The organism is Mycobacterium sp. (assembly GCF_965229105.1).
Lineage (GTDB): Bacteria > Actinomycetota > Actinomycetes > Mycobacteriales > Mycobacteriaceae > Mycobacterium.
On the sequence record NZ_OZ245858.1, the window covers coordinates 4,392,980 to 4,450,650 of the forward strand.

General features: G+C 65.5%; 48 protein-coding genes and 3 pseudogenes (2 of these 51 running past the window's edge). 25 read left to right on the forward strand and 26 right to left on the reverse strand.

The genetic code is table 11. From position 1 onward, the window contains the following. Together ADBZ9O_RS20430 and ADBZ9O_RS20435 are read left to right on the forward strand one after the other, a co-directional pair. Positions 1–504 carry the 3' portion of a TetR/AcrR family transcriptional regulator gene (locus ADBZ9O_RS20430; protein ID WP_526524754.1) on the forward strand. Its footprint begins 66 nt before the window's first position, so 504 of the gene's 570 nt are visible here — the last part of the coding sequence; its start codon lies off the left edge, out of view; the stop codon is at positions 502–504. 81 nt (positions 505–585) lie between these two features. Continuing rightward, on the forward strand, positions 586–1,521 hold the full coding sequence (locus ADBZ9O_RS20435; protein WP_526533334.1) for a COX15/CtaA family protein: 936 nt from the start codon (positions 586–588) through the stop codon (positions 1,519–1,521). Here ADBZ9O_RS20435 and ADBZ9O_RS20440 read toward each other — a convergent pair. Beyond that, complete coding sequence (locus tag ADBZ9O_RS20440) at positions 1,471–2,409, reverse strand: ATP-grasp domain-containing protein (protein ID WP_526533336.1); 939 nt, start codon at positions 2,407–2,409, stop codon at positions 1,471–1,473. The two genes, ADBZ9O_RS20435 and ADBZ9O_RS20440, sit on opposite strands and share 51 nt — an antisense overlap. 31 nt (positions 2,410–2,440) lie before the next feature. On the opposite strand from ADBZ9O_RS20440, the gene ADBZ9O_RS20445 reads away from it, so the two are divergent. The 3 genes and pseudogenes from ADBZ9O_RS20445 to ADBZ9O_RS20455 all read left to right on the forward strand — a co-directional run. Further along, positions 2,441–3,415, forward strand: a complete 975-nt coding sequence (locus ADBZ9O_RS20445; RefSeq protein ID WP_526524755.1) for a quinone oxidoreductase family protein — start codon at positions 2,441–2,443, stop codon at positions 3,413–3,415. 88 nt (positions 3,416–3,503) lie between these two features. After that, entirely contained in the window at positions 3,504–4,754 is a 1,251-nt protein-coding gene (locus ADBZ9O_RS20450; protein ID WP_526524756.1) for an IS30 family transposase, read from the forward strand. A gap of 181 nt (positions 4,755–4,935) precedes the next feature. Further along, positions 4,936–5,496 (forward strand): annotated as a pseudogene (locus ADBZ9O_RS20455) (endonuclease domain-containing protein); the annotation flags it as partial. A 70-nt stretch (positions 5,497–5,566) separates the two neighbouring features. Here the strand turns inward: ADBZ9O_RS20455 and ADBZ9O_RS20460 are convergent. Beyond that, on the reverse strand, positions 5,567–6,496 hold the full coding sequence (locus ADBZ9O_RS20460) for a heme o synthase (RefSeq protein WP_526524757.1): 930 nt from the start codon (positions 6,494–6,496) through the stop codon (positions 5,567–5,569). Positions 6,497–6,737: 241 nt separating this feature from the next. On the opposite strand from ADBZ9O_RS20460, the gene tkt reads away from it, so the two are divergent. The 10 genes and pseudogenes from tkt (at position 6,738) to ADBZ9O_RS20510 (ending at position 18,725) form a co-directional block, all read left to right on the forward strand. Next, positions 6,738–8,831 (forward strand): transketolase, encoded by a 2,094-nt coding sequence (tkt, locus tag ADBZ9O_RS20465; RefSeq protein ID WP_526524758.1) that lies wholly within the window; start codon positions 6,738–6,740, stop codon positions 8,829–8,831. Between the two features lie 35 nt (positions 8,832–8,866). After that, positions 8,867–9,982: a transaldolase gene (gene tal, locus ADBZ9O_RS20470; RefSeq protein WP_526524759.1), complete on the forward strand. Its 1,116-nt coding sequence runs from the start codon at positions 8,867–8,869 to the stop codon at positions 9,980–9,982. Continuing rightward, positions 9,979–11,520, forward strand: coding sequence for a glucose-6-phosphate dehydrogenase (zwf, locus tag ADBZ9O_RS20475; RefSeq protein WP_526524760.1), 1,542 nt, complete (start codon positions 9,979–9,981; stop codon positions 11,518–11,520). The genes tal and zwf overlap by 4 nt, the downstream gene beginning before the upstream one ends. Beyond that, positions 11,517–12,428, forward strand: a complete 912-nt coding sequence (gene opcA, locus ADBZ9O_RS20480; protein ID WP_526524761.1) for a glucose-6-phosphate dehydrogenase assembly protein OpcA — start codon at positions 11,517–11,519, stop codon at positions 12,426–12,428. The genes zwf and opcA overlap by 4 nt, the downstream gene beginning before the upstream one ends. Beyond that, on the forward strand, positions 12,425–13,162 hold the full coding sequence (gene pgl, locus ADBZ9O_RS20485; protein WP_526524762.1) for a 6-phosphogluconolactonase: 738 nt from the start codon (positions 12,425–12,427) through the stop codon (positions 13,160–13,162). Before opcA ends, pgl begins: the two co-directional genes overlap by 4 nt. A gap of 62 nt (positions 13,163–13,224) precedes the next feature. Then, positions 13,225–14,367, forward strand: a complete 1,143-nt coding sequence (locus ADBZ9O_RS20490; RefSeq protein ID WP_526524763.1) for an LLM class flavin-dependent oxidoreductase — start codon at positions 13,225–13,227, stop codon at positions 14,365–14,367. Positions 14,368–14,398: 31 nt separating this feature from the next. Next, on the forward strand, positions 14,399–14,776 hold the full coding sequence (locus ADBZ9O_RS20495) for an ATPase (protein ID WP_526524764.1): 378 nt from the start codon (positions 14,399–14,401) through the stop codon (positions 14,774–14,776). Between the two features lie 3 nt (positions 14,777–14,779). After that, positions 14,780–16,063 carry a cytochrome P450 gene (locus ADBZ9O_RS20500; RefSeq protein ID WP_526524765.1) on the forward strand — a complete coding sequence of 428 codons (1,284 nt, stop codon included), beginning with the start codon at positions 14,780–14,782 and terminating at the stop codon, positions 16,061–16,063. A 103-nt stretch (positions 16,064–16,166) separates the two neighbouring features. Further along, positions 16,167–17,380: pseudogene (locus ADBZ9O_RS20505) on the forward strand (IS30 family transposase). 103 nt (positions 17,381–17,483) lie between these two features. Further along, positions 17,484–18,725 carry an HNH endonuclease signature motif containing protein gene (locus tag ADBZ9O_RS20510; RefSeq protein WP_526524766.1) on the forward strand — a complete coding sequence of 414 codons (1,242 nt, stop codon included), beginning with the start codon at positions 17,484–17,486 and terminating at the stop codon, positions 18,723–18,725. Here ADBZ9O_RS20510 and ppc read toward each other — a convergent pair. The 5 genes from ppc to gap form a co-directional block, all read right to left on the reverse strand. Beyond that, positions 18,722–21,541: a phosphoenolpyruvate carboxylase gene (ppc, locus tag ADBZ9O_RS20515; protein WP_526524767.1), complete on the reverse strand. Its 2,820-nt coding sequence runs from the start codon at positions 21,539–21,541 to the stop codon at positions 18,722–18,724. The two genes, ADBZ9O_RS20510 and ppc, sit on opposite strands and share 4 nt — an antisense overlap. Before the next feature lie 217 nt (positions 21,542–21,758). Beyond that, a complete protein-coding gene (secG, locus tag ADBZ9O_RS20520) occupies positions 21,759–21,992 on the reverse strand; it encodes a preprotein translocase subunit SecG (RefSeq protein WP_526524768.1) in 234 nt (77 codons plus the stop codon). A gap of 30 nt (positions 21,993–22,022) precedes the next feature. Further along, positions 22,023–22,808 (reverse strand): triose-phosphate isomerase, encoded by a 786-nt coding sequence (tpiA, locus tag ADBZ9O_RS20525; protein ID WP_526524769.1) that lies wholly within the window; start codon positions 22,806–22,808, stop codon positions 22,023–22,025. 14 nt (positions 22,809–22,822) lie between these two features. Beyond that, positions 22,823–24,046 carry a phosphoglycerate kinase gene (locus ADBZ9O_RS20530; protein ID WP_526524770.1) on the reverse strand — a complete coding sequence of 408 codons (1,224 nt, stop codon included), beginning with the start codon at positions 24,044–24,046 and terminating at the stop codon, positions 22,823–22,825. Positions 24,047–24,048: 2 nt separating this feature from the next. After that, positions 24,049–25,071 (reverse strand): type I glyceraldehyde-3-phosphate dehydrogenase, encoded by a 1,023-nt coding sequence (gap, locus tag ADBZ9O_RS20535; RefSeq protein WP_526524771.1) that lies wholly within the window; start codon positions 25,069–25,071, stop codon positions 24,049–24,051. Between the two features lie 157 nt (positions 25,072–25,228). On the opposite strand from gap, the gene ligD reads away from it, so the two are divergent. Next, positions 25,229–26,134 (forward strand): non-homologous end-joining DNA ligase, encoded by a 906-nt coding sequence (gene ligD, locus ADBZ9O_RS20540; protein WP_526524772.1) that lies wholly within the window; start codon positions 25,229–25,231, stop codon positions 26,132–26,134. 30 nt (positions 26,135–26,164) lie between these two features. Here the strand turns inward: ligD and whiA are convergent, their stop codons facing one another. From whiA to ADBZ9O_RS20575, 7 genes are read right to left on the reverse strand one after another with little or no spacing between them, the layout of a single operon-like run. Further along, a complete protein-coding gene (whiA, locus tag ADBZ9O_RS20545; protein WP_526524773.1) occupies positions 26,165–27,148 on the reverse strand; it encodes a DNA-binding protein WhiA in 984 nt (327 codons plus the stop codon). Further along, positions 27,139–28,161, reverse strand: a complete 1,023-nt coding sequence (gene yvcK, locus ADBZ9O_RS20550; RefSeq protein ID WP_526533338.1) for a uridine diphosphate-N-acetylglucosamine-binding protein YvcK — start codon at positions 28,159–28,161, stop codon at positions 27,139–27,141. The genes whiA and yvcK overlap by 10 nt, the downstream gene beginning before the upstream one ends. A 20-nt stretch (positions 28,162–28,181) precedes the next feature. Next, positions 28,182–29,111 (reverse strand): RNase adapter RapZ, encoded by a 930-nt coding sequence (gene rapZ, locus ADBZ9O_RS20555; RefSeq protein WP_526524774.1) that lies wholly within the window; start codon positions 29,109–29,111, stop codon positions 28,182–28,184. Next, positions 29,108–31,162, reverse strand: a complete 2,055-nt coding sequence (gene uvrC / locus ADBZ9O_RS20560) for an excinuclease ABC subunit UvrC (RefSeq protein ID WP_526524775.1) — start codon at positions 31,160–31,162, stop codon at positions 29,108–29,110. Before uvrC ends, rapZ begins: the two co-directional genes overlap by 4 nt. 40 nt (positions 31,163–31,202) lie before the next feature. Beyond that, positions 31,203–31,658, reverse strand: a complete 456-nt coding sequence (locus ADBZ9O_RS20565) for a PH domain-containing protein (protein ID WP_526524776.1) — start codon at positions 31,656–31,658, stop codon at positions 31,203–31,205. Next, on the reverse strand, positions 31,655–32,137 hold the full coding sequence (gene ribH, locus ADBZ9O_RS20570; protein ID WP_526524777.1) for a 6,7-dimethyl-8-ribityllumazine synthase: 483 nt from the start codon (positions 32,135–32,137) through the stop codon (positions 31,655–31,657). Before ribH ends, ADBZ9O_RS20565 begins: the two co-directional genes overlap by 4 nt. Beyond that, complete coding sequence (locus tag ADBZ9O_RS20575; RefSeq protein ID WP_526524778.1) at positions 32,134–33,492, reverse strand: bifunctional 3,4-dihydroxy-2-butanone-4-phosphate synthase/GTP cyclohydrolase II; 1,359 nt, start codon at positions 33,490–33,492, stop codon at positions 32,134–32,136. The genes ribH and ADBZ9O_RS20575 overlap by 4 nt, the downstream gene beginning before the upstream one ends. Positions 33,493–33,762: 270 nt before the next feature. On the opposite strand from ADBZ9O_RS20575, the pseudogene ADBZ9O_RS20580 reads away from it, so the two are divergent. Beyond that, positions 33,763–34,539, forward strand: a pseudogene (locus tag ADBZ9O_RS20580) (magnesium transporter); the annotation flags it as partial. Between the two features lie 62 nt (positions 34,540–34,601). Here the strand turns inward: ADBZ9O_RS20580 and ADBZ9O_RS20585 are convergent. Then, on the reverse strand, positions 34,602–37,922 hold the full coding sequence (locus ADBZ9O_RS20585; protein WP_526524779.1) for a beta strand repeat-containing protein: 3,321 nt from the start codon (positions 37,920–37,922) through the stop codon (positions 34,602–34,604). Here ADBZ9O_RS20585 and ADBZ9O_RS20590 point away from each other — a divergent pair. Then, positions 37,915–38,367 carry a hypothetical protein gene (locus ADBZ9O_RS20590; protein ID WP_526524780.1) on the forward strand — a complete coding sequence of 151 codons (453 nt, stop codon included), beginning with the start codon at positions 37,915–37,917 and terminating at the stop codon, positions 38,365–38,367. The two genes, ADBZ9O_RS20585 and ADBZ9O_RS20590, sit on opposite strands and share 8 nt — an antisense overlap. Positions 38,368–38,915: 548 nt before the next feature. Here the strand turns inward: ADBZ9O_RS20590 and ADBZ9O_RS20595 are convergent. Then, positions 38,916–39,527 (reverse strand): riboflavin synthase, encoded by a 612-nt coding sequence (locus ADBZ9O_RS20595; protein ID WP_526524781.1) that lies wholly within the window; start codon positions 39,525–39,527, stop codon positions 38,916–38,918. Positions 39,528–39,864: 337 nt separating this feature from the next. Here ADBZ9O_RS20595 and ADBZ9O_RS20600 point away from each other — a divergent pair, with 337 nt between their 5' ends. After that, positions 39,865–40,572, forward strand: a complete 708-nt coding sequence (locus ADBZ9O_RS20600) for an LppX_LprAFG lipoprotein (protein ID WP_526524782.1) — start codon at positions 39,865–39,867, stop codon at positions 40,570–40,572. Further along, entirely contained in the window at positions 40,572–42,230 is a 1,659-nt protein-coding gene (locus ADBZ9O_RS20605; protein WP_526524783.1) for an MFS transporter, read from the forward strand. Before ADBZ9O_RS20600 ends, ADBZ9O_RS20605 begins: the two co-directional genes overlap by 1 nt. Before the next feature lie 9 nt (positions 42,231–42,239). On the opposite strand, the gene ribD is transcribed toward ADBZ9O_RS20605, so the two are convergent. Genes ribD through ADBZ9O_RS20645 form a run of 8 tightly spaced genes read right to left on the reverse strand, consistent with a single transcriptional unit; the run spans position 42,240 to position 51,461 of the window. Then, positions 42,240–43,253: a bifunctional diaminohydroxyphosphoribosylaminopyrimidine deaminase/5-amino-6-(5-phosphoribosylamino)uracil reductase RibD gene (ribD, locus tag ADBZ9O_RS20610; RefSeq protein WP_526524784.1), complete on the reverse strand. Its 1,014-nt coding sequence runs from the start codon at positions 43,251–43,253 to the stop codon at positions 42,240–42,242. Next, positions 43,250–43,936, reverse strand: coding sequence for a ribulose-phosphate 3-epimerase (rpe, locus tag ADBZ9O_RS20615; protein ID WP_526524785.1), 687 nt, complete (start codon positions 43,934–43,936; stop codon positions 43,250–43,252). The genes ribD and rpe overlap by 4 nt, the downstream gene beginning before the upstream one ends. A gap of 23 nt (positions 43,937–43,959) precedes the next feature. Then, the gene (locus ADBZ9O_RS20620; RefSeq protein ID WP_526524786.1) at positions 43,960–45,387 is read right to left on the reverse strand and encodes a transcription antitermination factor NusB; all 1,428 of its coding nucleotides are present in this window, start codon (positions 45,385–45,387) and stop codon (positions 43,960–43,962) included. Continuing rightward, on the reverse strand, positions 45,384–46,328 hold the full coding sequence (gene fmt, locus ADBZ9O_RS20625) for a methionyl-tRNA formyltransferase (protein ID WP_526524787.1): 945 nt from the start codon (positions 46,326–46,328) through the stop codon (positions 45,384–45,386). Before fmt ends, ADBZ9O_RS20620 begins: the two co-directional genes overlap by 4 nt. 19 nt (positions 46,329–46,347) lie before the next feature. Next, positions 46,348–46,884, reverse strand: a complete 537-nt coding sequence (locus ADBZ9O_RS20630) for a LemA family protein (RefSeq protein WP_526524788.1) — start codon at positions 46,882–46,884, stop codon at positions 46,348–46,350. Next, positions 46,878–48,710, reverse strand: a complete 1,833-nt coding sequence (locus ADBZ9O_RS20635) for a DUF2207 family protein (RefSeq protein ID WP_526524789.1) — start codon at positions 48,708–48,710, stop codon at positions 46,878–46,880. The genes ADBZ9O_RS20630 and ADBZ9O_RS20635 overlap by 7 nt, the downstream gene beginning before the upstream one ends. 28 nt (positions 48,711–48,738) lie before the next feature. Beyond that, positions 48,739–50,742, reverse strand: a complete 2,004-nt coding sequence (locus ADBZ9O_RS20640) for a primosomal protein N' (protein ID WP_526524790.1) — start codon at positions 50,740–50,742, stop codon at positions 48,739–48,741. Beyond that, positions 50,739–51,461: a lysoplasmalogenase family protein gene (locus ADBZ9O_RS20645; protein WP_526524791.1), complete on the reverse strand. Its 723-nt coding sequence runs from the start codon at positions 51,459–51,461 to the stop codon at positions 50,739–50,741. The genes ADBZ9O_RS20640 and ADBZ9O_RS20645 overlap by 4 nt, the downstream gene beginning before the upstream one ends. Here ADBZ9O_RS20645 and ADBZ9O_RS20650 point away from each other — a divergent pair. After that, positions 51,451–52,377 (forward strand): alpha/beta hydrolase, encoded by a 927-nt coding sequence (locus tag ADBZ9O_RS20650; protein WP_526524792.1) that lies wholly within the window; start codon positions 51,451–51,453, stop codon positions 52,375–52,377. The two genes, ADBZ9O_RS20645 and ADBZ9O_RS20650, sit on opposite strands and share 11 nt — an antisense overlap. Here ADBZ9O_RS20650 and ADBZ9O_RS20655 read toward each other — a convergent pair. After that, the gene (locus ADBZ9O_RS20655) at positions 52,374–53,729 is read right to left on the reverse strand and encodes an LLM class flavin-dependent oxidoreductase (protein WP_526524793.1); all 1,356 of its coding nucleotides are present in this window, start codon (positions 53,727–53,729) and stop codon (positions 52,374–52,376) included. The two genes, ADBZ9O_RS20650 and ADBZ9O_RS20655, sit on opposite strands and share 4 nt — an antisense overlap. Before the next feature lies 1 nt (position 53,730). Then, positions 53,731–54,660, reverse strand: coding sequence for a MetQ/NlpA family ABC transporter substrate-binding protein (locus ADBZ9O_RS20660; protein ID WP_526524794.1), 930 nt, complete (start codon positions 54,658–54,660; stop codon positions 53,731–53,733). Positions 54,661–54,851: 191 nt separating this feature from the next. Here ADBZ9O_RS20660 and ADBZ9O_RS20665 point away from each other — a divergent pair, with 191 nt between their 5' ends. The 4 genes from ADBZ9O_RS20665 to ADBZ9O_RS20680 all read left to right on the forward strand — a co-directional run. Next, positions 54,852–55,865, forward strand: coding sequence for a methionine ABC transporter ATP-binding protein (locus ADBZ9O_RS20665; protein ID WP_526524795.1), 1,014 nt, complete (start codon positions 54,852–54,854; stop codon positions 55,863–55,865). Continuing rightward, on the forward strand, positions 55,862–56,614 hold the full coding sequence (locus ADBZ9O_RS20670; RefSeq protein WP_526524796.1) for a methionine ABC transporter permease: 753 nt from the start codon (positions 55,862–55,864) through the stop codon (positions 56,612–56,614). The genes ADBZ9O_RS20665 and ADBZ9O_RS20670 overlap by 4 nt, the downstream gene beginning before the upstream one ends. Beyond that, a complete protein-coding gene (locus tag ADBZ9O_RS20675; RefSeq protein WP_526524797.1) occupies positions 56,611–57,516 on the forward strand; it encodes a MetQ/NlpA family ABC transporter substrate-binding protein in 906 nt (301 codons plus the stop codon). Before ADBZ9O_RS20670 ends, ADBZ9O_RS20675 begins: the two co-directional genes overlap by 4 nt. Positions 57,517–57,585: 69 nt before the next feature. Further along, positions 57,586–57,671, forward strand: partial view of an LLM class flavin-dependent oxidoreductase gene (locus ADBZ9O_RS20680; RefSeq protein ID WP_526533340.1) — the 5' end (the start) only. The gene runs 1,372 nt beyond the window's last position; the window shows 86 of its 1,458 coding nt (coding positions 1–86); it begins with the start codon at positions 57,586–57,588; its stop codon lies off the right edge, out of view.

Here is a 57,671-nt window from a genome sequence, read left to right on the forward strand (position 1 = left end):
GAACACGGCGCCGCCGGGGTCACGATGGAAGCGGTCGCCGCCGCCGCAGAGACCAGCAAGGCGGTGCTCTACCGCAGATGGCCCGATCGGGCAAACCTGTTGCGCGACACCCTGCTTCGCACCGCCACCGCGGCGATTCCGCACGCCGACTCTGGCAGTTATCGCGGCGACATGCTTGCCGTGTTGCGCGGTTGGACCGCATTGTTCACGGGACCGCAGGCGGCTGTGATGAAGGCGGTCGTCGCGGCGATATCCACCGATACCGACCTGGCCGAAGCCTTTCGGACGGAGGTGATCGGCTGGCGAAAACAGGAGATGTCCGCACTGCTTCAACGGGGCATCGACCGTGGGGAGGTGCGCGCCGACGTGCCGCTCGATATCGCCAGGGAGCTCGGCCAGAGTGTGTTGTGGCACCGACTGTTGATCACCGGTGACCCGCTCGATGACGACCTGGCGGTACGACTCGTCGACGATGTCCTGGTGCCTTTCGTCGAGCCCCGCTGACCTCGGGCCTACCGACATCCCTACTACGGCGTGTAGTTAACCGTCCTCTACGATCGGGCGGTGTCCGTCGGACGGATCTTTATGCGCGTGGTCGACCTGTTGCCCCTGCCCAGCCTGCGGGTGCAGCGGCTGATCGCCGCCCTGGTGATCCTGACCCAAGGTGGTATCGCGGTCACCGGCGCGATCGTGCGGGTGACCGCGTCCGGCCTGGGCTGCCCGACCTGGCCACAGTGCTTTCCCGGCAGCTTCGTGCCCGTCGCGCACGCGGAAGTGCCCCGAATCCATCAGGCCGTCGAGTTCGGCAACCGGATGATCACCTTCGCGGTGGTGTTGACTGCGATCGCGGCCGTGCTGGCCGTCACCCGGGCGCGGCGCCGTCGCGAAGTACTCGTCTACGCCTGGCTGATGCCCGCCTCGACGGTGGTGCAGGCCGTCCTCGGCGGGATAACCGTGCTGACCGGGCTGCTGTGGTGGACGGTGGCGATTCACCTGCTGGCCTCGATGACGATGGTCTGGCTGGCCGTGTTGCTCTACGTCAAGATCGGTGAACCCGATACTGGGGTGGCGCAGTTGCGCGTTCCGAAGGCCTTGCGCACGTTGACCGTTCTCGGAGCCGTCGCGCTCGCGGCGATCCTGGTGACCGGGACATTCGTCACCGGTGCGGGACCGCACGCCGGCGATAAGAGCGTCGAGCGCCCCGTGGCCCGATTACAGATCGAGATCACCACGCTGGTGCATGCGCATTCCACGCTGCTGGTGGCATACCTGGCATTGATTGTCAGTCTGGGTTTCGCACTGGTGGCCGTACATGCCGCCCGACCGATACTGATCCGGCTCGTCGTCCTGGTCGTGCTGCTCTGCGCTCAGGGACTGGTCGGCGCCGTGCAGTACTTCACCGGGGTGCCCGCGGCGCTGGTGGCCGTGCACGTCGCCGGGGCCGCCGCCTGCACAGCGGCCACCGCCGCGCTATGGGCGTCGATGCGAGAGCGGACCGAGGCCGAGCCGCTCCAGAGCTGACTCCACGCTTATCGCGAAGGTGCGTTGCGCGTCGGCCCTGACCGTGTCGCTGAGTTGACGCCAGCCCAACGATGGCTCGACCAACTCCAGTTCCAGCACTTGCGGGTCCTCCTCGCCACCGAGGATGTCCACTCGCGCGTACAGGAAATCCGAGGTTGTCACTCCGAGCCTGTCTGCGGCCGCGGCCAGCGCGGCATGGCCGATATCCCATAACTCGAAACCCGGGTCGGCCGAACCTAGGGATTCCTCCGCGTAGGTCCCTGATGCGTCGAAGACCGGCTGCTCTCCCGGGGGCGGCAGGATCGGACCTTTGGTGAATGCGTGCGATTGCGCACCCGCGATGAACACCAGGGCCGTCTCCCCCGCCTCGACGCGTTGGTTGTACGGCTGGACCAGGACGGTGGTACCAGTTTCCTGTAGGAAAGCCGCATGGTCACGGGCTGCGGAATGGTCGGTGAATCGTGCCGCACCAACCGATCCCGCCCCCACCGCCGGCTTGACCACCACTTCACCACCGGGCAGGTGGACCCTCTCGCCGGGAGCGAAGAATTCGCTTTCCACCACCGGCACGCCTGCGACCGCCAGGTCGTGCAGATAGCGCTTATCGGTGTTCCAGTCCACCACCGAAGGTGCGTTGAGCAGGTTCGGCACCCGGTGGGTCCACGCCAGGAACTCCTGCAAACGTTCGATGTAGTCCCACGTGGCCCGCAGAATCACCAGGTCGCTGTCCAGGGTGGCCGGGTCGTCCCAGGAGAGCCAGCGCGCGTGCAGACCCCGCGCCCGCAGTGCTGCGACCAGGCCGTCGTCATCGCCGTCGCCCTCGACCAATTTGGGACAACCGGCCAACACGATCCGGGGATGGAAAATATCAGGCCGCGCCTGCTTCATGAGCACCTCACAGTTGAGGATGATAGTCAGCATGCACGCAATCGAAATCGCCCAAACCGGTGGCCCTGAAGTCCTCACCTACGTCGAGAAGCCGCAGCCCGAACCCGGCACCGGTCAGGTGCTGATCAAGGCCGAGGCCGTCGGGGTGAATTTCATCGACACCTATTTCCGGTCTGGACTCTATCCCCGGGAGGTGCCGTTCATCGTCGGGACCGAGGTGTGCGGCACCGTGGTGGCCATCGGTGACGACGTCGCTGCGCTCAATATCGGCGACCGCGTGGTCACTGCCAACGCAGTCGGGGCGTACGCCGAATACTGCGTAGCTCCTGCCGATTTCGTTGCCTACGTACCCGACGCCGTGCCCTCGGAAGCTGCGGCGTCCGCCCTGCTGAAGGGGATGACGGCGCACTATCTGATCAAATCGGTGTACCAGATCCAGCCTTCGGACATCATCCTGGTGCACGCCGGCGCGGGCGGGGTCGGATTGATCTTGACGCAGTGGGCCACCAGCATCGGCACCAGGGTGATCACCACGGTGTCCACTCCAGAGAAGGCCGAGCTGTCCCGCCAAGCCGGTGCGGTCGAGGTGCTGGACTACCCGGACGATCCGAAAGAATTCGCCGGCGCGGTCCGCGAGCTGACAGGCGGCGCTGGAGTGGCCGCGGTCTACGACGGTGTCGGTGCCAGCACCTTCGACGCCAGCCTGGCCAGCCTGGCCGTGCGCGGCACGCTCGCGCTGTTCGGGGCATCCAGCGGCCCGGTGCCACCGGTGGATCCCCAGCGGCTCAATGCCGCCGGATCGGTCTATCTGACCCGGCCCAACCTGGCGCACTTCACCCGCACCCCCGACGAGTTTTCCTGGCGGGCCGGGGAACTGCTGGACGCGATCGCCGACGAGTCGATCACCATCACCGTCAGCGAGCGGTACCGGCTCGAACAGGCCGAGCAGGCCCACCGCGATCTGCAGGACCGCAAGACCGTCGGGTCGATCGTCCTGGTGCCGTAGACCCCCGACCGCGAGCGCGCACCGTTGTGCATTCGGAAGCACTTGGGTTTAAGCGGTCATTGCAACAGCCTCCATCTGAGGGGTTGTTATGGGTGCGATGCGGTTGGCGTGTGTAGAGCGTCAGTTCTGGGATTTGATTGCCCACGGGATACTGCCCCGAGAGGCCGGGATCGCTGTCGGCGTGTCAGGGCTCACCGGTTATCGTTGGTTTGCTGAGCTCGGTGGGGTGAAACCACGATTTCCCGACAACGGAGTACGGCGGAGGCCTCGGCTTAGCCTCGAGGAACGCGAAGAGATCCAAGACGGTATTGCTCGCGGTGAGTCGATCCAATCGATAGCGCGGCGATTGAAGCGCGCGGCCTCGACAGTGATGCGCGAGATCAACCGTAATGGCAAGTGCCGCGGTAGGTATCGATCGCGGTATAGGTTCGGGGTCCGTCAGGGTGGGTGGGATGCCCAGCCGCGGTATCGGGCCAGCACCGCTCACGGGCATGCCCGGCGGCGGGCCCGGCGTGGCAGGCCGGGCAGGCTGGCGACTAATGCGCGGCTCCACGAGGAGGTGCAGACTCGGTTGAGCGTCGAGCAGCACAGCCCCGAGCAGATCGCTGCACGGCTGGTGATCGACTTCCCCGACGATCCGGAGATGCGGGTGTCCTACGAGACCATCTATCAAGCGATTTATGTTCAGGGCAAAGGGAATCTGCGCCGCGAGCTACATCAGTGTCTCCGCACTGGGCGGGCGTTACGTAGACCGCATCGCCGTGCCGATGAGCGTCGCGGACGTATCCGGGACATGGTCAACATCAGTGAGCGCCCACCTGAGGTGGAGGACCGCGCGGTGCCTGGGCATTGGGAAGGCGATCTGATCATGGGCAGCGTGGCGTCTGGCTCGGCGATCGGCACCGTGGTGGAGCGCGCCAGCCGGTTCCTAATGCTGCTGCACTTGCCCGATGGTCACGGCGCCACCGCGGTACAAGAGGCGATTGTGGCCAAGATGGCCGCGCTGCCGGCGATCCTGCGTCAGACCCTGACCTGGGATCAGGGCCGGGAGATGACCAACCACGCCGCGGTCGCCGCGGCGACCGATTTGGACATCTACTTCTGCGACCCGCATTCGCCGTGGCAGCGTGGCACCAACGAGAACACCAACGGACTGCTGCGCCAATACTTTGCCAAAGGCACCGACCTATCGGTGTTTCCGGCTGACTATCTCGACTACATCGCCATCAAACTCAACAACCGACCCCGCAAAACCCTCGATTGGAAAACCCCAACCGAAGCCCTCGACGAGCTACTGTCGAACCCGTTCAAACCACCAGCTGTTGCATCCACAGCTTAAAACTGCCGCACACACAATGCACAACAGTGACCGCTCGTGGCTATGCACAACAGTGACTACCGTCGTCTTGGCGCCTGACCCACGCGGCGCGGGTGATACCTGAAGTCATCGACCTCTTATCGAGCCAGGGGCAGGTCGCGACGTCGGCGCAACTCCATAGCCTCGTCAGCCGGACAGTGCCGGCCTTGTGGTCCACCGTCGCGACGGGGCGCCTCTGATAACCGATCAGGGACGCCCACTCACCGCCCCCGCGTGGACAGCCGTCGAAGTGGCAAGGTGTTTGCGACGCCCCAGAGCCTTGGCAACTCTTGATGCGGCGCTGAGAAGTGGCAGATGCGGTAGGAATGCGCTGTCGGCCGCCGCTGCCCAGCAAGCCGGCCGACGGCACATCGCCATGGTTCGCGATCTCATCCCGTTGTCAAGGCCGGGCGCCGAGTCACCCATGGAGAGCGAAGCTCGTCTCGTCATGATTGATGGCGGATTGCCAGAGCCGGTATTGCAATACGAGATCGTCGATCGCGACGGCCACCTTTGGCGGGTGGACTTCGCTTGGCCAGTCCAGAAGGTCATCGTCGAATACGACGGCTTCGATTGGCACAGTTCACCTGATCATCTGCGCCGGGACCGACAGAAACGGGCCGCGTTGCAGGAGTTGGACTGGACAGTGATCTCGATCGTCTCTGACGACGTCCGGCGGCACCCCGCTGTGATGGTCCGTCGGATCGGTGCTGCCCTGCTCTAACTAGTCAGCGAACGTCCACCCTTGTGCAGAAAGAGTCTGCTGAACTGCACACAGGTGGAGCCGCCAGGAATCAGTGGAAGATGATCGGCAACGACAGCGCCGAGTCGATCGCCAGCGCGCAGAACACCACGGCCAGGTAGTTATTCGACTGCAGGAACAGCTTGAGTGGCCGCACCGGCTCGCCGCGCCGCACACCGGCGTAGAGCTGGTGGGCCATCGCCAGGAACCACACGCCGGCGACCAGGGCAACCGAGGCGTAGAGCCAACCCGCCGCGGGAGCCAGCGCCAGCGTCGTGAGCACGGTCAGCCAGGTGTAGATGACGATCTGGAAGGTGACCTGACGCTCGGTACGCACGGTTGGCAGCATCGGCACGCCTGCCGCCTTGTAGTCGTCCTTGTAGCGCATCGCCAGCGCCCAGGTGTGCGGCGGCGTCCAGAAGAAGATGATCGCGAACATCACCAACGCAGGCCAGGCGATGGTCCCGGTCACCGCAGACCAGCCGATCATCACCGGCATACAGCCCGCCGCGCCGCCCCACACCACGTTCTGCGAGGTGCGCCGCTTGAGCAGCAAGGTGTAGACGAACACGTAGAAGGCAATGGTGGCGACGGCGAGCACACCGGAAAGCAAGTTGGTGGTCCACCACAGCCAGAAGAACGAGCCTGTCGACGTCGCGAGCCCGAAGATCAGGGCGTTCCGGGTGGGCACAGTCTCGCGGGCCAGCGGGCGCAGCGCGGTGCGCTTCATCACCTTGTCGATATCGGCGTCGGCGACGCAGTTCAGCGTGTTCGCGCCCGCCGCAGCCAGCATGCCGCCGATCAGGGTGTTGGCGATCAGCAACGGATTGACCACGCCACGCTCAGCCAACAGCATCGCCGGGATGGTGGTCACGAGCAATAGCTCGATAACCCGGGGCTTGGTGAGCGCGAGGTAGGCCAACAGCCTGGTACGCAACCGGCTGGGCGCCCCTTTTATTTGGACGCGCTCGCGAATGCTCACGCAGGTAACTCCTAAATATCGCGAGTGGGGGCGGCAGCCGCGCAGCTTCTACTACAGACGATGGTAGACCGCCGAGAAGCCTCCTCGTCACCGCAGGGTCGGTTCCGCGCCGTCGTTGGGCCATCTGCAAGTGAAGCGTGGGAGAAATCCTGATGTATGTGCCCTGCAGTGACCGACTCACGACCGTTAGGGTTGAGGCGAGCGTCTGGCCAGTCTGATTTGCCATCGAGGAGTGAGCTTTGTGACCACAGTCGAAGAGATTTCGGTCCTGACCGAACCGCATCACCCCCAGGACTGGGCTGACGTCGACTCGGTCGCCGTTGACACGGTGCGCGTATTGGCAGCCGATGCCGTCCAGAAGGTCGGTAACGGTCATCCGGGTACCGCGATGAGCCTGGCTCCGCTGGCCTACACACTGTTCCAGCGCCAGATGCGCCATGACCCCAGCGACGTGCACTGGCTGGGCCGCGACCGGTTCATCCTGTCGTGTGGACACAGCAGCCTGACGCTCTACATCCAGCTGTATCTGGGCGGATTCGGCCTCGAGCTCACCGACATCGAGTCCCTGCGCACCTGGAAGTCGAAAACCCCTGGCCACCCTGAGTTTCGCCACACCAAGGGTGTGGAGATCACCACCGGGCCGCTTGGTCAGGGCCTGGCGTCGGCGGTCGGAATGGCGATGGCCGCTCGCTACGAACGTGGATTGTTCGATCCCGACGCCGCACCGGGCACCAGCCCGTTCGACCACTTCATCTACGTGATCGCCTCCGACGGTGACATCGAAGAAGGGGTGACCAGCGAGGCCTCCTCGCTGGCAGGCACGCAGGAACTCGGCAATCTCATCGTGTTCTACGACCACAACCAGATCTCGATCGAGCACGACACCAATATCGCGCTCTCCGAGGACGTGCCTGCCCGATACCGCGCGTACGGCTGGCATGTGCAAGAGGTTCAGGGCGGCGAGAACGTCATCGGTATCGAAGAGGCGATCGCAGCGGCCAAGGCCGTCACCGACAAACCGTCGTTCATCTCCGTCCGCACGATCATCGGCTATCCGGCGCCCACCAAGATGAACACCGGTGGCGTGCACGGATCGGCCCTCGGCGATGACGAGGTGGCCGCCACCAAGAAGGTGCTCGGCTTCGACCCGGACAAGAAGTTCGAGGTCCGCGACGAGGTCATCGAGCACACCCGCAAGCTGGTCGACCGTGGCCGCGAGGCGCACGAGAAGTGGCAGTCCGAGTTCGACGCCTGGGCCGAGCGGGAGCCGGAACGCAAGAAATTGCTCGACCGGCTGCTCGCCCAGGAACTGCCTGACGGCTGGGCCGATGACATCACCTATTGGGAGCCAGGTTCCAAACCGCTGGCGACCCGGGCGGCCTTCGGCAAGGTACTCAACGACGTGGCACCTAAGCTGCCCGAACTCTGGGGCGGCTCGGCCGACCTGGCGGGCAGCAACAACACCACCATCGAAGGCGCGAAATCTTTTGGCCCGCCATCGATCTCGACCAAGGACTACACCGCGGACCCGTACGGCCGGGTGCTGCACTTCGGCATTCGCGAGCACGCGATGGGCTCCATTTTGTCCGGCATCGTGCTGCACGGCCCGACCCGCGCCTTCGGCGGCACATTCCTACAGTTCTCCGACTACATGCGCGGCGCGGTCCGGCTGGCGTCACTGATGGACATCGACACCATTTACATCTGGACCCACGATTCCATCGGACTCGGCGAAGACGGACCCACCCATCAGCCCATTGAGCACCTGACTGCGCTGCGGGCCATTCCCAACCTGTCGGTGGTGCGACCTGGCGATGCGAACGAGACCGCGTACGCCTGGAAGAACATCATCGCGCGCGGAAATGGCAGCGGACCGGTTGGTTTCATCCTGACGCGGCAGGGCATCCCGGTGCTGGAAGGAACCGATTACGAGGGAGTCAGCAAGGGCGGGTACGTGCTCGGCGGCGGTAATCCTGCCGATGACGCCGACGTCATCATCATCGCTACCGGCTCGGAGCTGCAGCTGGCAGTAGAGGCGAAGAAATTGTTGGCGGACAAGGACATCAACGCCTATGTGGTGTCGATGCCGTGCGTGGAGTGGTTCGAGTCACAGCCCAAGGAGTACCGGGACTCGGTGCTGCCGCCTGATGTCTCGGCCCGGGTGGCAGTCGAGGCTGCGGTCGCGATGAGCTGGCACAAGCTGGTCGGCGACACCGGCGAAATCGTCTCGATCGAGCACTACGGCGAGTCGGCTGACGATAAGACCCTGTTCCGCGAGTTCGGGTTCACCCCCGAAGCCGTCGCCGCCGCCGCCGAACGCTCCATCGACAACTAGTTCTCACAGACAACCACGAGGATGAGGCAAGCGAAATGACACAGAATTCCAATCTGGCGGCCCTGAGCGCCGCAGGCGTCTCGGTATGGCTCGATGATCTGTCCCGCGACCGGTTGCAGTCCGGCAACCTGGTGGAACTGCGCGATACCAAGAGCGTGGTCGGGGTGACCACCAACCCGTCGATCTTCCAGGCGGCACTGTCCAAGGGCAACGCCTACGACGACCAGGTCAAGGAATTGGCCGAGCGCGGTGCCGATGTGGACGCGACCATCCGGACGGTCACCACCGATGACGTGCGCAATGCCTGTGACGTGTTCGCCGAGATCTTCAAGTCGACCGGCGGTGTCGACGGCCGGGTCTCCATCGAGGTCGATCCGCGGCTGGCCCACGACACCGACAAGACCATCGCGCAGGCCATCGAGCTGTGGAAGATCGTCGACCGACCCAACGTGCTGATCAAGATCCCCGCGACCAAGGCGGGCCTGCCCGCGATCACCGCGGTCATCGCCGAGGGCATCTCCGTCAACGTCACCCTGATCTTCTCGGTCGAGCGGCACAAGCTGGTCATGGACGCTTACCTCGCCGGGCTGGAGAAGGCCAAAGAAGCCGGGCACGACCTGTCCAAGATTCATTCGGTGGCGTCGTTCTTCGTCTCCCGCGTCGACACCGAGATCGACAAGCGCCTGGAAAAGATCGGCGGTGATGAGGCATTGGCCCTGCGCGGTCAGGCCGGTGTCGCCAACGCCCGTCTTGCCTACGCCGCCTACGAGGACGTCTTCGTCGGAGGTGCACGCTTCGAGGCCCTCAAGGCCGCGGGTGCGCCCGTGCAACGGCCACTCTGGGCCTCGACCGGGGTGAAGAACCCCGATTACTCGGACACGCTGTACGTCACCGAGCTGGTCGGACCCAACACCGTCAACACCATGCCGGAGAAGACGATGGACGCCGTCGCCGATCACGGCGTGGTCACCGGTGACACCCTGTCCGGCACCGGCCCGGCGTCCCAGGAAATCTTCGACAAGCTGGACGCCATCGGTATCGACCTGACCGATGTGTTCATCGTGCTCGAGGACGAGGGCGTCGAGAAGTTCGAAGCCTCGTGGAAGGAACTGCTCGACGCGACGCAGGCGCAGCTCGACGAAAAGAAATGAGCAACACCGCGTCCGCCGATTGGGTCAACCCGTTACGGGATAAGCGCGATAAGCGCATGCCCCGGATCGCCGGCCCGTGCGCGGTGGTGATCTTCGGCGTCACCGGCGATCTCGCGACCAAGAAGCTGATGCCGGCCATCTACGACCTGGCCAACCGCGGGCTTTTGCCGCCGACGTTCGCCCTGGTCGGTTTTGCCCGACGTGACTGGGCGGACGAGGATTTCGGCACTATCGTGCGCGACGCCGTGCAGGCGCATGCCCGCACGCCGTTCCGTCAGGAGGTCTGGGACCGCCTGGCGGAAGGGATCCGGTTCGTGCAGGGCACATTCGACGACGACGATTCCTTCGCGCGGCTGTCGGACACCCTGGACAAGCTCGACAAGGAACGGGGCACCGGCGGCAATCATGCGTTCTACCTGTCCATTCCGCCGAATGCCTTTCCGGTGGTGTGCGAGCAGCTGTCCCGGTCTGGCCTGGCCCGGCCCGACGGTGACCGCTGGAGCCGGGTCGTGATCGAGAAGCCGTTCGGGCACGACCTGGAGAGCGCACAGTCGCTCAACAAGGTGGTCAACAGCGTTTTCCCGGAAGAGTCGGTGTTTCGCATCGACCACTATCTGGGCAAGGAGACCGTGCAGAACATCTTGGCGCTGCGCTTCGCCAACCAGCTGTTCGACCCGATCTGGAATGCGCACTACGTCGACCACGTCCAAATCACCATGGCCGAGGACATCGGACTCGGTGGCCGTGGCGGATACTTCGACGGGGTCGGTTCCGCGCGGGACGTCATCCAGAACCACCTGACGCAGTTGCTTGCGCTGACGGCAATGGAAGAGCCGGTCAGCTTCAGCCCCGCCGAACTGCAGGCCGAGAAAATCAAGGTCCTTTCGGCAACCCGCCTCGCGGAACCGTTGGACGAGAACACTTCTCGCGGTCAGTACACGGCCGGTTGGCAGGGTGGCGAGAAGGTGGTCGGGCTACTCGAGGAGGAAGGCTTCTCGAAGACCTCCACCACCGAAACCTTCGCCGCCATCACCTTGGAGGTCGACACCCGCCGCTGGGCTGGGGTGCCGTTCTATCTGCGGACCGGAAAACGTCTGGGCCGCAGGGTGACCGAGATCGCCCTGGTGTTCAAACGTGCGCCACATCTGCCGTTCGACGCCACCATGACCGATGAACTCGGCAAGAACGCGCTGGTGATCCGGGTGCAGCCCGATGAAGGCATCACGCTGCGGTTCGGATCGAAGGTGCCGGGACATTCCATGGAGGTTCGCGATGTCAACATGGACTTCTCCTATGGGTCGGCCTTTGCCGAAGACTCCCCCGAAGCCTATGAGCGACTCATCCTTGACGTACTGCTCGGCGAGCCGTCGTTGTTCCCGGTGAACCAGGAGGTCGAATTGTCCTGGAAGATACTGGATCCCGCCCTGGAATACTGGGAGTCACACGGCAAACCTGATCCGTACGAGTCAGGTGGTTGGGGTCCGGATTCGGCATTTGAGATGCTGCGCCGCACCGGCCGGGATTGGCGGCGGCCATGATTGTCGATCTCGCCGCAACCACCACCAATGCGGTCAACAAGAAATTGGAGAGTCTGCGCGAAGAGGGTGGCGCATTCACCATGGCCAGGGTTCTCACCTTGGTCATCGCCCCCGATAGCGAAGCAGTTCTCGAAGAGTCGATCGAGGCCGCCAACGCGGCCAGCCGAGAGCATCCCTGCCGGGTCATCGTCGTGCTGCCCACCGATCGCGACGCCACCGAGGCCAAACTCGACGCGCAGATCCGCGTCGGCCACGACGCCGGTGCCGGCGAGGTGGTGGTGCTCAAGCTGTCCGGGCCGCTGGCCGCGCAGGCCAGCAGCGTCGTGACGCCGTTCCTGCTGCCCGACACCCCCGTGGTGGCGTGGTGGCCCGATATCGCACCGCGGGTGCCGGCCCAGGACCCGTTGGGGCAGTTGGCGATCCGCCGGATCACCGATGCCACCTTCGGTACCGATCCACTGGCCTGCATCAAGAGCAGGCTGGAGGGCTATACCCCCGGTGACACCGACTTGGCATGGAGCCGGATCACCTACTGGCGGGCGATGCTGACCTCGGCCATCGATCAAGGCCCGCATGAGGCCATCCAGTCGGCGCTGGTATCCGGCCGCAAAGAGGAACCGGCACTGGACATCCTGGCCGGCTGGCTGGCCAGCCACATCGACGGACCGGTCCAACGCGCCGTCGGCGATCTCAAGGTTGAACTGGTCCGCGCCAACGAGACCATCACCCTCAGTCGTCCGCAGCACGGCGTCACCGCGACGCTGAGCCGGACAGCCAAGCCCGACGCCAAACTCCCGTTGGCGCGCAGGGAAACCCGTGACTGCCTGGCCGAGGACATGCGCAGACTCGACGCCGACGAGATCTACCTGGCCGCCCTGCAAGGCATAGACAAGGTGCAGTACACATGAGTGAAGTTGTCGAGAAATACTCAGATACAACCGAATTGGTGGCCGCTGCCGGTGACCGCCTGATCGGGGCGATCACCTCGGCGATTGATGCCAGGGGTCAGGCCTACATCGTGCTGACCGGTGGCGGCACCGGTGTGAAGCTGCTCAAACACGTCGGCGAACACGGGTCCGCGATCGATTGGTCGGCGGTGCACCTGTTCTGGGGCGACGAACGCTATGTCCCGGCAGATGATGACGAGCGCAACGAGAAGCAGGCCCGCGAGGCGCTGCTCGACCATATCGACATTCCGGCCCGCAATATCCACCCGATGGCGGCCTCCGACGGCGAGTTCGGCACCGATCTGGACGCCGCCGCGCTGGCTTATGAGAACGTGCTGGCCGCCAATGCCGCCGACGGTGAGCCGACGCCGACCTTCGACGTGCATCTGCTCGGGATGGGCGGTGAGGGTCACGTGAACTCGCTGTTCCCGCAGACCCCCGCGGTGCTGGAGAAGACCCGGTTGGTCGTCGGGGTGGAGGATTCGCCAAAGCCGCCCCCGCGGCGGATCACGTTGACCCTGCCCGCGGTCAACCGCTCACGCGAGGTGTGGCTGGTGGTGTCGGGAGCAGAGAAGGCCGACGCCGTGGCCGCGGCAATCGGTGGCGCAGACGCCGTCGACGTGCCCGCAGCGGGTGCCACCGGTATTGAGCAGACGGTGTGGTTACTCGATACCGCGGCGGCGTCGAAACTCTAACCCCTTCCGCAGGGCGTACCTTCGTCGTACAGTGAACCCCATCGTGCGTCCGGGGGGTCCACATGTCTTTTGGGGTTGGTTATTTAGAGCAGCTGGTAAATACGCGCCTTTCGCCGACTGCGCTAGTGCGCAGCAGCTATACGATGGCAGCCGCTGCAGGTATCGAAACGTATTGGCTGCCTGATCATCTCAACAATCTGCTGCCACGCGCTATCGCCATTCCGGAGTATCTCGGAGTGGCGCGCCTGGCGCCGGATTTCGATGCCATTCTGGAACCCTGGACAATGCTGGGTCGCATTGCCGGCTGGAACCGGCTCGGTCGACTTCGACTCGGGGTGGCGGTGACCGACACCGGACGCCGCAATCCTGCAGTCACCGCGCAGGCGGCGGCAACGTTGCATCTGCTCACTCGCGGCCGCGCGATACTCGGAATCGGCGTCGGCGAGCGTGAAGGTAACGAGCCGTACGGCGTGGATTGGACCAGACCCGTCGCACGTTTCGAGGAGGCTCTGGCTACCATTCGCGCGTTGTGGAATTCCAAGGGCGACTTGGTCACTCGCGATTCGCCATTCTTCCCGCTGCGCAAGGCGATCTTCACGCTGCCGCCCTATCGAGGCAAGTGGCCGGAGATCTGGGTCGCCGCCCACGGTCCGCGAATGTTGCGGGCCACCGGACGCCACGCCGACGCCTGGTTCCCAGCCGCGGTGATGCGCCCGCAGGACTACACCGAACGCCTGGAGATCGTGCGCGGAGCAGCATCCGATGCCGGACGAGATCCGTTGTCGATCCGGCCTGCCGTCGGGCTGACTATGGTCACCGGCCGCAGCAGACACGACGTCGATGAGGCGCTGGACTCCCCTGCGGTCCGATCGATGGCGCTATGCGTCCCCGACTCGGAGTGGGTTCGGCACGGCGCACAGCATCCGCTGGGCGAAGGCTTCTCCGGACTGCAGGACCTGCTCCCGCAGAATCTCGACCTGCCGACAGTACTGGACTACGCCGCGCGGGTTCCGCCGACCCTGCTTCGAGAGGTGTCGCTCAACGGGACACCGGACGAGATCATCGACCAGGCCGCGGCCTGGCGTGATCACGGGGTGACCCACCTAACTGTCCTCAACCTCAGCACCCTTCAACCGAGCCTGCGCAAGAGCCTCGCGACCAACGCCTCGACAATGAAAGTCCTACGTGGGCTGAAAAAGCTGTGACTGCCCGAGTGCGGCGCCCATACTGGCAACCATGGCAGATAGTGACGCCCAGCGTCCGCGCACACGACCGGCCCAGCAACGACTCAGGACACTTGCTCAGGCTGCGCTGAACGCCGATGTCACCGTAGGTCAAGTGGATACCGTGCTGACCGGTCTGACGGAAACGCTGATCGACCTGAACGGTTCGACCGACAGCCTCGATGCCACCCTGGAACGGTTCAACGAGACGATCACCAAGATCGATGAGCTCGCTCCGCGCCTGATCGCGATGGTGGATCGACTGGAGGCGATCGTGGACCGGGTGGAACGCATAGTCGACGTCGGTGAAGCCGTGGTCTCGCCAATCTCGGCGACCGAATCCGCGGTGCGGGGAGTCGTGCATGCGGTGCGGAGCCGCACCGGTATCTAGCGGATGACGATTCAGCCTGCCCCGCCGTTCGCCGAGGGCACCGGGCTCCCGTGGGATGTCGAGGTCACCGGCGACGCCGTCGCCGCCATTGGATCCGCGCGGCGTCAACACGGCGACACCTTCGCGATCCGCAGCGGCGGTGACAACTACCTCTTCACCTTCTCCCCGACCGGCGTCGAGTCCTTCTACGCCCTGCCCGAGGAGCTGGCCAGCAAAGGTGTCGCCGACTTTTCTATGCTGCGTCGCAAGCTGCCCGACGACATCTTCACCGGCCGACGTATCCTGCCGGGCACCCTGTTTCGGCGCGACGATGTGGCCACCTATTTGGCGAACCTGAGGCTGGCCCTGGAGCAGACCGTCGCCGAGTTGGGGCCGACCGGTTCGGTCGACGCCTTCGACCTGACCCGGCGGCTCGGGCACCGGATGGGCTTGGCTTCGTGGGCCGGACCCGGTTGTGCCGATGGTGACGAGTTCGACTGCTTGGTAAGGGCATTCGATATCCTCGACGGTTCCGATGCCTTTGTGCACCCTGACACGATGGCCGCGGTCGCCGCATCGGAAAAGCGCGCCGAGCGGGCTGCCCTCGATGAGGTGACCGAGATCGTCGGCTCGGCCATGCAGCGCTGGCAACCAGAGCCGGGGTCCGGAACGTTGTTCGGCCGGATCGTTGCCGCCTGGGCCGATGCGCCGGCCGACGACAGGGTCAGGGGTATCGCATTCGACATCGCCCTGATCCATATCGCTTCGATGTCGAATCTTGCTGCCGCACTTGGCTGGACGATGGTCGACCTGCTGGAGCACCCGGCGGTCATCGACCGCGTCCTGGATGACGACGACCTGGCGCGCCGGTGTGCTCTGGAGAGCACCCGGCTCGCGCAACGTTCGATCATGTCGCGGACCGTGCTCGCACCGGTGCGGCTGGATGTGGGCGACGCCGTTTACGACGTCCCACCCGGCTGGACCATCGCCACCTTGCTGCCGCTGCTGAACACCACGACGGCACCCGGCCTGGACACCTGGGACCCGGACCGGTGGACCGGACATCGGCTGCGCGACACCTCGGCGCTGGCCAGTCCCCTACTGGTCACCGCGTTCGGACACGGGCGCCATTCCTGTCCGGCCCAACCGTTTTCGCTGTCGGCGATGACAACTGCGGTCACCCATCTTTTCCGCCACTACGATATGACGCCGGGCTGGTCGGTATATCCCCGACCGGTGCCCGCCCAGATCGGCGGCGTCGCGCGCGCCGAAGGCAGGTGCCCGATCAGCTACTCGCCGACTGGATAGGAAGCCGTCGACAATGAGCTCTTGGGTTCAAGGGGTGATTGCAACACTTCGTAATTAGGAGTGTTGATGCGTCCTCAGCCGCTGTCGAGTACGACCCGCGCTTTTGGGGAGTTGGTTGGGCAAGGGATGGCCCCTTCAGATGCTGGGACTGCTGTCGGCGTGTCGGCGGGCACTGGCTGGCGTTGGTTTGCTGATTCTGGTGGTGTGAAACCACGTTTTCCCGATGGTGGACCACGGCGGCGACCGCGGTTGAGTTTTGAAGAACGCGAGGAGATCTCACTGGGTGTGGCGGCTCAGGAATCGGTCCGCCATATTGCTCTTCGGCTGGGCCGGGCGCCGTCGACGATTTCGCGTGAGATCAAGCGCAACAGCCTTCCTGGGCGCAACCACTACCGGCCGCAGTATCGGTTTGGGGCACGGTGGCGAGGTGGGCCGCTGCGGCGTCCTCGGTACCGGGCCAGCACGGCTCACGCTCGTAGTCAGCGCCGCGCCTGCCGGCCGAAGCTGGGCAGACTGGCCGGCAATGAACGGTTGCGCGGGGAGGTGCAGACTCGGTTGGACCGGCAGCACAGCCCCGAGCAGATCGCGGTGCGGCTGCGGCTGGACTTTCCCGACGAGCCGGAGATGTGGGTGTCACCCGAGACGATCTATCAGTCGATCTACGTGCAGGGACGCGGCCAGTTGCGTCGCGAACTGCACCGTTGCCTACGCACCGGGCGGGCAGTACGTCGTCCCAAGCGCCAGGTGGCAGAACGTCGGGGGCGGATTCCGGGCATGGTCAACATCAGTGAGCGACCCGCTGAAGTTGCCGATCGGGCGGTGCCCGGTCACTGGGAGGGAGACCTGATCGTCGGCACGGGATCGAAGTCCGCGATCGGCACCCTCGTCGAGCGCACCACCCGCTTCGTCATGCTGCTACACCTACCCAACGACCACGGCGCTGAGGCAGTCCAAGCAGCGATCGTGGAGAAGATGACCGAGCTCCCCGGGCATTTGCGCCGGTCTCTGACCTGGGATCAGGGCAAGGAACTGTCCAATCACCTCGCCATCGCCGAAGCCGCCGCGATCGACATCTACTTCTGCGACCCGCATTCCCCGTGGCAACGCGGAAGCAATGAAAACACCAACGGACTACTGCGTCAGTACTTCGCCAAAGGCACTGACCTGTCGGTGTTTCCGGCTGACTATCTCGACTTCGTCGCCACCAAACTCAACACCCGGCCTCGCAAGACGCTGAGCTGGAAGACACCGGCAGAAGCCCTCGATGAATTACTCTCACAACCGTTCAAACCACCCGGTGTTGCATCCACCGCCTGAATTCACCGCTGATCATGGGGAGAGAACCGCACAGTCGGCGTCGGGTCAGAGGTGTTGCCTCGTGATGACGGTTATTGTCGGACCTGTCTGCTTTGATGGTGTCATGTCCTTGACCGCAACACCTTTGGTGACTGAGCTCAGTCCCAAGGAGCGCCTTGCGGTGTTGTTCGAACAGCTCGCGGAGCTGACCGGGCAACGCAACGCGATCGACGGCCGCATCGTGGACATCGTCGCAGAGATCGACCACGACGACCTGGCCGGCATGACTGGCGCGCGTTCCATCCCCGCCCTCATCGCCTGGAAGACCGGCACCTCACCACGCAACGCCGAAACCATCGCCACCATCGCGCACCGGCTCACCGAATTTCCCCAATGCGCAGACGGCCTACGAGCGGGCCGGTACTCACTGGATCAAGTCGGCGTCATCGCCGAACAGGCCTCCGCCGGATCCGACGAGCACTACGCCCAACTCGCCGCCAGCGCCACCGTCAACCAGTTGCGAACTGCGGTCAAGCTCGAACCGAAACCCGAACCCGAACCCGAACCGCCGTCCTCGTCGGTCACCAAAACCGTCGACCGACACGACTACACCACCTGGCGGATCCGGCTCTCGAAACTGCAGGCAGCGAAGTTCGATGCCGCCTTGGCCTCACATCAAGACGCCGTGGTCGCCGACTGGAAACACGACCACGACAACAGCACAGCAGAGCAGGCACCGCCGTTCCCGAACGCCGTCGACGGGTTCATCCACCTAATCGATGCGGGCTGGGACGCCGAGGCGACCCGACGGCCACAGGGCCAACGCACAACCGTCGTGGTTCACCTCGACCTCGATCGGCGTGTCGCCGGCCTGCATCTGGGCCCGCTACTCACCGACGACGAACGCCAATACCTGACCTGCGATGCCACCTGCGAAGCCTGGTTCGAACGCCGCGGACGTCTCATCGGCGCCGGACGGTCCACCCGCACCGTCAACCGCCGACTGCGCCGCGCACTCGAACACCGCGACCACTGCTGCGTGGTGCCCGGCTGCGGGGCCACCCGCGGTTTGCACGCCCACCACATCCGGCACTGGGAAAACGGCGGCCCCACCGACCTGGGCAATCTGGTGCTGGTCTGCCCCTTCCACCACCGGATGCATCACCGCGGAGACATCACCATCACCGGCCCCGCCCACCGCCTACTGGTCACCGACAACGAAGGCGAACCCCTCACCCCAGCATCCCTGGCCCACCCACCGACCACACCCCCACCACAAGTCCCACCCTATTCCGGACCGACCGGCGAACGCGCCCAATGGTGGTGGTACACCCCCTTTCAACCACAACCACCCCCGACCAGCTAGCCGCTGTTGCGCAGCGCCGTCGCCAAGCCGCTCATCGTCAGGAGAATCCCCCGCTGCACCAGTTCGTCTTCGTCACCGGAGCGGAAGCGGCGCAGCAGTTCAACCTGCAGGTGATTCAGCGGCTCCAGATACGGGAAGCGGTTGAACACCGAACGGGCCAGGGCCGGGTTGTCGGCGAGCAAATCGTCCTGGCCGGTGATGAGTTTGAGCATGGCGATGCTGCGGTCATGTTCGGCCAGGATCTTGTCGAACACCCGGCGGCGCAGTGCCTCGTCTTCCACCAGTTCCGCATACCGCGCGGCCAGGCCCATATCGGATTTGGCCATCACCTGCGCCATATTCGAGAGCACCGTGGCAAAAAACGGCCACCGTCGGTAGAGCTCTTGGAGCACCTCGAGGCGGCCCTCCCCGTCGGCCACCCAGTCCGCGAACGCCGTCCCGGTGCCATACCAACCGGGCAGCATCACCCGTGACTGACTCCAGGCCAACACCCACGGGATGGCGCGCAGATCCGAGATCGAGGTGGTGGGTTTTCGTGAGGTCGGCCTGCTACCGATATTCAGCGCGCCAATTTCGCTGACCGGTGTCGAGGCTTTGAAATATTCGACGAAACCCGGTGTCTCGTGCACCAATTCGGCGTAGGCCCGCTGGGCGCGGGCGGCGAGATCGTCGAGCACCTCGTACGCACTTTCGGCGAGGTCACCGAGGCCTTCGGTATCGAGCAGGGTCGACTCCAGGGTGGCGGCCAGCAGCGTCTCCAGGTTGCGGTGCGCGATCCGTGGCTCGGCATATTTGGCGGCAATCACCTCACCCTGTTCGGTGATGCGCAGCGACCCCTTCACCGCCCCCGGCGGCTGGGCCAGGATGGCGTCATAGCTGGGTCCGCCGCCGCGGCCGACGGTGCCACCGCGGCCGTGGAACAGCCGCATCCGGATACCGGTGGTGCTGGCCATCTCGACGAGATCCAACTCGGCCCGGTATAGCGCCCAGTTGGCCGCGAGGTAGCCGCCGTCCTTGTTCGAGTCGGAGTAGCCGAGCATGATTTCCTGGCTCTCACCACGGGCATGAACCAGGTCGCGATAGAGCGGAAGGCTCAACAGCGCCTCCATGATGGACGCGCCGCGTTGCAGGTCGTCGATCGTTTCGAACAGCGGCACGATGCCCACCGGGCAGTACGGGGAGGCACCGGAGGCGCCCCCAACCACGGAGAGCAGCCCCGCCTCTTTGAGCAGCAGCGCCGCTTCGAGCATGTCCGATACCGACTGGCACATGGAGATGATGTAGTTCGGCACGGCGTTGGGGCCGAAGACCTCGACCGCGCGGGCGGCGGCGCGCACGATGCCAAGCTCCTTGGTGGCCAGCTCGGACAGCTCGGCACCGTCACCGATCAGCGGTCGGCGGGTGCTCAACTCGGTGACGAGCAGATCGATACGTTCCTGCTCGGGCAGCGACGCATAGTCGTCGTGCACACCGGCCCAAGCCAGCAGCTCGGCCACCACCTCCTCGTGGATATCGGAGTTCTGCCGCATATCCAGCCCAGACAGGTGAAATCCGAAGACATGCACCGCTTCTCGCAGCCGGGCCAGCCGGTCATCGGCCAGGAGCGCGCTGCCGTTACCGCGCAACGACGCATCGACGCAGGCCAGGTCGGCTTCGAACTCCTCGGGCGCGTGGTAGCGGTCCATCCCGAGGTCAAGCTGATACTCGGGCTGACGGTCGAGGATCGCGCCCGCTGTCGCGGTCAGCCTGCCGTGGATCGCGCGCAGCACACGCCGGTACGGCTCGTCCGCCCGTGCCGGTTCCTGGCACAAATCCGCCAGCGCGGCCAGTTCATCGCTGACGGTGACCAGACGGGCCGACATGGACAGCTCTTCTTCCAGCGCGGTCAGCTCGATGAAGTACTGCGCAAACGCGGTGTACGCCGCGCTTCCGGTGGCCAGGCGCACCACCTCGCCGGTGACATTCGGGTTGCCGTCGCGGTCTCCACCTATCCATGATCCGGGCCGCAGGATGGGCTCCGGCAGTAGATCGGCGTCGGGCCAGCGAGCCCGCAGCGCTTCCCGGACCTCGGCATTGACCTGAGGGATAACCTCGAAGAACGCGGCCGGGTAGTACCTCAGGCCGGTCTCGATTTCGTCTTGGATCTTCAACCGCGACAACCGGATCAGCGCCGTCTGCCAGAGCATCAGGATCTGCCGTCGCAGTTCGTGTTCGATGTCGGCGCCGTCGTCGGTGTGGTGATGTCCCTTGGCCCGCAACCGCATCAACTGGGTGATCCGGTGCTGGGTGTCGAACACGGTGCGCCGACGGGTTTCGGTCGGGTGTGCGGTGATGACAGGCGAGACGAGGGCGCCGGTCAACGCATCGGCGACCGTTGCGGAGTCCAGATCGGCCGCATCGAGTTTGAGGTAGGTGGCGGCCAGGCTGCTGTGCTGCGGCGGCTCCCCCTCGGCGACGTGAATGGCACGCCGGCGTTCCCGGTGGATGTCCTCGGCGACATTGGCCAGGAGCGCGAAATGCGTGAAGGCCCGGATAACAGGGATCGCCCGCTTGGTGCCGATACCGTCGAACAGCGCCGCCAGCTCGGATCGGTCGATCTCCGAGCGCCGGACCCGAAACGACTCGACGCGGGCCCGCTCGACCAGATCGAAGATCTCGTCGCCGTTCTGTTCGCGGACAGTGTCGCCGAGTATCGCGCCGAGCAACCGGATGTCCTCGCGCATCGGTTCGGTCGCCTCGCGACCGACCTGGGTGCGACGGACGGCACCGATCGGTTCCAGGGCGGTGTCGGAACGCGTATCGGAAAGGTCTGCCATGGGATCAAGTATCGACGCACCCTGAATCTGTCGCAGTGCGAGGGCCGCTGCGGCAGTGCCGGTGACGTGACAGAAACACCGTCAACACCATCGATCTCGCGCAGCCATGAGCGTCGGCGATCCCGGTCGACGACAAGTACGCCTATCGTGGCGGCTGGAAAACGAACTCGGCAGCCTCACCAACGGTAAGGCCGCCTATTTCACGGTTCGATGCGGGTCAGGCGTATTTGATCTGCAGGCCGACGCCGACGATCGACACCAACCAGATACCGACCACGAACAGCGTGAGGCGGTCGAGGTTTTTCTCCACCACGGTCGACCCGGACAGGCTGGACTGGACACCGCCACCGAACAGCGTGGACAGGCCGCCACCTTTGGCACGGTGCAGCAGCACCAACAACATCAGCAGCACGCTGGTGACGATCAGCATGATGTCCAAAGCCAATTCCATGGCCGCAAGACTACAGGCCGGGACCGCCTGTTACGGAATCGGCCCACCTGCGGCGATTGCGGAGAGAATGGCGAACTGCTCGCCATCGAGCGAGGCGCCGCCGACCAGAGCGCCGTCGACATCTTTCTGCCCGACAATTTCGCCGACGTTCTTGGCGCTGACCGAACCGCCATAGAGAACGCGGACCGTATCGGCGATGGCGGGGGTCGCCAGCTGGCCGAGTTCGGCCCTGATCGCCGCGCAGACTTCCTGCGCGTCGGCGGCGCTGGCCACCCGCCCGGTGCCGATCGCCCAGACCGGCTCGTAGGCGATGACGCTTGCACCGATCTGTTCGGCGGACAACCCGGCCAACGAGCCCTTGAGCTGGTTGACGTTGTAGGCCACATGCTCGCCCGCCTCGCGGATGTCCAAGCCTTCGCCGATGCAGATGATCGGCGTCAGGCCATGCTTGAGCGCGGCCGCCGCTTTCGCGGCGACCAGCGCGTCATCCTCGTGGTGATAGGTGCGGCGCTCGGAGTGCCCGACGACGGCGAACGTACAGCCCAACTTGGCCAGGAACGTGCCGCTGATCTCGCCGGTATAGGCACCGGAGTCGAACTGCGAGACATCCTGGGCGCCGTAGGTCAGGCGCAGCTTGTCGCCGTCGACGAGCGTCTGCACGCTGCGCAGATCGGTGAACGGCGGGATGACGGTGACGTCGACCTTGTCGAAGTACTTGTCGGGCAACGAGAATGCGATCTTCTGCACCAGAGCGATGGCCTCGAAATGGTTGAGGTTCATCTTCCAGTTGCCCGCGATCAGCGGCTTACGTGACACGGAACTCCTAGGTGCTACTGCAGTATTTGGATGCCGGGCAGCGTCTTGCCCTCAAGGTATTCCAGTGAGGCGCCGCCGCCGGTCGAGATGTGCGAGAAACCCTCATCCGGGAGCCCCAGCTGCCGGACCGCGGCCGCGGAATCACCTCCGCCGACGACGCTGAACGCGCCCTTGGCCGTTGCCCCGATGATCGCCTCGGCGACACCCTTCGTGCCCGCGGCGTACGCGGGGAACTCGAAGACACCCATCGGGCCGTTCCAGAACACCGTCTTGGCATTCGACAGCAACGCCGAAAACCGCTTGACCGACTCGGGGCCGATATCCAGCCCCATCCAGCCGTCGGGGATCTTGCCCGCCGAGACCGTTTCCGGTGGCGAATCTGCGGCGAACTTCTCGGCCACGACGATATCCACCGGCAGGTGGATGACGTCGCCGTAGGTCTCCAGCAGGGTGCGGCAGGTGTCGATCATCTCTTCCTGGCACAGCGATGAGCCGACCGAAAACCCTTGGGCGGCAAGGAAGGTGAAGCACATGCCGCCGCCGATGATCAGACTGTCGGCCTTGGTGGCCAGGTTCTCGATGACCGCCAGCTTGTCGGACACCTTGGACCCACCGAGCACCACCGCGTAAGGCCGTTCAGTGGAACTGGTCAGCTGCGCCAAGACCTCGACCTCGGCCGCCACCAAGGTGCCCGCGTAATGCGGCAGCAGGGTGGCGACGTCGTAGACCGACGCCTGTTTGCGGTGCACCACACCAAAGCCGTCCGAGACGAACGCCCCGGCCCCTCCGTCTGCGGACCGGACCAGTTCACTCAGCGCCTTCGCCAGCGCCAACCGTTCCGCGTCGTCTTTCGACGTCTCGCGGGGGTCGAACCGGATGTTCTCCAGCAGCAGGATGTCGCCGTCGGTGAGGCCCTCGGCGCGCGCGAGCGCGTCGGTGCCGACGACGTCACCGGCCAGCTGGACATGCCGGCCCAGCGCTTCGCCGAGCGCGGCGGCGACCGGAGCCAGGGAGTATTTCGGTTCCGGGCCGCCCTTGGGCCGGCCAAGGTGCGCGGTGACCACGACTTTGGCGCCGGCATCCGAAAGCGCCTTCAGCGTGGGCACCGATGCGATGATGCGGCCGGGGTCAGTGATCTTGCCCGCATCGTCGAGGGGGACGTTCAGATCGGAGCGCACCAGGACGCCCCGACCTTCCACCCCCTCGGCGAGCAGTTCTGCCAGTGTCGGAACTGCCATGGCTAGAGCGACTTACCGACCAGCGCAACCAGATCCACGAGGCGGTTGGAGTAGCCCCACTCGTTGTCATACCAGGAGACGACCTTGGCCTGGTTGTCGATGACCTTGGTCAGGCCCGAGTCGAAGATCGAGCTGTGCGGATCGGTGACGATGTCGCTCGACACGATCGGCGCGTCGTAGTACTTGAGGATGCCCTTGAGCTTGCCCTCGGCCGCGGCCTTGAGCGCGGCGTTGATCTCGTCGGCGGTTCCGGCCTTGGCCAGTTCCACAGTCAGGTCGGTCACCGAGCCGGTGGGGATCGGCACCCGCAGCGCGTAACCGTCAAGCTTGCCCTTGAGCTCAGGCATGACCAGGCCGATGGCCTTGGCGGCGCCAGTCGAGGTGGGCACGATGTTCAGCGCAGCGGCGCGGGCGCGGCGCAGATCGCTGTGCGGGCCGTCCTGCAGGTTCTGGTCCTGGGTGTAGGCGTGGATGGTGGTCATCAGGCCCTTGACGATGCCGAACTCGTCGTTGAGGACCTTGACCAGCGGGCCCAGGCAGTTCGTGGTGCAGGAGGCGTTGGAGATGATGTTCTGGCTGCCGTCGTACTTGTCGTCATTGACGCCGATCACGATGGTGATGTCGGGGTCGGTGGCCGGGGCGGAGATGATGACCTTCTTGGCGCCCGCGTCCAGGTGTCCCTTCGCCTTGGCGGCGTTGGTGAAGATGCCGGTCGATTCAACGACGACATCGACCCCTAAATCACCCCAGGGCAGCTCCGACGGGCCGGCCTTGACCTCGAGGGCCTTGATCTTGGTGTCGCCCACGACGATGACGTCGTCGCCCTCGAGGCTGACGTCGTAGGGCAGCCGACCCAGGATCGAATCGAACTTCAGCAGGTGCGCCAGTGTGGCGTTGTCCGTCAGGTCGTTGACCGCGACAATCTCGATATCGGCGTTCTTGCCGAGGGCCTTCTGCGCGTCCAATGCCCTGAAGAAGTTGCGCCCGATACGGCCGAAACCGTTAACGCCTACCCGGATCGTCACTTGTCTCTCTCCCTCTGATTTCGCATGCCAATTCGCATGATGTAACTGCTCGTCAACCAGCCTAGTGTCCTGCCATCGGCGTCGCGCGGGCTGGTTGATGAACAATCCCAACGTGCGGTGAAGGATTACTTCGCGCTCGGTGGGGTACCCCGGGCGGGTGTTAGTCGCGCAAATCGACATCTGCAATCCCGATAAAGTGCTGTTCCCGGACAGTGATGCCAGCTCGAACAGCGGCGCGGGGCTGACGAAACGCGATCTCGCCGAGTACTACGCGTCGGTCGCTTCGGTGATGCTCCCGCACCTCACGGACCGACCGATCAGCATGCAGCGGTTCCCCGACGGCATCGACAACGGCGGCTTTTACGAGAAGAAAGTGCCGTCGCACTTCCCTGACTGGATGGACACCGCCGAGGTGCACACCGCCGATGGCCCGCAGTCCCAAGTGACCATCAGCAATGCCCGATCGCTTGTCTACCTGGCCAATCAAGGATGCATCACGCCGCATACGTGGCTCAGCCGGACCCGCGCCCTTGATCGTCCCGACCAGCTGGTCTTCGATCTGGACCCGTCGGTCGACGATCTGGCCATGCTGCGGCGGGCCACCAAGATGACCGGTGAACTGCTCGACGAGATCGGCCTGACCTCGTATCTGAAATCATCCGGTTCCCGCGGTTACCACGTGGTCGTGCCGCTACGGCCGCAGTCGGTATTCGACGACACTCGGGCTTTCGCCCTTGCGGTGGCCGAACAGTTGACCCGCCGAGCACCAGACCTGCTGACAACCGAGCACCGCACGAACAGTCGCGGTAACCGGGTGTACATCGACGTCATCCGCAACAGTTTCGGTCAGACGCTGGTACCCCCGTACGCGGTCCGGGCTCGGCCCGGCGGTCCGGTGTCCACTCCGATGGAGTGGTACGAGTTGGACCGTCTGGAGCCGGGTGAGTACACGATCACGAACCTGCGCCGACGACTCTCGACGCGAGGCGACCCATGGAACGGTATTCGCCGGCGCGCCCACGGCTTGACCAAGGCCAGTGAAAAGTTGGCACGCCTGCGCTGAGATCTCGCACTGGCGCAGCGTGCGCCGGGGTTAGGTGTCCTCGAGCAGTTCGGCTGTGACGGCCGACTCCGTATCGGGGATTCCATCCTGTTTGGCCTTGCGGTCGGCCATCGACAGTAGCCGCCGGATTCGGCCTGCCACAGCATCTTTCGTCATCGGCGGCTCGGCGAGGCGACCAAGCTCTTCCAGCGAGGCCTGCCGGTGTTCAACGCGAAGCCGGCCTGCTGCCGACAGATGGTCGGGCACGGTGTCACCGAGGATGTGCAACGCCCGCTCCACCCGGGCCGCCGCGGCGACCGCCGCCCGCGCTGACCGGCGTAGGTTGGCGTCGTCAAAATTGGCCAGACGGTTGGCGGTGGCCCGGACCTCGCGGCGCATCCGGCGCTCTTCCCAGGTCAACCTGGTGTCTTGCGCACCCATCCGGGTCAGCAGCGCTCCGATGGCTTCGCCATCGCGGACGACCACCCGGTCGGCTCCGCGCACTTCTCTGGCTTTGGCGCTGACCCCGAGCCTGCGGGCGGCACCGACCAGGGCAAGCGCGGCCTCCGGTCCAGGGCAACTGACCTCCAGCGCCGAAGAACGACCCGGTTCGGTCAACGACCCGTGGGCCAGGAACGCACCGCGCCACGCAGCCTCGGCGTCGCCGACGCTGCCGCCGACCACCTGGGCCGGCAATCCGCGTACGGGCCGTCCCCGCAGATCGAGCAGCCCGGTCTGACGGGCCAGCGCCTCCCCGTCCTTGGCCACCCGCACGACGTATCGCGTGCTCTTGCGGATCCCGCTGGCAGACAACACATGCACGACGGCGTTGTATCCGTAGAGATCGAAAATATCTTTGCGCAGCCGCCGCGCGATGATGCCGAGATCGACTTCGGCTTCCACCACCACCCGGCCGGACACGATGTGCAGGCCGCCGGCGAATCGCAGCAGTGACGCGACCTCCGCGCGCCGGGCGCTCACCGAGTTGACTACCAGCCGGCTCAGTTCGTCCTTCACCTCAGCCGTCATCGCCACGGATCGTCACCTCTCGGTCCACTCAGACTCGGTCCATCCACGCCAGGGGCTGCCGTCGGCGCATCAGATGCTCCCGGCACGGCCCCCCGGACGCGCACTGCTTCAAGTGCCGCCGCCAATTTCGCCGGATCATGTAAAGGTGTACCAGGTCTGGACACGTCAGCAAACTGAACTTGAGCATCGAGCATGCTTGCCGTCCGCTGAAGCTGTTCGCGTTCGCGACCGCCGGATACCCGCGCGGCGTCAACAATAATCTCGTGCACGGTGAATTCGGGCGCATGCGCGGCGAGCACATGCAGGTGCCGTTCGGCGGAGAAGTCCGCCGTCTCCCCCGGTTCCGCTGCCAGGTTCAGCACCAGCGCCCGGCGCGCGGTCGTCGCATTCAGCGCCGAAACGAGCTCCGGCACCAACACGTGCGGAATGACACTGGTGAACCACGACCCCGGTCCGAGCACCACCAGATCGGCGGCCATGATTGCGTCCACGGCCTGTCGGGTGGCAGGTGGATTACCGGGGAGCAGCCGGACCCGGCGTACCTTGCCCGGCGTGGACGCGATGGCCACCTGACCGCGAATCACCCGGCTCATCCTGGGGTCGGATTCCAGTCCGGCCACATCGGCTTCGATTTCCAGGGCGATCGGGCACATCGGCAACACCCGGCCCTTGACACCGAGGATCCGGCCCAGTTCGTCAAGGGCGGCCACCGGATCGGCCAACACTTCGTTGAGCCCGGCCAGGATCAGGTTGCCGATCGGATGACCCGCCAGCGCACCGCTGCCACCGAATCTGTGCTGGATGATGGTGGCCCACAGCCGGCCGTGCGGACTGTCAGATGCCAAGGCCGCCAAGGCCATTCGAAGATCGCCCGGTGGCACCACATCGAGCTCGCTGCGCAGGCGACCCGAGGATCCGCCGTCATCGGCGACGGTGACCACGGCCGTCACATGCGGCGTAAGCCGCCGCGCTGCGGACAGTGTGGCGTACAGGCCATGCCCACCGCCCAATGCGACGATGCGTGAACTTTCTGCAGGGCTCACTCGCGGCCCAGATCCCGGTGCAGCGCGCGCACCGACAGCCGACCGTTGGTCTGCAGACGCGCGGCAAGGGCTTCGGCGATTGCCACACTGCGGTGCTTGCCGCCGGTGCACCCGATGGCGACGGTCATGTAGCGCTTACCTTCCCGGCGATAGCCTTCGATTACCAGGCCCAGCAGATCGTGGTACGTGTCGAGGAACTTCTCCGCGCCCGGCTGACCGAGCACGTAGTCGCGGACCGCAGGATGCTGACCGGTATGCGGACGCAGGTCGTCGACCCAGTGCGGATTGGGCAGGAACCGGACGTCCATCACCATGTCGGCGTCCATCGGCAGCCCGTACTTGAAGCCGAAGGACTCCACCGTCACGCTGGTTTCGGCGACGGTCTCGCTGCCGAACGCCTGCTCAATACTGGCCCGCAGCGCCGGGACCGGCAGGCTGGACGTGTCGATCACCAGATCGGCGACGGCCCGCACCGGTGCCAACATCACCCGCTCGGCAGCGATACCTTCTGCCAGTGTCAGACCGGCCTGCAGTGGATGGCTGCGCCGGTTCTGTTCGTAACGCCGCACCAGGATGTCGTCGGAGGCCTCAAGAAACAGCACCTGCGGCGCAATACCGCGGGTGGCCAGTTCCATCCGCACCGAGTCAAGATCGCCGGTGAAACCCTTGGAACGAGCATCCATGACGACCGCGAGCTGGGTGATACGGGATCCGGCCGCCAAGCCCAGATCGACCATCCTGGTGATCAATTCGGGCGGCAGGTTGTCGGCGACATACCAGCCGAGGTCCTCGAGCACCTTCGCGGCGGTGCCGCGGCCCGCGCCGGAAAGCCCGGTAACCAGAACCACATCGATACCCGGGTCGGTGTCGGCGCCGGTATCGCCCGAGTCACTATCCTGCGTCACTTCGCCTGTGTTGTCTGTCATCCCGATGCCCGTTCGGCAACATCATCATCGCGTACCTCGGTCGCCTGTGGGGCCGATACCACCAATTCCCGACCATTCTCGGCCGGCTGAGCTTCACCATTCTGCGGCGGCTCCGGTGCTGAACCGAGTGCGGTCAGCACTGCCGCCGCGGTGGCCACGCCGATACCTGGTACTGCGGTGATCTCCTCGACCGTTGCCTGCTTGAGTCGGGCGACCGACCCGAAATGCGTGACCAGTGCCTTACGTCGATGCTCACCGAGACCCGGTACCGAATCCAGCGCGGAGGCAGTCATCCGTTTCGACCGCTTGCTGCGGTGGTAGGTGATGGCGAATCGATGGGCCTCATCGCGCACCCGTTGCAGCAGATAAAGGCCCTCGCTGTTGCGCGGCATGATCACCGGGTCCGGCTCGCCAGGGACCCACACCTCTTCGAGTCGCTTGGCCAGCCCGATCACGGCGACATCGGTCACCCCCAGCTCTTCCAGGACCGCGGCCGCGGCGTTGACCTGAGGTGCGCCGCCGTCCACGACGTAGAGGTTGGGCGGGTAGGCAAATTTGCGTGACTTACCTTCTGGGGCAAGCTCTTCGGGATGTTCGCGGTCCTGCACGTGTCGCCAGAACCGGCGTCGGGTGACCTCGGCGATGGACCCCACGTCGTCGGATTTTCCGTCACCGGCCGCCTCCTTGATGGCGTAATGGCGATAGTCCGATTTGCGTGCCAGCCCATCTTCGAAGACCACCAGCGAAGCGACGACATCGGTGCCTTGCACGTGGCTGATATCGACACATTCGATCCGAAGCGGGGCATCTGCTAGCCCAAGCGCATCCTGAATGCCCTGCAGCGCAGCAGATCTGGCGTTGAAATCACCGGCGCGGCGGAGCTTGTGCTGCTGCAGGGCCTCCTGCGCGTTGCGGTAGACCGTCTCGGCAAGGGCCTTTTTGTCGCCGCGCTGCGGCACGCGTAAGGCGACCCGGGAGCCACGCAGCCCGGCCAACCAGCTGGCCAGTTCCTCGGAGTTGGGCGGCAAAGATGGCACCAGCACCTCCCGGGGTACCGGGTTGGTGGATTCGTCCCCACCGTCGTCGGCGGCACCGCCAAATTCGGCCTGATCTCCGTAGAACTGTGTGATGAACTGCTCGACCAGTTGAGCTTCACCGGAATCACCAGGATCGGCCGCCTTTTCGACGATCCAGCCACGCTGTCCGCGGACCCGACCGCCACGGACGTGGAACACCTGCACCGCCGCTTCGAGATCATCGTCGGCAAAAGCGACCACGTCGGCGTCGGTTCCGTCACCGAGCACGACCGTCTGCTTCTCCAACGCCCGCCGAAGCGCGCCCAAGTCATCTCGCAACCGGGCCGCGCGCTCGAAGTTGAGTTCTTCGGCCGCATCGGTCATCTGATGTTCCAGTTCGCGGGCGAACCGGTCGGTCTTACCCGAGAGGAAATCGCAGAAGTCCTCGACGATTTTGCGGTGTTCCTGTGCGGTGACCCTCCCCACACACGGCGCCGAACATTTGTCGATGTAGCCGAGCAGGCAGGGTCGGTCGATCTGGCTGTGCCGCTTGAACACTCCTGACGAACAGGTGCGAGCCGGGAAGACGCGGGTCAACAAGTCGAGGGTCTCGCGAATGGCCCATGCATGGGAGTACGGCCCAAAATAGCGCACGCCTTTTCGACGCGGGCCGCGGTAGACGAACAACCGGGGGTATTCGTCGTTGAGCGTGACCGCCAGCACCGGGTAGGACTTGTCGTCGCGATAGCGGACGTTGAACCGAGGATCAAATTCCTTGATCCAGTTGTATTCGAGCTGCAGCGCCTCGACCTCGGTGCCGACCACGGTCCACTCGACCTTGGCCGCGGTGGTCACCATCTGCCTGGTACGCGGATGCAGAGCAGACAGATCCTGGAAATACGACGTCAGCCTGCTGCGGAGATTTTTGGCTTTCCCGACGTAGATGACCCGGCCATGCGGGTCCCTGAACCGATAGACGCCGGGTTCCACGGGTATGGACCCGGGCGCGGGCCGGTACGTCGATGGATCGGGCACGCTCCCAGATTAGTACCGAGCGACGACAGCTCCCTACCGATCAGGGCCGGTACCGCGCCACCAAGGCCCGAACGGTGTCCATTGCATCGACGGCTCGGTCCTTGTCGATTGCCTGGATGGCCATCACAGGGACGTACTCGTCGTCGGGCAGATCGACCCGCGCCCAACGCGCGCCGAGCGGAAATGAGACATCCACCACATCGGCCCATGGAATCAGTTTGTCGCCCAACAGGTTCCGTACCGACAGCCCCTCGGCGCCGACACGTAACCGCGGCCTGGCCAACAGCAAGATCAACCCCGCGAGGATAAGACCCAGAATCGCGAACGCGACCTGATCGGCGGTCTGGAACACCACGCCGGTCGATTTGATCTTGAGCAGGAATCCGATCGCGATATGCGCGAGCAGGATGATGGCCGCCGCCCCATAGGCGAAATACGGCGTCAGGCGCGGACGCACAGTGACATCCCAGGCAGGTGAGACGGTGGAGTCCGTCACCGGGCGGCGCGCAGACTGCGCAGTGTCAGCGCAGTGCTCAGCGCCGCGGCCACCGCCTGCGCGCCTTTGTCCTCGGCCGAACCCGGCAGTCCCGCACGATCCAGTGCCTGCTCTTCGGTGTTGGTGGTGAGCACGCCATTGGCCACCGGTGTCGACTCGTCGAGAGAAACCCGGGTCAGTCCCTGGGTGACCGCATCGCAGACATAGTCGAAATGCGGCGTCTGACCGCGGATCACCACACCGAGGGCCACCACGGCGTCATGATCGCGAGCGAGTTCCTGGGCGATCACCGGGATTTCGATGGCACCCAATACCCGAACCACCGTCGGTTCGGCGATACCGTCGCCCTTGGCGGTCCGCAATGCACCGTCGAGCAGGGCGTCGCAGATCTGGGTGTGCCAGGTGCTGGCGACAATCGCCAGGGACAACTCACCGGCGTCCAGGTCGGGCATCTCTGGAACGCCTGCGCCTCCACTCATTTGGTCGGCTCCGCCGCCTGGGCCCTCATCACGGTCGGCTCCGCCGCCGCCTGGCTGCCTGGGCTCCGGTCACCCAGTAAGTACTCTGCTTCGGCGTAATCGTCCATCGTTACCGACTCGTCGTAATCGTCCAGCCCGCTTAGATCGTGACCCATCCGGTCGCGTTTGGTCATCAGGTAGCGGATGTTCTCGGAGTTCGCACGCACTGGCAATGGAACCCGCTCGATGATGTGCAAACCGTAGCCATCCAACCCGACGCGCTTGGCGGGGTTGTTGGTCAGCAGTCGCATGGAGCGAATACCCAGATCGACCAGGATCTGGGCGCCGATCCCGTAGTCCCGGGCGTCCGCGGGCAAGCCCAGCTTGAGGTTCGCATCGACAGTGTCATCGCCGGCGTCCTGCAACTGGTAGGCCTGCAGTTTGTGCATCAGTCCGATACCGCGGCCCTCATGCCCACGCATGTAGAGCACCACGCCGCGCCCCTCGCGTGCCACCATCGCCATCGCCGCGTCCAACTGGGGTCCGCAGTCGCAACGTCGGGACCCGAAAACATCGCCGGTCAGGCACTCGGAGTGCACGCGCACCAGGACGTCGTGGCCATCGCTGTTCGGTCCGGAGAGCTCACCGCGGACCAGCGCGACATGTTCGACGTCCTCGTAGATGCTCTTGTAGCCGACAGCGCGGAACTCACCGTGGCGGGTGGGGATCCGCGCCTCAGCAATGCGTTCGATGTGCTTCTCGTGTTTGCGTCGCCACTCGATCAGGTCCGCGATGGAGATCAGCGCGAGGTTGTGCTCGTCGGCGAAGACCCTCAGCTCGTCGGTCTGCGCCATGGCGCCTTCGTCCTTCTGGCTGACGATCTCGCAGATCGCGCCCGCAGGATTCAGTCCGGCCAGGCGGGCCAGGTCAACGGCGGCCTCGGTGTGCCCGGGGCGACGCAACACGCCACCGTCCTTGGCACGCAACGGCACCACGTGTCCGGGTCGGGTGAACTCCTCAGCGACGCTGGTGGGGTCGGCGAGCAGCCGCATCGTGGTGGCGCGGTCCGACGCCGAGATCCCGGTACCAACACCCCGCTTCGCGTCGACCGTGACGGTGTAGGCGGTGCCGTGCTTGTCCTGGTTGACCGCATACATCGGCAGCAGGCCCAGCTTGTCGCAGACATCGCCGTCGAGAGGGACGCAGAGATAGCCCGAGGTGTAACGGACCATGAACGCCACCAGCTCCGGCGTGGCCTTCTCTGCGGCGAAGATCAGATCGCCCTCGTTCTCGCGGTCCTCGTCGTCGACTACGACAACGGCCTTGCCCGCGGCGATATCGGCGATCGCCCGCTCGACGGTGTCCAGCCTCGTCATCCTTGCCGCCTGCCCATTTCCGCTGGGTTCCACCAGGGAATCCCAAGTGATGCTGCTTTCAGACAGTATGAACCACTACAAGCGCCGGGTTATTGCCCGTCCTGTTCAGCGGCCCAGTTCGGGACTGCCGGGCCACCCCGAAATGCGGATATCTGCAGGCCAGGTGATGGTGCACAGATCCGGCGGATCTGTGTGACGTACGTGACAGGACGGACGCGCCGAGCGTACTGTCGATGGTCTCGCTGGCAGCCATGAAGAAAGCGTTGTGGCTTGGCCCAGCCCGACCAGACCGTCGCGAAACTGAGCAGCCACGATCCCGTCTGTGTCGGTCCCTTGATCGACGCCGAGCAGGCCGCCCAGTCATTGCTCGACTATGAACTGGCCGCACTGCCGGTGGTCGACGAACAACGCACGCTGCTGGGTGTGCTCACCGCCGACACGGCGGCCGACATCATCGAAACCGAAGCGACCCGGGACGCCGAACGCCAGGGCGGTTCGGAACCTCTCGAAGTCCCCTACCTTCGCGCCTCGCCATTTCGGTTGTGGCGCAAACGAATTGTGTGGTTGCTCGTGCTGTTCGTGGCCGAGGCCTACACCGGCACGGTGTTGCGGGCGTTCGAGGACGAGCTCGAGGCCGTCGTCGCCTTGGCGTTCTTCATCCCGCTCCTGATCGGAACGGGCGGCAACACCGGCACCCAGATCACCACAACGCTGTTGCCCGCCATGGGAACCGGACAGGTGCGGCTGCGCGACCTGCCCCGAATCCTGGCCAAGGAAGTAGCGACGGGCTTCTTCATCACCGCCGTGATCCGCGCGTGGACCCTCGGTGTCGGCCCGCAGGTCACCGTCACCCTGTCGCTGACGGTCGCGGCGATCGTGCTCTGGGCATCGATCGTGGCATCGGTGCTGCCGCCGCTGCTCAAGAAGTGCCGGGTGGATCCGGCGGTGGTGTCGGGGCCGATGATCGCCACGATCGTCGACGGCACCGGGCTGATCATCTACTTCCTGATCGCGCACGCGACGCTGCCCCAGCTCGCGGGGCTCTAGTTACCTGTGCTGGTGCTTGTGTTGTTCCACGTCTTCCACACTCGAGACGGTGTCGGGGCGGATCAGACCTGCTTCTGGCCCGGCGTGCTGGTCACCACGCCGTTGGAGGTCCTCCAGTACCCGTCGTAGACGGTGATGGTAAAGGCGGAGAACTTGGTGAGGGCGGCGGTGCCGAGGTTGAGACTGCCGGTCAGGGAGTCCCCGGTGGAGACGATGTACCCCGAGCCGGGGTTGGCGTCACTGGGCACAGAGCCGAGTTTCGTGGTCGAGATCGTCTCGCCATCGGGATCGGTCGCTTTTATGGACGTCCAGCTATTGCCGACCTTGACGGCGCTCGTAACCGGGTCCCTGTTTTCGGCGTAGATCGGGATGACCACCGTGACGGTGCTGGTGCCGCCGTAGCCGTCGGTGACGGTGAAGTTGAACCAGTCCGTCTTTTGCGCCGTGCTGGCCCCCATCTTGGCCGCGGCGTGGAAGTAGGCCGCGCTCTGGCTGATCGAGTACGACATGGTGCCGTTGGAGTTGACGGTCACAGTGCCGCCGTTGGCGGTGGCGATGGTGCCGCCGCTGGCCAAGGCGAAGGTCGTGCCGGTGCCATCGAACTTGTTGTTGATCAGCAGTGCGTCGGAGTCGGCGTCGCTGGCGACGAATGTCATGCCGGTGACCGTCTGGACCCCGGCCGCGTTGGGGTTGGTCTTGGATCCCGGACCAGACAGCGTGACCGTCCCGGAGCTGCCGTTGACGGTCAACGCGGGTGCGTTGTTGCTTACCGACGGGGCCACGTTGATGGTCGCGATGATCACCGACTTGCCAGTGGCATCGGTGGCCTTGATGGTGAACGAATCAGCTGGGGTTGTGGTGTGGCCCAGCCCGGCGGTCCGGGTGTAGGTGTAGGTGCCGTTGGAGTTGACGATCACACTGCCCTTCGACGGGCCGCCGCCGAGGCTGTAGGTCAGCCCGAGCCCGGTATCGCCGGCCGGGACGTTCAGCGAACCGGTCGTGACACCGGCCGTCGTGTTGGTGTTGGTCTGCGGCGACGGGGTCGTCAGCCCGGTCAGAGTGACCGTCGCCGTGGTGGTGCCACCGTGGCCGTCTGACACCTGCACCTGGAACGAATCCGACGCGACCCCTGACTTCGGGATATAGGTGAACGAAGTGCCAGACATGGTGATGATGCCGCCGTTGGAGCCGTAGACCGAACCACCTGTGGTGCCGACCAGGGTGTAGGTCAAGCCGTCACCGTCACCATCAGAACCGTTCGCAATGGTGCCGCGCACCACGCCAAGGCCGCTGGTACTCGAACTGCTGACAGACCCGTTCAAAGTTGGTGTGGCGTTTTGCTTTTCGATCGGGATCGAGTAGGTCACTGCGGTGATACCACCGAAGGCATCACTGACGTTGACCGTGAACGTGTCGCCGGGATCACCGGTGACGGCATGGTCGTGCCAGTAGCTGTCCGAGACGCCGAACCATGCGTACTTCTGATTCGTGTAGCTAAATGTCCCGTTGGCGTTGACAGTGATCGTTCCGCCCTGGGCGGTTCCGTAAGTGCCGGCAGCCCAGGTGAGCGGATCGCCGTCGGCGTCCGTCGCTTTCAGCGTGCCAGACGTATCCTGCTTGTCGTACGGACCGACAATGCGGGTCAACGATGAACTGCTCACAGTCACACCGTTACCCAAAGGAGCACCGTTGCCCACCGTCGGGTTGACGTTGACCACCGCGACCGTCACCGTCTTTCCGGTGCTGTCGGTTCCGAGGATGGTGAACGAGTCGGCCGTGGGCTGGGTATGACCCGCCGCCGTGCGGGTGTAGGTGAAACTGCCGTCGGCATTGAGCACCACGTTGCCCCGCAGCGCATTTGGGGCCGTGCCGATGCTGTAGGTCATCAGCCCGGTGTCGGCACCGCTGACGTTCAGGTTGCCGGTGACCTTGCCTGGGACGGAACCGTTGGTCGTCACCGGCGCCGTCGCGCTCACCGGCACATTCACGGTCGTCGTATAGGTATGGCCGAAGCTGTCGGTGCTTGTCAGCTGGAACGAGTCCGACGTCCCGCCCGCCGCCCTGTTCGGTATGTAGGTATACGCACCGGTGGTCGGATCGAGCTTGACGATCCCGCCGTTGGCGGTATATGCCGATCCCCCGTTGGCGCCGACCAGTGAGTAGGTCATCGGATTGTTGGCGTTGTTCGGTGCCGAGACGGTCCCGCGAACCACACCCAGCCCCGAGGTGCTGCCGACCGTGTTGGTCATGGACCCGACAGCCTGGTTGTAGTAGACGGTCACCGTGACCGTCTTCTGCGTGGTGGCTGTGTCGCCTTCCGGCATGTACGGATGCAACACACTTATCTGGCCATCGCCCTGAGCGAGGATAGTCATGGTGAACGTCATCGTCTTGGGAGATTTGTCGCTGGACAACGGATTCCAGTCCCACACCGTCCAATTCATCTTTCCGTTGCCGGCGTCAACGACGGTGACGGTGAATCGACTATCGGTGGGTTCGGTGAAACCGAACGAGGTGATCGGGTCGCCGTCGGCATCGTAGAACTGCACGTACCCCGAGACGGTGGTCCCGCTCGCACCCGAGAGATGTTGACTGGTTTGCTGCATGTCAGTCACCACGGGGGCGTGATCGGTCGCTACATTCTCGAACCGCCGAAAGAGCGCAACCACAGCGATATACATGATCAGTGAGGCCGGGTTCGGGTCGTAACCGAGCTCGATCTGCTGGTCCAAGACGGTCGCCGGGGCCAGGAAGGCTCCGGTGGCAGCCGCGATGATCGGATCCTGCTCTGCGGTAATGAGATCGAGGTTGCCGAGGGCGACCATCCCCTTGGCGAAGCTGAGCACCTCCGCGCCCCAGACGTCGACGTCCCACGTCTGCGCGATGTTCATGACCACGACGGCACCAGCGACGGCCGCAGCCATCACCGACGCCGGCGTGATGGCTGCGGGTGCGCCGTCCACCATCTTGAAAGGCGGGATGAACTCGTTGATGAGCGTAGCCATGCCATTGAGCATGTGCGAGAACGAGTCCGCCACGATCGAGGAGGTGAAAAACAGGTTGATGACCTCCACCGGGTACTTCAGCCAGGCGTTGCTCAGCGACATCGGTGCAGCCAAAAATGCATCCAACGCCGCGCCCCAGGCGTCGAGTGATGTCTGGATGTCGTACTGCGCTGGGGTGGTGATGGGGCCCGCGCCCTCCTGGACGGCCGACAGATCCCCCTCCATCGAGGCAGCGGCATAAGAGGGGGCGGCAGCAGACGGAGCCGCCGCCGGGGCGGCGGCAGCAGCAGCAGACGGCACTGACAGGGTCATCGACTCGGCAGTTGCGGCGGCCGCGGCGGCGGCCGCCCTGGCCATCGTCGACTTCCGAATGATCACGCCAGGAGAGTCTTCGATCGACGGGACGGCGGCCGTCACTGTCGGCGCATCCGTCATTGTGGTGTCAACCGTTGTGGTCTCAGCCGGTACCACCGTCGTGGGGGCCTCGACGGTGGGCGTTGCCGGCGTCGTGCCGGTGGAGCCGGTCGTCGTCGGCGACGACACCGTTTCGGTGGTCGCGTCTGTCGTAGTACTGACCGCCGTGGTGGCCTGGCCCGAGCCCGAAGACTGGACGGACGACGAGGAGTCGCTGTCGGAGGCCGATGCCGATGCCGCCGATGCCTTGCTCGTCGCACGCGCGCGGGCAGGTCCATTTGCGCGGCTGGAGTTAGTGGAGCTGGAGTTCGCGGAATGGCCGGAATTGCCATCGGACTTGCCCGTCGAATGCGGGGTCGCTCCGGAATCCGACGAACCAGTGTCGGTACTGGCCGCGGCCACACCTTGACCTGCGGCTACCGCCAGGCCGAGCCCCACCGCTGCAACGAAAAACCCGTTGCGGGCCGCACGCTGCCCGGCGCGAACCGGCTGCTTACGGTGCCGGGCTGCCTGCTTGCGGTGACGGGCCGCATGCTTCTTGGAACTCACCGAATCCCCCGAACCACGCGCCCCATAACGGGACCCGGACCGGTGGCAGCCGAGATCATGCCCTGTCCAGCGGTTACCGCCAGTCCTGCGCCTACCGTCGCTGCGAAAGTCTCGCTGCGCACCGCGCGCTTGCCCAAACCCACCGAGTTTCCCCGCTCGTGTCAGTGGTGACGAGACTCACCTAGGTCGAGGGTGAGCGACGCACGTCACGATTGAATCCGCAACTTAACACGCTTATCAGTTTTCGTTAAGATTACGCGCGGGTCAATTCTCCCCGAACCGTCTGAGCAGGGCGTTTACGATGAGCACAAGAACTGGCACAACCGTGACAGAGCTATGTCATTTCCGCCCTGGCGAAGATTTAGCAAACTGACGGACGCTACAGCCGGTTGCTGGTATAACGTCGGATCACCGCTCGCGAGCGCCCAACAGCCGTTCGACATATTTCGCGATGACATCCACTTCGAGGTTGACCGGGGTGCCGGCAGGCGCGCGCCCGAGGGTGGTCAGCTCAAGGGTGGTCGGAATCAGCGATACCTCGAACCACTCCCCGGCTTCATCGCCGCCGAGGCCAGAAACAGTCAGCGAGATACCGTCGACCGTGATCGAACCCTTTTCGACGACATAACGGGACACGCTGTGCGGCAACGAGATTCGCACCACATCCCAATGTTCCGACGAGGTCCTCGACAGCACGTGGCCAGTGCCGTCGACATGACCCTGAACGATATGGCCCCCGAGTCGACTGTTCACCGCGGCCGCCCGCTCCAGGTTGACCCTGGACCCAACGGCGAGCTGCTGGAGGCTGGACCGGTCGAGGGTCTCTGCCATCACGTCGGCGCTGAACTCTCCGCCCGGCAGCACCTGAACCACAGTCAGACATACCCCGTTGACCGCGATGGAGTCGCCATGGCCCGCATCGGCGGTGACCACAGGCCCGCGGATGACGAACCGCGCAGCATCGCTGAGGTCCTCTTTGCCGACCACTTCGCCCAGCTCTTCGACGATTCCGGTGAACACGCCTACAGGTTAAAGGGTGGCCGGACCGGCCCACGAGGCCGACAGCCCGCTACGGGATTGCCGAACGTTCACTTTGTGCACGCTAGTGCAGAAGACGTGTCGTAAGTGCACGTTGGGCGGGGACCGCGGCGCGCGCTCAGAGCTGCGGCCTATATCCGCCGCGCATACCCCTGGCTGCCATCGCCGTGACCATGGCAGCACCGCCACCGCTATCTACCGGCACCTGCCGAAACTCCAGGTCAATGGGCATGACACCCGCCGCGCCGGCTGGCGAACCGACATACAACGGTAATCGTGCGGGTGCCAGGCCGATCTGTAGACCATCTACGATGCAGGCATGCAGACGCGCACCCGCTTGTCCCGCATCCTCATCGCCACGGCCGCTATCAGTACTGCCGCGGCCTTGGCGGTCGGTTGCTCATCGTCCTCGTCAACGTCCACCGAACCACTTCCGGACGCCGCCGGATTACTCCAGCAGTCCGCGCAGACCACCAAGAACCTCAAGAGCGCTCACCTCGATATCACGGTGAACGGCAAGATCGAGGGCCTGCCGATCAAGAAGCTCAGCGGCGATCTGACGAACGTGCCCGCCACAGCCGTCCAGGGCAATGCCACGATCACCATGGGCGGCTCCGACGTCGACGCCGGGCTCGTTGTCATCGACAGCACCCTTTACGCGTCGTTGAGCCCGAACAGCTGGCTCGACCTCGGTCCCGCCGCCGATATCTACGACCCGTCGACCATCCTGAACCCGGAAACCGGTCTGGCCAATATCTTGTCGAACTTCTCAGACCCCAAGTCTGAGTCCAGCGAGACCATCAACGGTGTGGAGACGGTCAAGATCACCGGCAAGCTCAATGCCGACGCCGTCAACAAGCTGATCGACCTGAAGGTCACTGATGCGGTGCCCGGTATCGCGTGGGTCGAAAAGGGCGGCGACCACAACCTGGTGCAGTCCCAGATCGACCCGGCCAGCGGCACATCCATTCAGATGACCCTGTCGAAGTGGAATGCGCCGGTCACCGTCACCAAACCTGCGATGTAATGCGCACGAGTTCTAGCCGCGGCGTAGCGATCAGCGCGGGCGGCCTCGCTGTCCTGCTGGGTGCCATCGACACCTATGTCGTGGTCACGATCATGACCGACATCATGAAAGACGTCGGCATCCCGGTTAACAAGATCCAGCAGATCACGCCGATCATCACCGTGTATCTGCTCGGCTATATCGCGGCCATGCCGCTGCTGGGCCGGGCTTCGGACCGGTTCGGCCGCAAACTGGTGTTGCAGGTCGGCCTGCTCGGTTTCGCGGCCGGTTCGGTGGTCACCGCGTTATCTAACGACCTGACGATGCTGGTGATCGGCCGTCTCATCCAGGGCACCGCCAGTGGTGCGCTGCTGCCCGTCACGCTCGCACTTGCCGCAGATCTATGGGCCGCCCGCAACCGGGCCGCTGTGCTCGGCGGAGTGGGTGCGGCTCAGGAACTCGGCAGTGTGCTCGGCCCGCTCTGGGGCGTGGCTGTGGTGACGTTGCTCAGCACCTGGCGCGACGTGTTCTGGATCAACATTCCGTTCACGATCATCGCGATGGTGATGATCCAGCTCAGCGTGCCTGCCCGGGAGCGCGGCACCGATCCACCCGAGAGGGTGGACGTCATCGGCGGTGTCCTGCTGGCGATCACACTCGGCCTTGCGGTGATCGGGCTGTACAACCCCGCACCCGACGGTAAACAGATCCTGCCGCCATCGGGTCTGTGGTTTGTCGGTGGTGCCGTCATCGCGGCGATCGCGTTCTTCATCTGGGAACGCATCGCCCGAACCAAGTTGATCGATCCGGCCGGGGTGCGGTTTCTGCCTTTCGCGGCGGCGCTGGGCACCTCGCTGTGCGCAGGTGCCGCGCTGATGGTGACGCTGGTCAACGTCGAACTGTTCGGTGTCGGCGTACTTGGCCTCGAACAGGTTCCCGCCGCCCTGAAGCTGACCTGGTTCCTGGCCGCGTTGCCGGTCGGGGCGCTGGTCGGTGGCTGGATCGCCACCAGGGTTGGCGACCGGATCGTGGTGTTCGTCGGCATGCTGATCGCCGCGGGCGGCTATCTGCTGGTGTCGAAGTGGGGCGTCGATGTGCTCTCGGCCCGCCATAACCTCGGTTTGTTCACGCTGCCTGCCTTCGACACCGATCTGGTTGTCGCCGGCCTCGGACTTGGCCTGGTGATCGGGCCGCTGACGTCTGCGGCGTTGCGCGTCGTACCCAGCAAACAGCACGGTATCGCGTCGTCGCTGGTCGTCGTTGCGCGGATGACCGGCATGCTGATCGGTGTCGCGGCTCTGTCCGCGTGGGGCCTGTACCGCTTCAACCAGATCCTGGCGTCTCTGCCACCGTCGAGCGGTACCAGTCTGCTGGAGAAGGTCTCCGGTGAGGCCGCCCGGTACAAGCTGGCCTTTGCCATGCAGTACGGCGGGATGTTCGGCATCACCGCGATCGTCTGCGTCGTCGGCGCGTTCATTGGGCTGTTGATCGCCGGTAAGCACACGCATGCCGATGATGACGACCAGGCCATCCCGGCCAACTCCCCCGCTGGCGATGACACTGCCACCCAGGTGCTGTCGGTGCCCAGCGATCCTGCGACCCAACAGATCCCTCGGGCCGGTGCGCATCGCAGCGATCCGAACGCGACGACCCGGATCCCACGACCTGATCCGCGCTGAGCCGGTCCCCTACTGCGGTACCAGCGACAGCATCAGATCCGGCCCAAGGGTGTCCACTCCGTCGTAGCGCCAGCGCAACGCCTTGCCGATGCTGGTCACACCGACATCGTCGACGGCAATCACTGGGCCGCCCAACAGGATTGGGGCCACATAGGCCAGGATCCGGTCGATCACACCGGCGCGCAGAAAGGCACCCGCTAGCGTCGGCCCGCCTTCGACAAGGACGTCGGTGCGGTCCGACAGCGCCCTGAGCACCTCGTGCGGATCGTGCGTCCGGATCACCATGGTGCGCGAGTCATCGTTGAGAACGTTTGACTCAGAAGAGATTTCACGCTCACCGACGACCACCCGCAATGGCTGCCGCGCGGCCAGCGTGCCGTCGGGAAGCCGGGCCGTGAGCGTCGGGTCGTCGGCGAACACCGTGCCGGTCCCAACCACTATCGCGTCCGCTGCCGCACGCCTGCGGTGCACATCGGCACGGGCCGCCTCACCGGTGATCCATCGGCTCGATCCGTCGGCGGCGGCGCTGCGGCCGTCGATGCTGGCGGCGTATTTCCAGGTGACATGCGGCAGACCGGTGCGCTGCTTGTGTAGCCACTCCCGCAGCGGCCCGGTCCGCACCAAGTCGTCCGCGAGGCCCGCGACCACCTCCACACCGGCTGCCGTCAGTCGCGTCGCACCGCCTGCTGCCACCGGGTTGGGGTCGCCGACGGCGTAGACCACCTTCGAAATGCCTGCGGCCAGAAGGGCATCCACACAAGGCGGGGTCCGACCATGATGGTTGCACGGCTCCAGCGTCACTATCGCCGTCCCGCCAGCGGCTTTGGTGCCCGCACGCCGTAACGCCACCACTTCGGCATGCGCGCTGCCCGCGGGCTCGGTACCACCGACACCGGCGATCTGCCCGTCGCGGTCCACAATGACCGCACCGACCGGTGGGTTCGGGTAGGTGGCGCCTTTGACCTGGTTGGCCTGATCGACCGCGAGGCGCATGGCCCGTTCCAGCGTCGCCGGCAAGGTCATAACCGGCGGTGCGGCGAGAAGGCCCCGGCCTGACGCCGCAACGCCGCAACCGCGGCCGCTGGGTCCTCGGCGCCGTAGACCGCCGATCCCGCCACGAAGCAGTCGACGCCGGCTTCGGCGGCCGCTTCGATGGTGTCGGCGTTGATCCCGCCGTCGATTTCCACCAGGATCGTCAGCTCGCCTGCATCGACGAGCCGACGGGCGGTGCGGACCTTGGCCAGCACCTCCGGCATGAAGCTCTGCCCGCCGAAGCCCGGCTCGACGGACATCACCAGCAGGGTGTCGAAATCGCGCAGGATCTCCAGGTAGGGCTCAAGCGCAGTACCGGGTTTCACCGACAGTCCGGCCTTGGCCCCCGCCGCCCTGATATCGCGGGCGACGCCGACGGGGTTGTCGGTGGCCTCGGCGTGGAACGTCACGTTGTACGCCCCAGCCTCGGCATACGGCGGTGCCCACCGCTCGGGGTTGTCGATCATCAGGTGGCAGTCGATCGGGATGGCGGTGGCGGCCAGCAGGCTCTCCACCACCGGCAGGCCCAGCGTCAGATTGGGGACGAAATGCGCATCCATCACGTCGACGTGTAGCCAGTCGGCGCCGTGCACGGCGGCAGCTTCGTCGGCCAGCCTGGCGAAATCGGCGGACAGGATCGACGGCGCAATGAGCGGTTCGGACGTCGGCGACATGCGCCCCACCTTAGAGGTCGCCTTCAGGCGTCACGGCGCAAGGCGGCCGCGAACATGGCGTCGGTGCCGTGGCGGTGCGGCCACAGCTGGACATGCGGTCCGTCACCGGCGCCGGCACCGATATCGGTGGCCGGGGCGAACAGTGGTCGGGTATCAAGTGCCGTGACCGGATAGCGGCGCACCGCGTCGGCGACGACACCGACTGTCTCGGCCAGGTGCGGTGAGCAGGTCGCGTACAACACCACGCCGCCGGGTCTGGTCAGTTCGATGGCCGCAGCCAGTAACTGTCGCTGCAGTTTTGTCAGGTCAGGAACATCCGAGGGCAGCCTGCGCCAACGGGCTTCGGGGCGGCGGCGCAACGCACCAAGACCCGTGCACGGCACATCGACCAGCACCCGGTCGAAACCTGGCTCAAGACCGGATTCGCGACCGTCCACCCGGACCACCTCGACAGGTAGACCGCGGGTGTTCTCGACGACCAGATCGGCGCGGCGGGCGGCCGGCTCCACAGCGGTCACGGTAGCGCCGGATTCGGTCCCGATCCCGGCCAAGATCGCCGTCTTCCCACCGGGGCCCGAACACAGGTCCAGCCAGCGCCCGCCATCGGGGCCGATGAGCGGCGCGAGGGTCAGCGCGCGCGCCACCAACTGGCTGCCCTCATCCTGGACCAGCGCCTGGCCGTCCCTGACCGGCGCCAGCCGGCCGGGGTCACCGCTGGGCAGATACACCGCATAGGGCGAATAGGTTCCCACCTCACCGCCGACGGCGTCGGCGAGCGCTTCCGCAGTCAGCACCCCGGGGCGGGCCGCCAGGTGCACCACAGGTCGTTCATCATCAGTGCTCAGCAGCGCACCCAGCTCGCCGGCGCGCGATCCCAGCGCGTCGGCAAACGCCTGCGCAATCCAGCGCGGATGAGCGTGGACGAACGCCAGATGGCCGAGCGGATCGGCGGTCGCCGACGGCGCGAGTTCGGCGACCCACGCCGCTTCGTCCTGACCCGATATCTTGCGAAGCACACCATTGACGAAACCGGCACGCGCAGTGTCGAATTCGATACCGGCCTGTTCAACGGTGGTCGATACCGCGGCATGCGGCTCGACGCGGGTGCGCAGTAACTGGTAGGTGCCGAGCCGCAGCAGATCCAGCAGGACCGGGTCGATGTTCTCGGGCGGGCGACCGGCCGCAGCAGAGATGACGGCGTCCAGCAGGCCGCGGGTCCGGCAGGTGCCGTAGGTCAGTTCGGTGGCGAAAGCGGCATCACGGCCGGTGATTCCGCGCTCGGTGAGCAGTGCGGGTAACGCCAGGTTGGCGTAGGAGTCCCGTTCGGAGACAGCCCGCAGCACATCGAAGGCCGCCTGACGCGCCGAGTCCAGTGGTTTGCGGGCGGGTCTTTTCGGCGGCCCAGTGCGACCACGGTCGGACTGCGGACGTTTGGGAGGACGATCGGTCATGTTGCGCGCGGTCCATGTGGTCCGTCGGCGTCATCGAGGCGAGCCCCGCGCGCCCAGTCGGCGGCATTCATCGGTTTCTTTCCTGGTGGTTGAACAGTGCCCAATTGCACTGGTTGCGAAGCAGTTCCGATCAACACGCGGTTGCGTTCGACGCGGATCTCCCCCGCAGACATGGGCTCGGCGTCGGTATCTCCAGTGACCGGTCCGACCTTGAGCCGCAGGTCACCGATCATGGTCCAGGCGCCAGGGTTGGGGGTGACCGCGCGGATCCGTCGCTCGACGGTATGGGCAGGCAGGTCCCAGCGGATCCGGGCCTCGTCGACATCGATCTTGGGCGCCAGGCTGACGCCCTCGACCGGTTGCGGTACCGGGCGCAGCGTGGCGTCCTCGATACCGTCGAGGGTGCTTTCCAGCAGTGCAGCACCGGAAACGGCAAGGCGGTCAAGGAGTTCCCCGGCGGTGTCGGTGGCCCGGATGGTTTCGGTGACCACCCCGTATACCGGTCCGGTGTCCAGGCCCTGTTCGATCCGAAAGGTGCTCGCACCGGTCACGGTGTCACCCGCCGCGATCGCCGCCTGAACGGGGGCCGCGCCGCGCCAGGCCGGCAGCAGCGAGAAATGCAGATTGATCCAGCCGTGCTGCGGGATCGCCAGCAGCCCGTCGCGCAGCAGCGCCCCGAAGGCCACCACCGCACAGCAGTCCGGCGCCAGCTCGGTGAGCTCGGCGACGAACTCCTCGGAGTTGGGGCGTTGCGGGCGCAGCACCGGGATACCGTGCTCGGCGGCTACCACCGCCACCGGCGACGGTGCGGGTTTGCCGCGCCGGCCCGCGACCGCGTCAGGCCGGGTGAGCACGGCAATCACCTCGTGCCGCGGTGAGGCGATGAGGCGACGCAACGCGGGCACTGCGGGTTCCGGGGTGCCGGCGAAGACAAGACGCACCGCGACAGTCTAGGGGCCGTCAGCGCGGGGTCTGATAGAACTCCCGCTGCGAGACCCCGGTGGTCCCTGCGACGAACATCCAGGGAATGGTGCTGATCAGCTTGTTCACCGTCGCGACGGCATCGTTGTAGTACTGCCGGGCGAAGGCAAGTTTGTCCTCGGTATCGGCCAGATTTTCCTGCAGATTCAGGAAGTTGCTCGACGAATTGAGCTGCGGATAGGTCTGGCCCAGCGCAAGTACCTGCCCGACCGCCTGGTCGAGTTGTCCTTCTGCGGCGCTACGTTGTGCCACCGACTTGCCACCGGTGGCCGCATCCAGGGCCGCCCTGGCCTCGGTGACGTGGTCGAGGATCTGCTTCTCGTGGGCGGCGAACGTCTGCACGGTGCTGACCAGCGCGGGAATAAGCGATGCGCGCCGCGTCAGCTGCACATCGATACCGCCGAGGGCTTCCTCGACGCGGACGTCCGCCGAGCGGATCTTGTTGTAGCCCAGCACAAATGCGATCAGGACGGCGACCGCGATGAGCAGCACCACGATCAGTAGGAACCTCACCATGAGCCGCCTCCACCTCCTCCGCCACCGCCACCTCCGCCGCCCCCACCGCCACTACTGCCCCCACTGCTGGAGGACGAGGACGACGACTGGGACGCCGTGTAGGCGCCGATGGACGATGACAACGCCGATTCGAAACTATCGAAATCCGGTCCACCGGAACCACCGATGAACGTCGAATGACTGGTCGAGGTGGGATACCACCCCGGTTGTGGCGCAACCGTTCCGGTCGCAGTCTGATATTTCTTCGCCCATAGCGCCGCGGCCCCAGCGGCCACCGCAAAGGGGACATACGCGCTGTAGAGGTCTTTGCGGGCACCGAAATCGAACCGCGACTCGGCAGAATCGGTGACCAGCATGCGATGGAACCCGCCCGCCCGCGACCACAGGTCACGTCCGGCAGGCGTGCGCCTGGTGCCGACACCGTCCCGCCACGCTCGCGCGGAGATGAAGAAGAACATCGCGAACGGCACCACCCACATCGTCGTGGGAAAACCAACCCGAAATGCCGCCATGATCAACAACACGAACGCCAGCACGTTCGCCACCCGCGCCCACCACTCACCGCGGCGCTTGACCAGCAGACCGTCGTCGAATGCCCATTTGCGTACGGCGGCATCCATATCGGCCTTGGCCTTGGTCAATTTTTTGCCGGACGTCACGGTGCCGTTGGCGTCGAACTCCTTCCCTGGGTAGTTCACCTTCAGCGCGGATCCGACCGCGACACTGACCGGGTCTACCGACGCCCAGTCACCCTGATCGCCCTTGGCGCGGATGGTCCACTTTTTCTCACTGTGCTGATCGAGTTCGACGAGTCCGCGTTCGGCCAGGTAGAACAACGTCGCCGTGAGCCCGTTCTTCGCAGGAGATTCTGTGCGGATGTATTCGAACTGCACCGGCCCCAGCCCCTCCGGAGGGGCGTATTGCAGCGGGAATCCTGGTGCGCGTTCCACGGTCGCCTTACCCATTGCCCAGGCGATCCCGGCGCCGACAACGCTCAGCAGAATCATCCACAGCACGCCGGTTTCGGATCGGCCGAGGATGCCGTCCCAGCTGTAATCCCATGGCAGCTCGGCACGTGGCGGTGTCGGCACGTCCGCGCCGAGACGCACGGTGACCGGCGTGTGTGGCGCCAACTCACTGGCCGATACCGTCATGGTGTTGCCGTTGACGGTGAGATCGTCACAGGCCCGGCCGACCCCAGTCCCGACGGAGCATTGGGCGCCGCTCACCTCGCCGGGCAGGGTCACCGAGATCTCAGCCCGGTCGATGCGGTTGTTCCAGGCTGGGGCCACCACGTTCCAGAAGAACACCGTCGGCGGATCCGGCACGGACGCGGTGGGGTCGATGGTGCTGCTGGCGAACGATTTACCCGCACCCGTGCTGCCTGGATCCAAGACGCCGGCAATCGTGTAGCGGATCACGTAGGTGTGCGTGCCATAGCTCAGGAAGCGGTCGGCATCGCCGATCTTGGCCACGCTGTATCGGCCGTCTTCTTCGGATAACAGCTGGTAGTTGGCCGGCTCACCGTCGACCGTGATCGATGTGATGACGGGTGGCTGCCGGACGTGCGGGCTGTTGCGGTTGGCCACATCCCAGTACCGGAAGATGCCGTGGCGACCACCGGGAAACTCAGCGGTGATGGTCTCGGTGGCATCGAGGTTACCGTCGCGGTCGACGAAGAATTCGGCGCGGTAGTTGCTGAAGGTGACAGGATCCGCGACGGTGCCGCCACTGCTGGTACTGACGAAAACCAGTGGCCAAAAAATGGCAAAAGCTATCAGCGCCAAAGCAATTGACCACCGGATCGCCCGACCGATCCATCCCATGTCCGCCTCCGCCCCCGACTCTTCGTGCTTACCCTATGTGCAACGGGTCGATTTGCACCCGAACCGGGTCGTGATCCCGGCGGGCGCTGAGCACGCCGGTAGCTTTGCGCAGCGCTGCCGCGAGCGCCAGCCCCTGATCGCGTGGGACCCGCACCAGCATCCGGGTGACGTCTGCCTCGGCGGCGATCCCGGCCGGCCGACGGACCCCCGGCGGCAGATCGACTGGGCCCAGCACGCCTGCGGCATCGGGTAGCTGTGCCTCGGCCAGCAGCACGGTGACTGCCTCGGCGACCCCGTCGAGGGCGGCCATGTGGACACTGGGCGGCCAGCCGACCTCTGATCGCGAATCCAGTTCGGCCTCGGCGTGGCCGACCGGATCCCAGCGCACCAACGCCTGCACGGTCGGGATCGCCGCCTCGGCCACGACCACCACGACGCCACCGTCGCTTTGCGCGCGGACCTGGGCTGCCGCCGACAGCCACCGCCGCAAGGTGTCCTCGGCGGCCCGCAGATCCTGCCTGCCCAGCAGCGCCCAGCTGTCCAGCAGCAGCGCTGCACCGTAGCCGTCCGATGCGTGTGGTTCCGCGCCCGGTGTCGCGACGACCAGCGCGGGCCCTGGCCCGACCGTGTCGACCATCGACTCCCCCGATGAGGTGATCACCGCAGCGCCGGGAAATGCGCGGCCGAGCTCTTCGGCGGTCCGCTTGGCGCCGACCACCACCGCCCGGATCGCGTCCGACCCGCATTTGGCGCAGCGCAAGGCGAGATCGACCCGGCCACACCAACGGCAGACCGCGCCGTCGTCGGCCCGACCGGTCAGGGAAAGCGGCCCGGTGCAGTGCCGACAGCGCGCGACGGTGCGGCATTTTGCGCAGGCCAGCGAGGGAACGTAGCCACGGCGAGGTACCTGTACCAGCACCGGCCGGTCTGCTTCCAGCGCGACTCGCGCGGCCCGCAGGGCGATCGACGGTAACCGGGCCGTCCGGGCGGCGGGATCACGCTCATCGGCGTAACCGCCGTCATCGAGTGCCACCACCCGTGGTGCCGCGCTGCGCACCACCTGGCGCTGCGCCACCAGATCATGCGCCCATCCGCTGCGGACCAGGGCCTGTGTCTCCGCGGTCCGCGCGTAACCGCCGATGACCGCGGCGCAGCGCAATTGGTGCGCACGCAGCATCGCAACCTCCCTGGCGTGCGGGTACGGCGCCCGCGGTTCGGCCAGGCTGTCATCCCCGTCATCCCAGATCAGCACCAGACCGAGATCGTGAATCGGGGCGAATACCGCGCTGCGGGTACCGATCACCAGCCGGGCGCTGCCCCGCAGCACCGCGAGCCAGCGCCGGTACCTGGCGGACGGACCCAGCCCTGCGGAGAGGGCGACTAGCGCGTCGGGGCTGCACCGTGTGACGAGACTCGCCGATAGCGCATCGACGTCACGCTGGTCGGGCACGACCGCGAGCACGCTGCGGCCGCCGTGCAGTGTTGCGGCGGCGGCCTCGGCGAAACGTTCGGTCCAGACTTCGCCGGGCAGTGCCTGCCATACCGCGCGGGCGGCCCGGCCTTCGGCGAGCGCGGTGAGGAATTTCTCCCCGCCCGTGTAGCGGCCCCAGCGTGCCGGATCGGGGGCGTCGATGATCAATGGTGCTGTGGGCGTGACTGTTTCGCGCTCGACCTTGGCGTGCCGGGGCGGAATCGCCAACCGCAGCACATCGGCGCGGGTGCCCGCGTAGCGCGCGGCCACCGCGTCGGCGAGTCGGCGCACCTCGGGAGTCAGCACGGGTTCGGCGGAGATCACCCGGTCCAGCCAGCCCAACTTGCCGACGTGGTCGGTCTCGGAGCGACGTTCCAGCACGAACGCGTCGACCAGCCTGCCGTGGAACCGGACCCGCACCCGGACACCGGGCTGGGCATCATCGGACTGATCGGCGGCCACCAGATAATCGAATTCGCGGTCCAGGTGCGGCACCGTCAACAGGGGCAGGACCCTGGCGATCGGCTCATGCTCGGCGGCATGACGCAGGCTGGTGCTCACCTAGGCAGGTGTAGCAGGCGGGTCCGACCGAAGAAGAAGCCCGCCGTGATGAGCACCATCGAGAGCGCGTATGCCCACCAGATGGGCACAGCGAGAGCCTCTGATCCCAGCACGAACCTGCCGATCCCGATCATGCCGTCCGATATCGCAAAGCACACTGCGCCCGCGGCGGTCCACACCGTCGGCAGTCCGGCCAGCAGTGCCGCGCACACCATCGCGCCCAACACCGCCATATAGACCGTGACCGGGATCGTCAGCCCGGCAGCCGCCAAGCTCGGCCAGAACCACACCAGCAGGCCAAGGCATGCCGCAACAACCACGGCGGCCGCGACCAGCCGGGGCGGCGACGGCGCTGCCAGCGGCCACAGCGCCGTCAGGAAGCAGAGATGGGCGAGCAGGAAAGCGCCCAGCCCACCGACGAAGGACGGCTCCCACCACGGCATGGCCAGCAGAAAATCACCCGCCGCCGAGAACAACAGTGCCCCCAGGAGCCAGCGACGCTCGCGAACCACAGGATGAAACAGGCTTGCCGCGGCCAACAGCACCGCCATCAGCGCCTTCACCGCGGGCTGGCCGGGAAACTGTCCGGTCAGCTCGGCACCGGCAGGAAGCCGCAGTGCCGTTACGACCAGGAAAAGGCCGTAACCCGCACCTGCCACGGCAGCGGCCACCCAGAGCCGTGCCAGCCGCGCCGAGTAGGTTCTCCGTGTGCCCGCCATCGACACCATCCTGCAGAAGGTACTTGACGCGGTCCCGTTCCGGCTCGCACCCGACGAGGGTGTCGAAGCCGCGCGGGCGGGATTCAAGGCCCTGCCCCGCTTTCCCATTCTCCCTGAGGTGCGTGCGGAGGACCGGACCATCGACGGGCCTGCGGGGCCGATCCCGATCCGGATCTACTGGCCGCCCAACCACACGTCGGCATCGCCGGTTGTGCTGTTTTTCCATGGCGGCGGATTCGCGATCGGCGATCTCGACACCCATGACGGCACCGCCCGCCAGCATGCGGTCGGAGCCGATGCGGTGGTGGTGTCCGTCGACTACCGGTTGGCACCGGAAAACCCGTACCCCGCGGCGGTGGACGACGCATGGGCGGCGACGCAGTGGGTGGCCGCCCATGGCGCCGAGCTGGATGCCGATCCGAGCCGGCTGGCGGTGGCCGGCGATTCGGCAGGCGCCAACCTATCCGCGGTGGTGGCGCAGCTCGCTCGCGATAACCACGGACCGGCGTTGGCGTTCCAGCTGCTCTGGTATCCGCCGACGCAGGCCGATCTGACCCTGCCGTCCTTCGCCGAGAACGCTCATGCGCCGGTGCTGGATCTCGACGCCATCGCGGCGTTCAACGCCTGGTATGTCGGTGACATCGACCTCGCCGACGCACCGACCGGCTTCGCGCCGGGCCGGGCCGCCAACCTCGCTGATCTGGCGCCCGCCTACATCGCGGTCGCCGGGCACGATCCGTTGCGCGACGACGGTCTGCGCTACGCCGAATTGCTTTCTGCCGCGGGTGTTCCCGTTACCGTCGACCACGCCGAGACGCTGGTCCACGGTTATCTCGGTTACGCAGGCGTGGTGCCCGCGGCGACCGAGGCGATGGACCGCGGACTCGATGCGTTGAAGGCAGCTCTGCACACCTAGGCGGACCGGGAGACCACCCGCGCTCGCCGGTCCGGGATCCGCGCCAAGCCGAGGTGACCCCGCAGTGTGGTGCTGGTGTACTCGCGGCGGAACAGACCGCGGTCGCGCAGGATCGGGATCACGTGGTCGACGAAAAGCTCGAGCCCGGACGGGAACACGTCGGGCATCAGGTTGAATCCGTCGACCGCCCCGGCCACGAACCACTCCTCGATGGCGTCGGCCAGCTGCTCTGGTCCACCCACCACCAGCCGGTGCCAGGTGATGACGCGATCCAGGAGCTGGCGGACCGTCAGGTCTTCCTGGCGGGCCAGGTTGACGACGATATCCCTGGCGCCCTGGGACCCGCCGACGGTTTCGGCACCGTCGATCAGCCAGCGCGGCAACGGTTTGTCCCAGTCGAGCTCCGATGGGTCGACGCTGAGTTGGCCGGCCAGGTGCGCCAAGCGCCGCTCGCCTGCCAGCTCGTTGAGCTCGTCGTTGCGGCGACGCGCCTCGTCCTCGGTGCTGCCGAGCACGAAGGACAGCCCCGGCATGATCCGCACCGCGTTCGCCGGCCGGCCGGATGCCGCAGTCCGCGAACGCAATTCGTACGCGTTGCGCAGCGCGTCCGGTAACGTGGCCTGCGCCGCGAAGACGCCGTCGGCGTACTTCGCCGCGAGATCGAGACCGCCTGCGGATCCACCGGCCTGGAACAGCACGGGGTGTCCCTGCGGAGTTCGGGGCAGTGTCAGCGGGCCGCCGACGCTGAAGTGGGTGCCGCGGTGGTCGATGGTGTTGATCGACCCGATCCGGCTGAAGGCCCCGGTGTGCTTATCGGCCAGCACCGCGTCGTCGTCCCAGGAGTCCCAGAGTGCACGCACGACATCGATGAATTCCGCTGCCCTACCGTAGCGTTCGGCTCGCGACGGCTGTTGGTCGGGAACCGGCCCGTGCCCGAAGTTCTGCCAGGCGAAGGGGTCACTGCTGGTGACCACGTTCCAGGCCACTCGGCCGCGGCTGAGGTGGTCGAGCGACGCAAAGCGCCGGGCGATGTTGTAGGGCTCCTCGAAGGACGTCGACACCGTGCCGATCAGCCCGAGATGGGTGGTGACCGCGGCGAGCGTGGACAACAGCACGATCGGGTCCAACGCCAGTGGTGGCGCCACCAGCGGCTGGTCGGGTTCCTGGAACAGCGACGGACTGTCGGCCAGGAACAGGGCGTCGAGCGTTCCACGCTCCGCGGTCTTGGCGATATCGATCCAATACGCGGGATCGGTGAACCAGTTCGGGTCGGCGCAGGGATGCTGCCAGGCCGCCGGATGCATGCCGTCCGAGAGAACGTTGACGCCGAGATGTAGCTCACGAGCGCTCACGTCACGCCTGCTTGCCCGGCAGTGCCAACTTCTTCACCTCGGGGTCGGTCGCGATGAAGGTCTGCACCCGCGGGTCGTTGAACGCCTTGATCAGGTTCTGCACGTTGGGTGTGTCGACGTAGTTGCTACCGACCGTCAGCACGGAGGCGAACTCCTCCGGTGACTTCGGCGCGAAGATCAACTTGTCCTCGCTGACGCCTGCCGCCAGGAACGACTCGGCATAACCGACGATGGCGTCGAGATCAGGTAATGCCCGTGGCTGCGCACCGAAATCGAGCAGCGTGAATTTCAGGTTGCGCGGATTGTCGGCGATGTCTTTGACCGTCAGCGCGGTGACGTCGGCGTCCGGACGCAGGGTGATCAGGCCGGCCTGCGCCAGGTACCAGATGCCTTGGGCGTTGTTGGCCGGGTCAGCGAGCAGCGATAGCGTCGCGCCGTTCGGCAGGTCTTGCGGCGTCTTGTACTTGTCGGACCAGATGCCGAAGACCCAGTGGAAGAACGGACCCGTGGCGGCTTCCTCCCGGAAGCCCGGATTGGCGTCGAGTACCTGTTGCAGCCAGTGCCGGTGCTGGAAAATCGTTCCGGCATAACGGCCGTCGCTGATGGCGCTGTTTATCTGGGTGCTGTCCCCCAAGCCCACGGAAGCAACCTTGACACCGTAGTCACCGGCGATGTTGTTGCCGATGTAGTCGATGATGGCTTTTTCGGCCGGGTTGGAGTCCAGGTAGACGACCTGCAGGGTGGCGCCGGCTGTCTCGTTCGCCGAGGTCGTGTCACCGCCGCGGACCACCACGAAATATCCGGCGACAGCGGCGATGATGACTACCACGACCGCCAAAAACGGCCACTTGCGTCGCTTGGAGATGGTGAAGCCGTGGGAATCCTGTTCCTGCCCAGCCTGTTCGGCCGATGCCGATTCATGAATACTCATAGTGCTGCGCAGTCTGTCGCGCCGCATCGTCGGCACCAATGGTTGAAATCATCCTGGCGGCAAATCCTTCTAAGTTCACGGTGATCGGAAAGGTATTCGGCGCCAACAAAGTCCGGCACTGTTGGCGTCGAAGGCGCTAAATCCTGCGCAACTCACTCCAAGGTCGGACCCAGAAAGCTGAAGCCGCGCCAATGATCGAACTGACGGATCTCACCAAGGTCTACGGCCACGGCCACGGGCGCACTGTGGTGCTCGACCAGGTCAATTTCCGCGTTGATGCCGGTGAGATCCTCGCGGTCGTCGGCCCCAGCGGTGCCGGTAAAAGCACTCTGGCACAATGCATCAACCTCTTGACACCGCCGACCTCCGGTTCGGTCGTCGTCAACGGCGAAGACCTGGCCACCCTGTCATCGAGCAAGCTGCGGGTGGCCCGTCGACGGATTGGCACCGTGTTCCAGTCGGCCGGCCTGTTCGAACGGAGAACTGCCGCCGAAAACGTGGCGCTCCCGCTGGAATACCTCGGCGTCACCTCAGGCGAAGCGACCAAGCGCGTCGCCGAATTGCTTGACCGGGTCGGGCTAACCGAACGCGCCGGGCACTATCCGTTCCAGCTGTCGGGTGGACAACGCCAGCGGGTCGGCATCGCGCGGGCGCTGGCGCTGCGGCCGTCGGTACTGCTCTCCGACGAGGCCACCGCGGGCCTCGACCCCACCACCACCGGCTCGGTCGTCGCCCTGCTGCGGGAGCTGCGCGACGATCTGAACCTGTCCATCGTGTTCATCACCCACGAGATGGACACGGTGCTCAAGATCGCGGACTCGGTGGCGCAGCTCGACCGCGGTCGGATCGTGGAATCCGGCAGGCTGGTCGAGCTGCTCACCGACCCGGCGTCGGCACTGGGTGCGGCGCTGCGCCCGCACCGGGTCGACGCCGAACCGGACAGCGGGCAGCAGGTGTGGCACGTGGTGTACGACGCCCCCGACGTGCCCGCCGACTGGATCAGCCGAGCGTCGGCGGAACTGGCTGTGCCGCTGTCGATTCTGGGCGCCTCGGTACAGGTGGTCGGCGGCGTCAGCATCGGCAGTGCCACCGTCGGCATCCCCGCTGATCTCAGTGCCCGGGTGGTCGACGTATTGGCCCGCTATGGGCTGGCCGCAAGCCCCGCCGGAAATCAGACCGACCGCCGACTGATTGGTGTGGCATGACCGAGACACTGCTGGCCAATGCGAAGGTGCCGGTCAATGAGCTGCCCGGCCTGTTGTTCCCGGCGCTGCTGGACACACTGATCATGGTCGGCATCGTGATGACCATCGTGGTGGTCGTCGGGGTCCCGCTCGGCGCCCTGGTGCACAACCTGGCGCCTGGTGGCCTGTTCGAGAACCCGGCGCTGCACACCCCGCTGAGTTGGATCATCAGCATCGGGCGGTCGCTGCCGTTCCTGATCCTGATGGCGTCGATCATGCCGTTCACGAGGCTTATCACCGGCACCAACATCGGCATCGCAGCGGCCGTCGTACCGATGTCACTGGCCGGGATCGCCTTCTTCACCAGGATCGTGGAGAACTCGCTGCGCTCGGTCGCGCCGTCGGTGGTGGCGGTGGCCCGCGCTTCGGGCGGTTCGCCGCTGCAGATCATCCGCACCGCGCAGCTGAGCGAGGCGGTGCCGTCGATCATCGGTGGGCTGACCATCAACGTCATCGCGATGATCGAGTACTCCGCCATCGCGGGGACCATCGGGGCCGGCGGAATCGGTTATGTCGCCGTCACTTATGGCTATCAGCGGTTCGACCAGGGAGTGATGCTGGCGACCATCGTCATCCTTGTCATCACCGTCGCGGCGGTCCAGTTGACCGGCGATGCACTGGTTCGTTTCACCACCCCCCACAAACGCAACCGCACCCGTCCATCGCGCACACGCGCCGTCACCGTCGCACCCTCAGGAGCCACCGCATGACCACCACCCCGACACCCATCCAAGATTCCGATGACCACGGCTTCGCACTCAAACGCCGACCCAAATGGATATTCCCCGTCATCGGCCTGGTCGTGGTGATCGTCGCCGTCATCGGTGTGCGCTTCGCGTTCTTCGGGGATAGCAAGTCGCCCAACGAGATTGCCGGTGCCACGCTGGTGGTGGCCACCAACGAGGGCAACGCAGCCGAGCAGGCGTTGATCGAGTACATCGCCAAGGAGGTCGCGCCCAAGCACGGCATCAAGGTCGCGTTCCGCGGTCTGGCCGACAGCAACACCATCAACCGAGCCGTCAGCGACGGTGAGGTGGCAGGCACCATCTATCAGCACAAGCTGTGGCTGGGCCAAGTGCTGGAAGCCAATCCCGACTTCCGTGAGACCGCCGCCACCCCGGTGTTCCGGTGGGGTTTTGGGATCTGGTCGGACAAGTACACCGACCCCTCGCAATTGCCTGACGGTGCCAACATCTCGCTGTATTCGGATCCGGCGAATGAGGCCCAAGGCCTGTGGCTGCTGGAGCGGGCCGGCCTGATCACGCTGAATCCGGCCGCGGACAAGTGGACCGCCACCCAGAAGGACATCGTCGCCAACCCGAAGAACCTGAAGTTCACCCTGCTCGACTTCGCCGCACAGTCCCGTTCGTTGCCGGACCTCGACGCGGCCGTCGGCTACACCGAGTACTACCTGGCGGCGAAAGTTCCTTTGCAGCAGCAGATCTTCGCGCCGCCCGCTCCCGACGAGTTCGCCGGTCAGCTGACGATCGGCAGCAAGTGGGCCGATACCGAGAACATCAAGAACCTGGTCGCGACGTTCAAGGATCCCGCGGTGCAGCAGTACTTGGCCACCGACCCCAGCGTGAAGGACATTCTGCTGCCGCTGCAGTGAGCCCCACACATAGAATCGCGCTGAACACAACCGGTGACTGCAGCCTTGCCGCAGACCAGCATTGCCGACGTGACCCGTGTGATCCGCTTCAATGCGTTCGATATGAACTGCGTCGCCCATCAATCCCCCGGCTTGTGGCGCCATCCCGAAGATCA

Excerpts from the sequence above, each read along its gene's own strand:
- rapZ (WP_526524774.1), bottom strand. The coding sequence starts at position 29,111 with ATGACAGACAACACAGGCGAAGTGACGCAGGATAGTGACTCGGGCGAT.
- ADBZ9O_RS20590 (WP_526524780.1), top strand. The coding sequence starts at position 37,915 with ATGATCACGCCAGGAGAGTCTTCGATCGACGGGACGGCGGCCGTCACT.
- ADBZ9O_RS20620 (WP_526524786.1), bottom strand. The coding sequence starts at position 45,387 with ATGACCGATCGTCCTCCCAAACGTCCGCAGTCCGACCGTGGTCGCACT.
- ADBZ9O_RS20575 (WP_526524778.1), bottom strand. The coding sequence starts at position 33,492 with ATGACGAGGCTGGACACCGTCGAGCGGGCGATCGCCGATATCGCCGCG.
- ADBZ9O_RS20665 (WP_526524795.1), top strand. The coding sequence starts at position 54,852 with ATGATCGAACTGACGGATCTCACCAAGGTCTACGGCCACGGCCACGGG.
- opcA (WP_526524761.1), top strand. The coding sequence starts at position 11,517 with ATGATTGTCGATCTCGCCGCAACCACCACCAATGCGGTCAACAAGAAA.
- ribH (WP_526524777.1), bottom strand. The coding sequence starts at position 32,137 with ATGAGTGGAGGCGCAGGCGTTCCAGAGATGCCCGACCTGGACGCCGGT.
- ADBZ9O_RS20490 (WP_526524763.1), top strand. The coding sequence starts at position 13,225 with ATGTCTTTTGGGGTTGGTTATTTAGAGCAGCTGGTAAATACGCGCCTT.
- ADBZ9O_RS20630 (WP_526524788.1), bottom strand. The coding sequence starts at position 46,884 with ATGGTGAGGTTCCTACTGATCGTGGTGCTGCTCATCGCGGTCGCCGTC.
- ADBZ9O_RS20645 (WP_526524791.1), bottom strand. The coding sequence starts at position 51,461 with ATGGCGGGCACACGGAGAACCTACTCGGCGCGGCTGGCACGGCTCTGG.
- ribD (WP_526524784.1), bottom strand. The coding sequence starts at position 43,253 with ATGACCTTGCCGGCGACGCTGGAACGGGCCATGCGCCTCGCGGTCGAT.
- tal (WP_526524759.1), top strand. The coding sequence starts at position 8,867 with ATGACACAGAATTCCAATCTGGCGGCCCTGAGCGCCGCAGGCGTCTCG.
- ADBZ9O_RS20675 (WP_526524797.1), top strand. The coding sequence starts at position 56,611 with ATGACCACCACCCCGACACCCATCCAAGATTCCGATGACCACGGCTTC.
- ADBZ9O_RS20440 (WP_526533336.1), bottom strand. The coding sequence starts at position 2,409 with ATGAAGCAGGCGCGGCCTGATATTTTCCATCCCCGGATCGTGTTGGCC.
- secG (WP_526524768.1), bottom strand. The coding sequence starts at position 21,992 with ATGGAATTGGCTTTGGACATCATGCTGATCGTCACCAGCGTGCTGCTG.
- ADBZ9O_RS20450 (WP_526524756.1), top strand. The coding sequence starts at position 3,504 with ATGGGTGCGATGCGGTTGGCGTGTGTAGAGCGTCAGTTCTGGGATTTG.
- ADBZ9O_RS20445 (WP_526524755.1), top strand. The coding sequence starts at position 2,441 with ATGCACGCAATCGAAATCGCCCAAACCGGTGGCCCTGAAGTCCTCACC.
- ADBZ9O_RS20670 (WP_526524796.1), top strand. The coding sequence starts at position 55,862 with ATGACCGAGACACTGCTGGCCAATGCGAAGGTGCCGGTCAATGAGCTG.
- ADBZ9O_RS20435 (WP_526533334.1), top strand. The coding sequence starts at position 586 with ATGCGCGTGGTCGACCTGTTGCCCCTGCCCAGCCTGCGGGTGCAGCGG.
- ADBZ9O_RS20600 (WP_526524782.1), top strand. The coding sequence starts at position 39,865 with ATGCAGACGCGCACCCGCTTGTCCCGCATCCTCATCGCCACGGCCGCT.
- ADBZ9O_RS20635 (WP_526524789.1), bottom strand. The coding sequence starts at position 48,710 with ATGGGATGGATCGGTCGGGCGATCCGGTGGTCAATTGCTTTGGCGCTG.
- pgl (WP_526524762.1), top strand. The coding sequence starts at position 12,425 with ATGAGTGAAGTTGTCGAGAAATACTCAGATACAACCGAATTGGTGGCC.
- ADBZ9O_RS20495 (WP_526524764.1), top strand. The coding sequence starts at position 14,399 with ATGGCAGATAGTGACGCCCAGCGTCCGCGCACACGACCGGCCCAGCAA.
- ADBZ9O_RS20500 (WP_526524765.1), top strand. The coding sequence starts at position 14,780 with ATGACGATTCAGCCTGCCCCGCCGTTCGCCGAGGGCACCGGGCTCCCG.
- ADBZ9O_RS20530 (WP_526524770.1), bottom strand. The coding sequence starts at position 24,046 with ATGGCAGTTCCGACACTGGCAGAACTGCTCGCCGAGGGGGTGGAAGGT.
- ADBZ9O_RS20660 (WP_526524794.1), bottom strand. The coding sequence starts at position 54,660 with ATGAGTATTCATGAATCGGCATCGGCCGAACAGGCTGGGCAGGAACAG.
- ppc (WP_526524767.1), bottom strand. The coding sequence starts at position 21,541 with ATGGCAGACCTTTCCGATACGCGTTCCGACACCGCCCTGGAACCGATC.
- ADBZ9O_RS20510 (WP_526524766.1), top strand. The coding sequence starts at position 17,484 with ATGTCCTTGACCGCAACACCTTTGGTGACTGAGCTCAGTCCCAAGGAG.
- zwf (WP_526524760.1), top strand. The coding sequence starts at position 9,979 with ATGAGCAACACCGCGTCCGCCGATTGGGTCAACCCGTTACGGGATAAG.
- rpe (WP_526524785.1), bottom strand. The coding sequence starts at position 43,936 with ATGTCGCCGACGTCCGAACCGCTCATTGCGCCGTCGATCCTGTCCGCC.
- ADBZ9O_RS20605 (WP_526524783.1), top strand. The coding sequence starts at position 40,572 with ATGCGCACGAGTTCTAGCCGCGGCGTAGCGATCAGCGCGGGCGGCCTC.